The sequence below is a fragment of the Micromonospora olivasterospora genome (genome assembly GCF_007830265.1).
Lineage (GTDB): Bacteria > Actinomycetota > Actinomycetes > Mycobacteriales > Micromonosporaceae > Micromonospora > Micromonospora olivasterospora.
Genome location: NZ_VLKE01000001.1, coordinates 6,596,487 through 6,654,157 on the forward strand (window position 1 = coordinate 6,596,487; position 57,671 = coordinate 6,654,157).

Annotated in this window: 30 protein-coding genes and 3 pseudogenes (1 of these 33 only partly in view); 24 read left to right on the plus strand and 9 right to left on the minus strand. The window is 70.6% G+C overall.

Translation table 11 applies throughout. The features are described 5' to 3' along the window. On the minus strand, positions 1-3,053 hold the start of the coding sequence (locus JD77_RS29755) for a hypothetical protein (RefSeq protein WP_145777146.1). Its footprint begins 5,290 nt before the window's first position; only the first 3,053 of its 8,343 coding nucleotides appear in the window; it begins with the start codon at positions 3,051-3,053; the stop codon falls past the left edge of the window. 485 nt (positions 3,054-3,538) lie between these two features. On the opposite strand from JD77_RS29755, the gene JD77_RS29760 reads away from it, so the two are divergent. The 8 genes from JD77_RS29760 to JD77_RS29790 all read left to right on the plus strand — a co-directional run bounded on the left by JD77_RS29760 (position 3,539) and on the right by JD77_RS29790 (position 17,997). Next, positions 3,539-4,237 (plus strand): DUF3455 domain-containing protein, encoded by a 699-nt coding sequence (locus tag JD77_RS29760; protein WP_246141106.1) that lies wholly within the window; start codon positions 3,539-3,541, stop codon positions 4,235-4,237. Positions 4,238-4,342: 105 nt separating this feature from the next. Beyond that, positions 4,343-4,534 carry a pentapeptide repeat-containing protein gene (locus tag JD77_RS29765; RefSeq protein WP_281292194.1) on the plus strand — a complete coding sequence of 64 codons (192 nt, stop codon included), beginning with the start codon at positions 4,343-4,345 and terminating at the stop codon, positions 4,532-4,534. 844 nt (positions 4,535-5,378) lie between these two features. Continuing rightward, positions 5,379-10,835 carry a hypothetical protein gene (locus tag JD77_RS29770; RefSeq protein WP_145777147.1) on the plus strand — a complete coding sequence of 1,819 codons (5,457 nt, stop codon included), beginning with the start codon at positions 5,379-5,381 and terminating at the stop codon, positions 10,833-10,835. A 17-nt stretch (positions 10,836-10,852) separates the two neighbouring features. Next, positions 10,853-12,829 carry a hypothetical protein gene (locus tag JD77_RS29775; protein ID WP_145777148.1) on the plus strand — a complete coding sequence of 659 codons (1,977 nt, stop codon included), beginning with the start codon at positions 10,853-10,855 and terminating at the stop codon, positions 12,827-12,829. Position 12,830: 1 nt separating this feature from the next. After that, entirely contained in the window at positions 12,831-14,867 is a 2,037-nt protein-coding gene (locus JD77_RS29780) for a hypothetical protein (RefSeq protein ID WP_145777149.1), read from the plus strand. Between the two features lie 17 nt (positions 14,868-14,884). Next, positions 14,885-15,373 carry a hypothetical protein gene (locus JD77_RS29785; RefSeq protein ID WP_145777150.1) on the plus strand — a complete coding sequence of 163 codons (489 nt, stop codon included), beginning with the start codon at positions 14,885-14,887 and terminating at the stop codon, positions 15,371-15,373. A 17-nt stretch (positions 15,374-15,390) separates the two neighbouring features. Continuing rightward, entirely contained in the window at positions 15,391-15,522 is a 132-nt protein-coding gene (locus JD77_RS34920) for a hypothetical protein (protein WP_281292147.1), read from the plus strand. A 120-nt stretch (positions 15,523-15,642) separates the two neighbouring features. Beyond that, the gene (locus JD77_RS29790; RefSeq protein ID WP_145777151.1) at positions 15,643-17,997 is read left to right on the plus strand and encodes a hypothetical protein; all 2,355 of its coding nucleotides are present in this window, start codon (positions 15,643-15,645) and stop codon (positions 17,995-17,997) included. 104 nt (positions 17,998-18,101) lie between these two features. Here the strand turns inward: JD77_RS29790 and JD77_RS29795 are convergent. Continuing rightward, a pseudogene (locus JD77_RS29795) lies at positions 18,102-18,815 on the minus strand (DUF4158 domain-containing protein); the annotation flags it as partial. Positions 18,816-19,156: 341 nt separating this feature from the next. Between JD77_RS29795 and JD77_RS34475 the strand changes: the two are divergent. Then, positions 19,157-19,429 carry a hypothetical protein gene (locus tag JD77_RS34475; protein WP_246141110.1) on the plus strand — a complete coding sequence of 91 codons (273 nt, stop codon included), beginning with the start codon at positions 19,157-19,159 and terminating at the stop codon, positions 19,427-19,429. A gap of 116 nt (positions 19,430-19,545) precedes the next feature. Here JD77_RS34475 and JD77_RS29805 read toward each other — a convergent pair whose 3' ends face one another. Beyond that, entirely contained in the window at positions 19,546-21,255 is a 1,710-nt protein-coding gene (locus JD77_RS29805) for an IS1182 family transposase (RefSeq protein ID WP_145777152.1), read from the minus strand. A 612-nt stretch (positions 21,256-21,867) separates the two neighbouring features. Here JD77_RS29805 and JD77_RS34480 point away from each other — a divergent pair. Further along, positions 21,868-22,152 carry a hypothetical protein gene (locus tag JD77_RS34480; protein WP_246141112.1) on the plus strand — a complete coding sequence of 95 codons (285 nt, stop codon included), beginning with the start codon at positions 21,868-21,870 and terminating at the stop codon, positions 22,150-22,152. 70 nt (positions 22,153-22,222) lie between these two features. Here the strand turns inward: JD77_RS34480 and JD77_RS29815 are convergent, their stop codons facing one another. Then, positions 22,223-23,065 (minus strand): transposase family protein, encoded by an 843-nt coding sequence (locus tag JD77_RS29815; protein ID WP_425463574.1) that lies wholly within the window; start codon positions 23,063-23,065, stop codon positions 22,223-22,225. 494 nt (positions 23,066-23,559) lie between these two features. Then, a complete protein-coding gene (locus JD77_RS29820; protein WP_170286604.1) occupies positions 23,560-30,552 on the minus strand; it encodes a winged helix-turn-helix domain-containing protein in 6,993 nt (2,330 codons plus the stop codon). Between the two features lie 2,048 nt (positions 30,553-32,600). Between JD77_RS29820 and JD77_RS34485 the strand changes: the two genes are divergently transcribed. From JD77_RS34485 to JD77_RS29850, 6 genes are all read left to right on the plus strand, one after another. Further along, positions 32,601-33,062: a hypothetical protein gene (locus JD77_RS34485; protein ID WP_246141114.1), complete on the plus strand. Its 462-nt coding sequence runs from the start codon at positions 32,601-32,603 to the stop codon at positions 33,060-33,062. 62 nt (positions 33,063-33,124) lie between these two features. Then, positions 33,125-34,828: an IS1182 family transposase gene (locus tag JD77_RS29830; protein ID WP_281292195.1), complete on the plus strand. Its 1,704-nt coding sequence runs from the start codon at positions 33,125-33,127 to the stop codon at positions 34,826-34,828. Continuing rightward, entirely contained in the window at positions 34,756-35,691 is a 936-nt protein-coding gene (locus JD77_RS29835) for a type IV secretory system conjugative DNA transfer family protein (RefSeq protein ID WP_281292150.1), read from the plus strand. Before JD77_RS29830 ends, JD77_RS29835 begins: the two co-directional genes overlap by 73 nt. Beyond that, entirely contained in the window at positions 35,688-36,185 is a 498-nt protein-coding gene (locus tag JD77_RS29840) for a DUF4913 domain-containing protein (RefSeq protein WP_145777155.1), read from the plus strand. Before JD77_RS29835 ends, JD77_RS29840 begins: the two co-directional genes overlap by 4 nt. A 79-nt stretch (positions 36,186-36,264) precedes the next feature. After that, positions 36,265-36,558, plus strand: coding sequence for a hypothetical protein (locus tag JD77_RS29845; protein ID WP_145777156.1), 294 nt, complete (start codon positions 36,265-36,267; stop codon positions 36,556-36,558). Beyond that, a complete protein-coding gene (locus tag JD77_RS29850) occupies positions 36,558-36,815 on the plus strand; it encodes a zeta toxin family protein (RefSeq protein WP_246141118.1) in 258 nt (85 codons plus the stop codon). Before JD77_RS29845 ends, JD77_RS29850 begins: the two co-directional genes overlap by 1 nt. Here the strand turns inward: JD77_RS29850 and JD77_RS29855 are convergent. Continuing rightward, positions 36,803-37,717, minus strand: coding sequence for an IS982 family transposase (locus tag JD77_RS29855; protein ID WP_145775322.1), 915 nt, complete (start codon positions 37,715-37,717; stop codon positions 36,803-36,805). The two genes, JD77_RS29850 and JD77_RS29855, sit on opposite strands and share 13 nt — an antisense overlap. A gap of 67 nt (positions 37,718-37,784) precedes the next feature. Here JD77_RS29855 and JD77_RS34925 point away from each other — a divergent pair. Beyond that, positions 37,785-37,946 (plus strand): annotated as a pseudogene (locus JD77_RS34925) (zeta toxin family protein); the annotation flags it as partial. A gap of 71 nt (positions 37,947-38,017) precedes the next feature. Beyond that, on the plus strand, positions 38,018-38,638 hold the full coding sequence (locus JD77_RS29860) for a zeta toxin family protein (protein ID WP_281292152.1): 621 nt from the start codon (positions 38,018-38,020) through the stop codon (positions 38,636-38,638). Between the two features lie 661 nt (positions 38,639-39,299). On the opposite strand, the gene JD77_RS29865 is transcribed toward JD77_RS29860, so the two are convergent. Further along, a complete protein-coding gene (locus JD77_RS29865) occupies positions 39,300-39,761 on the minus strand; it encodes a hypothetical protein (RefSeq protein ID WP_170286605.1) in 462 nt (153 codons plus the stop codon). 918 nt (positions 39,762-40,679) lie between these two features. On the opposite strand from JD77_RS29865, the gene JD77_RS29875 reads away from it, so the two are divergent. The 6 genes and pseudogenes from JD77_RS29875 to JD77_RS29900 all read left to right on the plus strand — a co-directional run bounded on the left by JD77_RS29875 (position 40,680) and on the right by JD77_RS29900 (position 56,577). Continuing rightward, positions 40,680-51,944, plus strand: a complete 11,265-nt coding sequence (locus JD77_RS29875; RefSeq protein WP_145777158.1) for a hypothetical protein — start codon at positions 40,680-40,682, stop codon at positions 51,942-51,944. Continuing rightward, on the plus strand, positions 51,941-53,248 hold the full coding sequence (locus tag JD77_RS29880) for a hypothetical protein (RefSeq protein WP_145777159.1): 1,308 nt from the start codon (positions 51,941-51,943) through the stop codon (positions 53,246-53,248). Before JD77_RS29875 ends, JD77_RS29880 begins: the two co-directional genes overlap by 4 nt. Positions 53,249-53,380: 132 nt before the next feature. Next, positions 53,381-53,677, plus strand: a pseudogene (locus JD77_RS29885) (IS630 family transposase); the annotation flags it as partial. 466 nt (positions 53,678-54,143) lie between these two features. Next, complete coding sequence (gene istA, locus JD77_RS29890; RefSeq protein ID WP_145776558.1) at positions 54,144-55,562, plus strand: IS21 family transposase; 1,419 nt, start codon at positions 54,144-54,146, stop codon at positions 55,560-55,562. Next, positions 55,559-56,320, plus strand: a complete 762-nt coding sequence (istB, locus tag JD77_RS29895) for an IS21-like element helper ATPase IstB (protein WP_013289162.1) — start codon at positions 55,559-55,561, stop codon at positions 56,318-56,320. Before istA ends, istB begins: the two co-directional genes overlap by 4 nt. Continuing rightward, entirely contained in the window at positions 56,320-56,577 is a 258-nt protein-coding gene (locus JD77_RS29900) for a hypothetical protein (protein WP_145777160.1), read from the plus strand. The genes istB and JD77_RS29900 overlap by 1 nt, the downstream gene beginning before the upstream one ends. A gap of 21 nt (positions 56,578-56,598) precedes the next feature. Here JD77_RS29900 and JD77_RS33105 read toward each other — a convergent pair whose 3' ends face one another. Continuing rightward, positions 56,599-56,811 (minus strand): hypothetical protein, encoded by a 213-nt coding sequence (locus tag JD77_RS33105; RefSeq protein ID WP_145777161.1) that lies wholly within the window; start codon positions 56,809-56,811, stop codon positions 56,599-56,601. Further along, on the minus strand, positions 56,808-57,536 hold the full coding sequence (locus tag JD77_RS29910) for a recombinase family protein (RefSeq protein ID WP_246141120.1): 729 nt from the start codon (positions 57,534-57,536) through the stop codon (positions 56,808-56,810). Before JD77_RS29910 ends, JD77_RS33105 begins: the two co-directional genes overlap by 4 nt. Positions 57,537-57,671 lie beyond the last annotated feature (135 nt).

A 57,671-nucleotide genomic window follows, 5' to 3' on the forward strand; every position in this document is an offset into this window, starting at 1 on the left:
TCCACGTGTGGCCGCAACTCGCCGGGCATCTGGTCCACCTCGTGCGTGGACGACATCAGCCGCCGGGCGCGCAGCCGGGTGCGCAGCCATTCACCGAAGGAGGTGGCCTGTCCCGGTGCCTGCCACGCCGCGTCGCACCAGACCAGCAAGATGTCGGGTGCGTCGCCGCCGCGCTGCCGCGCCTGCGCGACGGCGTGTCGCCAGGCGGGCGAGGCGGTGAGCATCCGGAGGAACAAGGCCTGACGCACCGGTTCGTCGGCCAGCCGCTCGGCCAGGTTCCGGTGCCCGGCGATGGTGAACCATCCCCGCACCCACGGCAGCGCCCGCGCCGCCGTGCGATCCGCCGCCGCCGCGTCCGGATCCGCCGCCGCCGGGTCTGCGAAGTACACCCCGCTGAACGTGTCCGCCATGACGATGTCCCTGGACACCTCGAACAGTCGGGGCAGGACCCCGTCCGGCGACGCCGTCTGGATACCGAGGTCCGCGGCGAGGCGGCGCAGCTGAGCGTCGCTGGCACGGCCGTGGCCGCCGCTGGCGAGGTCGTGGATTCGTTGCCCGGCCGACCCGGTAGCCGCGACGGCCGGCTCGCCGAGACCGGCAGAGTCGACGCTGACCGGTTCGTCCAGCACCGACACGTCACCGATCGAAGCCGTGTCCCTGAAACCGGTCGAATCCGTGTCTCTGGAGCCGAGATCGGGGCTGAACACCGCATCGCTTGCCACGGACACGTCACTGACCGGGGTCGTGTCGCTGGCGTAGATCGGCGTGGCGTCAACGCGGAAGGCAGCGCCGCCCGGCTCCCTACTGCGGGCGCTGGCCGTGTCCGGAGTGCCCGGCATGCTGGGCGTGCTGCCGTCGGCCTGCGTGAGCACCTGATGGTATCCATCCACCCAGTTCCCTCGGAACAGTTCGGCGAGGGTGTCGTGACCGGCCGGGTCGACACCGTAGCGGTGGGCCAGGGCGGTGAACTGCTTTTCTGCCAGGCTGGCCGCGGCTGCGGTGTGCTGCTCGACAGTCACCGACACTGCCGGCGCGCCGGTACGCCAGCTTACCGGGGTGTCCGCCGGGAACGGGATGACGTGCGGTGCGGTGATATCGGCAATGGTCGCGGCCGAGAAACGGGCGGGCAGATCGACGACCGCCTGCCGGACCACGTTCGCCACGGCACTGACCTGCGCGGCGTCGGGACCGGCCACCACAGCGGGCAGCACAGCGGGCAGCACGGCGGGCAGCACTGCGGGGGCACCGAGGATCGCATCGACGCTTCGGTCCACCCAGTTCCGCGTTTCCCTCTCGACCACCTCGACCGCGGCGGCGGACGGCACCCCCGCCCCGGCACCTGCCGGCACGCCCGCGCCCGACGACGTGCCAGCGCCTCCCGGTGTGCCAGCGGCCGACGACACGCCGGTGCCTGTCGGCGTGCCCGTGCCTGTCGGCGTGCCGGGGCCTGTGGGTAGGCCGGCGGCGAGGTACTGGTCGATGTGGTGTTGGAGGGCCAGGTGCGCGAGCGCGCGCAGTGCCTGCCGGTCGAACTCCGCCGGCAGCCCGGCGACCACCTGCTCCGACCGCACCCCGGCCGGGACCTGCCCACCCGCGGACGCCAACGCCTCGGCCATCCCGGCCACCGCCCGCTGCCGAACACCCGTCAGATATCCCTCGGTCAGCGCGGTACCCGGCAGACCGACGTCGGACAGGAAAGCCGCGACAGCCCGATCACCTTGCCGGGCGTCGACCCACCCGGCGAAAACCCTCTCGACCGGTATGGCGAGGGCGGCCATGCTCTTGCCCGCCCGAGCCACCCCGGCCAGCAGCCCACTGTAACGGTCCACCAGATCCTGCTGGAACCGATGCCACTGCTCGACCACCGGCCCACCCGCTGCCGCGACCCACTGCGGCGCCGGCGCGGCCGGCACCGACAGGCTCGGCACCGACCACGACGGCACCGACAGGTCCAGGTGCGGCGCGGGCAGGTCCAGACTCGGCGCGGGCAGGTTCAACCCCGGCAGCGGCGGCGGGGTGGGCGGCGGGGCCTGCCCGCCGGTCACCGCAGGCTTCGGGTCGTCGACCCCAGCCTGGTACCCGGTGGACGTGTCTCCACCAACCGGTGGCGGCGCCACCGGCATGACCGGCTTACCGTCGGGCGTGAAGTCCAGGCGAGGCATCTGCACCCGGGGCCCATTCATGGCGCGATTCACGACGAGCCCGAGGCCGCTCGCGGCCGCCCCGCCCGCCCCCGACAGCGCCCCGGACAGAAGATCGGCACCAAGATTGCCGGTGTCGTAGTACCCGTCGACCATCAAGCTGGCACCGATACCGAAGATTCCCTCCGTGCCGGTCTCCAACACCGGCCGCGTCAACAGATCGGTCAACAGCATTCTGGTGGTGTCCGACAGGCCGAGTTTGCCGACCGCGGCGGCGACAGCGCCAGCGGCCTTGCCCAACGCCGGCCCGCCCGCCGTGCTCAGGAACGCCACCGCCCCCGCGAACGCCGCCTGCTTACCGACCGCCGACCAGTTCACCCCCGACTGCAAACCATCGGTCATCATCGACACCTGCGCCAGCAGCGCAGAACCCGGCATCGTCAGCATCTGCATCGCCGTGCTACTCGCCGCCGACCGCACCAACGCCGAACGCAGGACCACCTGAATGATCGTCCGCGCCTGGGCGACGTGTGTCGCCGCCCCCACGGGATTCCAGAACCACATCGCGGCGGCGGCGGCGAACTCGGCCTGCATGAAGGAGAACATCGCCACCGTCGTACGCTTGCCGGTCTCCGCCTCCAGGAAGAACTTCTTCTCCGCCTCCACCACGGCGAGCATCAGATCGGCCGTCTCGGCCATCTTCCCCACGAACGGAACGGTCTGCGCCACGAACCGGTCGAAGGCCTCACCCTCCCCCGCCCCCCGGACCGCCCTGACCGTCTGCTCCAGCAACGGACCCAGCACCGCACGCACCCGACCCGCCAGCATCTCCAGCGTGCCGATGTCATCCCACAACAACGGCAACTCCGCCCGGGACACCCGCACCCCGGTGAACCCTTCCAAAGCCCGCAACGAACTCTCACTGAGCTCAACAGTCGAAAAAGCGGCGGCGACCAACGCGCAACGCTCCTTCCCCGCCCCCGAACCAAGGACACCCAGTACGGATCAGCCAGCCCCGCAGGCCGCCCACCCCAGCCCCGACCACCTCGCCGGCGACAACCTCGCCACCCCGTCGCCCCACCCGGCGGCCAAAACCCCCACACCTCACCCCACGACCCGACCGACGCCCACCACCACCGGCAGTGTTGATCGCCGAGAGCCACGCACCCTCACCGTAAAGTGACGGTAGTCGACACCGGCGACACCAGCCATCCCCACCCACACGTGCGCCACCACACACCCACACCCCGCGCCGGGCCCCGGACGGGGCCTGACCCCCGACCCGAGCCGTCGGGCGTTCGCCCGCGGTGAGGCCGACTACGACGACACCACCCCCGGTCGAGCTGCCGCCCACGGCGGACACCGAACCGATGGTGATGCGCGGAGTGCGTCTGCCCGTGAACCTGGACCAGCGGGTCCGCGACGCCGCCGACGCCGACGCCGCCGGCGTGAAGGCGTCCACCCTCATCCGCGAGAGAAGCATGCTGAGCACGGTTCGGTCCCGTATTCGCGCGCTTGCGGTGGTCGGCATGGCAGCCGTGACCGGCGCCGTCGGTGGCGTAACCCACGCCGCCTCGGCTGCCAAGGTAGCGCCGCCCGCGGCGCCAGCCACGGCGGGCTCTGGCGCCCACGCCAGTTCGTTCCTGAGCATCCCCGACGTGATCAAACCGCCGGCCGGGTCCCAGCCGATCGGTGCCTACCTGGTCGTTAGCGGAACGCAGACCTACACGTGCGTTGTCCCCGAGGGAGCCACCGCCGGCGCCTACACGGACGCCTCGGTTCCCGAGGCGCTACTGTTCGGCACCGGCGGCATCGTTCACCACTTCGCAGGCCCGAGTTGGCAGTCCACTCACGACGGATCGCTGGTCACCGCGACCAAGATCGCTTCGTCGAATCGGTCTGGAACCATCCCGGAACTGCTGCTCAAGGTGACTACGCGCTCCGGCACCGGCGTCCTGTCCGAGGCCGACTACATCAACCGCCTGATGACCTCGGGCGGAGTCGCGCCGACGGGCCCCTGTACGGCCAGCGAAACGGCGGAGGTGCAGGTGCCATACTCGGCGACCTACGTCTTCTGGGACGCACCCACCGCTTGACCTATCGGCTCGGCTCGACGAAGTGCGTCGCTGCCCCGTAGGGTCCCGCCCGCGACAGCGGGAGACCCTACGAGGTGGCCGATAAGGGTCTGCCGAGAAATAAATCTGAGAGGCGTGCACCTGAGGGACGCGAACCTAACCGAGGCGAGGTTGGTCGACGCGGACCTGTCCGGCGCGAACCTGACCGGCGCGAACCTGACCAAGGCGAAGTTGGGCGGCGCGGACCTTACGTGCGCCCGGACCGATGACCTCACCCGTTGGCCTGTGGGGGTGGCCCGGCCGGCGCCGTGTGACTGAGGCCCCTGGCCCTACACGGGTAGGCATCGAAAGGCGCATTACGGGCACGCGGCGGGGGCTGGTTCGCACGTCTTATGGGTTCGCGGGTTCGGCCTGTTCCCGGTGCTGTGTCGGCCGATGCCGGCCGGAGGCCGCCAGCAGGCCGAGCACGGGCACGCCCAGACCGACGCGCCCTGGTGCTCGTCAACGAGCCGCGCGCGGATGTCCGAACCCGTTCGGCAACCGTCAGGACCACTGCGGTGTTACCAGCCCGGGCCCGTTGCCGTCCTGGTTCCGCCCCGGCCGTGTGAGGAGCGAGGCGCCTGAGCTTGCGGAACACCATCCCTGGCGGCCGCCCTACCCGTGGCTCTGTTGTACGGCGTGGCACCGACCACCAGGTGAGGTGGGCGGCGCGGGTGAGCGCGCCGGTTTCGCGGAGGGCGGGCATGACCGGCCCCGACGCCTGGAAGTACCGCTGCGGGTTGGCTCGGGTCGGGGGTCAGGCCCCCGTCCGGGGCCCGGCGTGGGGTGTGGGTGTGTGGTGGCGCACGTGTGGGCGGGGATGGCTGGTGTCGCCGGTGTCGACTACCGTCACTTTACGGTGAGGGGTGCGTGGCTCTCGGCGATCAACGCTGTCGGTGGCGGTGGAGGGCGTCGGTCGCATCGCGGGGCGAGGTGTGGGGGTCTTGGCCGCCGGGTGGGCGACGGGGTGGTGAGGTTGTCGCCGGCGAGGTGGTCGGGGCTGGGGTGGGCGGCCTGCGGGGCTGGCTGATCCGTACTGGGTGTCCTTGGTTCGGGGGCGGGGAAGGAGCGTTGCGCGTTGGTCGCCGCTGCTTTTTCGACTGTTGAGCTCAGTGAGAGTTCGTTGCGGGTTTTGGAAGGGTTCACCGGGGTGCGGGTGTCCCGGGCGAGGTTGCCGTTGTTGTGGGATGACATCGGCACGCTGGAGATGCTGGCGGGTCGGGTGCGTGCGGTGCTGGGTCCGTTGCTGGAGCAGACGGTCAGGGCGGTCCGGCAGGCGGGGGAGGGTGAGGCCTTCGACCGGTTCGTGGCGCAGACCGTTCCGTTCGTGGGGAAGATGGCCGAGACGGCCGATCTGATGCTCGCCGTGGTGGAGGCGGAGAAGAAGTTCTTCCTGGAGACGGAGGCCGGCAAGCGTACGACGGTGGCGATGTTCTCCTTCATGCAGGCCGAGTTCGCCGCCGCCGCCGCGATGTGGTTCTGGAATCCCGTGGGGGCGGCGACACACGTCGCCCAGGCGCGGACGATCATCCAGGTGGTCCTGCGGTCGGCGTTGGTCCGGTCGGCGGCGAGTAGCACGGCGATGCAGATGTTGTTCATGCCGGGTTCTGCGCTGTTGGCGCAGGTGTCGATGATGACCGATGGTTTGCAGTCGGGGGTGAACTGGTCGGCGGTCGGTAAGCAGGCGACGTACGCGGGGGCGGTGGCGTTCCTGAGCACGGCGGGCGGGCCGGCGTTGGGCAAGGCCGCTGGCGCGGTCGCCGCCGCGGTCAGCAAGCTGGGCCTGTCGGACACCACCAGAATGCTGTTGACCGATCTGTTGACGCGGCCGGTGTTGGAGACCGGCACGGAGGGGCTGTTCGGTATCGGTGCCAGCCTGATGGTCGACGGGTACTACGACACCGGCAATCTCGGTGCCGATCTTCTGTCCGGGGCGCTGTCGGGGACGGGCGGGGCGGCCGCGAGCGGCCTCGGGATCGTCGTGAGTCGCGCCATGATGCAGCCCCGGGTGCAGATGCCTCGCCCCGACTTCACGTGGGATGGTAGGCCGGTCCTGCCGGTGGGGCCGACACCGGTTGGTGGGGACACATTCAAGGGGTACCGGGCTGGGGTCGATGATCCGAAGCCTGTGGTGGACGGCGGGCAGTCCCCGCCGCCCCCGCCTGCGCTGCCGGCATCGAACATGCCCGCGCCGAGTCTGGACCTGCCCGCGCCGCGCCTGGACCTGTCGGTGCCGTCGTGGTCGGTGCCGAGCCTGTCGGTGCCGGTTGCGCCGGTGCCGGCGTGGGTTGTGGCAGCGGGTGGGCCGGTGGTGGAGCGGTGGTATCGGTTCCAGCAGGATCTGGTGGATCGTTACGGTGGGTTGCTGGCCGGGGTGGCTCGGGCGGGCGAGAGCATGGCCGCGCTCGCCGTGCCGGTCGAGGGGGTTTTCGCCGGGTGGGTCGAGGCCCGGCGGGGTGATCGGGTTGTTGCGGGTTTCCTGTCCGATGTCGGTCTGCCCGCTGCCGCGCTGACCGAGGGGTTTTTGACGGGTGTTCGGCAGCGGGCGGTGGCCCGGATGGTCGAGGCGTTGGCGTCCGCGGGTGGGCAGTTCCCGGCCGGGGTGCGGTCGGAGCAGGTGGTCGCCGGGCTGCCGGCGGAGTTCGACCGGCAGGCGTTGCGCTCGCTGGCGCACCTGGCCGTCCAACACCACATCGGCCAGCACCTCGCCGCCGGCCTACCCACAGGCGCGGGCACGCCGACAGGCACGGGCACGCCGACAGGCCCCGGCACGTCGTCGGGCCCCGGCACGTCGTCGGCCGCTGGCACACCGGGAGGCGCTGGCACGTCGTCGGGCGCGGGCGTGCCGGCAGGTGCCGGGGCGGGGGTGCCGTCCGCCGCCGCGGTCGAGGTGGTCGAGAGGGAAACGCGGAACTGGGTGGACCGAAGCCTCGATGCGATCCTCGGCACCTCCGCGCTGCCCGCAGTGCTGCCCGCAGTGCTGCCCGCTGTGCTGCCCGCTGTGGTGGCCGGTCCCGACGCCGCGCAGGTCAGTGCCGTGGCGAACGTGGTCCGGCAGGTGGTCACCGACCTGCCCGCCCGTTTCTCGGCTGCGACCATTGCCGACATCACCGCACCGCACGCCATCCCGTTCCCGGCGGACGCCCCGGCAAACTGGCGTACCGACGCGCCGGCAGTGTCGGTGACTGTCGAGCAGCACACCGCAGCCGCGGCCAGCCTGGCAGAAAAGCAGTTCACCGCCCTGGCCCACCGCTACGGTGTCGACCCGGCCGGTCACGACACCCTCGCCGAACTGTTCCGAGGGAACTGGGTGGATGGATACCATCAGGTGCTCACGCAGGCCGACGGCAGCACGCCCGGCATGCCGGGCACTCCGGACACGGCCAGCGCCCGCGGTACGGAGCCGGGCGGCGCTGCCTTCCGCGTTGACGCCACGCCGATCTACGCCAGCGACACGACCCCGGTCAGTGACGTGTCCGGGGCAAGCGATGCGGTGTTCAGCCCCGATCTCGGCTCCAGGGACACGGATTCGGCCGGTTTCGGGGATACGGGTTCGATCGGTGATGTGTCGGTGTTGGACGAACCGGTCGGTGCCGGCGCTGCCGGTTTCGGCGAGCCGGCCGTCGCGGCTACCGGGTCGGCCGGGCAACGAATCCACGAGCTCGCCAGCGGTGGCTACGGCCGTGCCAGCGACGCTCAGCTGCGCCGCCTCGCCGCGGACATCGGTATCCAGGCGGCGTCGCCGGACGGGGTCCTGCCCCGACTGTTCGAGGTGTCCAGGGACATCGTCATGGCGGACACGTTCAGCGGGGTGTACTTCGCAGACCCGGCGGCGGCGGATCCGGACGCGGCGGCGGCGGATCGCACGGCGGCGCGGGCGCTGCCGTGGGTGCGGGGATGGTTCACCATCGCCGGGCACCGGAACCTGGCCGAGCGGCTGGCCGACGATCCGGTGCGTCAGGCCTTGTTCCTCCGGATGCTCACCGCCTCGCCCGCCTGGCGACACGCCGTCGCGCAGGCGCGACAGCGCGGCGGCGACGCACCCGACATCTTGCTGGTCTGGTGCGACGCGGCATGGCAGGCACCGGGACAGGCCACCTCCTTCGGTGAATGGCTGCGCACCCGGCTGCGCGCCCGGCGGCTGATGTCGTCCACGCACGAGGTGGACCAGATACCCGGCGAGTTGCGGCCACACGTGGACGAGCCGGTGCGGTCGGTGTTGTTCTCGGACGCTTCGGTGGAGTTGTTCGGACCGGATCTGGTGGAGGCGGTACGGACCGCGGACATCATCGACAACGGTCAGGAACCCGGCGTCCGCTGGCCGGACCAGGAGGACTTCGCCGCCGCTGGCGGCCGGCACCGGTGGGCCGGCAACACCTCACACGGGCAGTCACCCGATCCAGCGCAAGACGGCGACCCGTCCGGTCCTGGCCCGGCGTCCGCGGCCCAGTGGATGCGGGGCCCGTCGCGGGATCCAAAGGCGGAATTGCCGGTGCCGGGCCCTGCCCTGGAGCCGGACCGCCCGCAGGGTGAGGACCTGTCCTGGCTGGACGACTGGGATACGCTGCCGATGTCCGGGCTGGCACCTGCCCCGCCGGCAGGCACGGGTCTGCCCTGGCTGCCCGGGCTGCCCTGGCCGCTGGACGACCCGGACGCCCCCACCGCGTCGGCCTGGCAGGCGGAGCCGGCCGCGGCGGGGTGGACGGAACCGGGGTGGCCGGTTTCCGACATTGATGTGACCGCCCACGGTGCTGCGATGTCCACCTACCCCGGCCAGCCACGCAATCAGGCCGGCGACGGCGGGGATCTCGGCGACTGGGCCACCTGGCAGGGGCCGGACATGGACTGGCAACCATCCCCCGCGCACTCTCCGGCGGTGACCCGCACCGACGCCGGCACTCTCCACGCCGGCGACACCCCCCATCACCCGGCCGACGAGCCACCCACCACCCCCGCCTCGCCGCACCCCGACCAACCCCAACCCACTGCGGGCAGCCAATGGGTGCGCAACCAGGATGATGCCCAGACGCTGTTCAACCAGCACGCCGGCCACATCGCCACCACAACACGGCAGCGGGAACCGCTGCGGCAGTTGTGGAACGTCCTGATCGAGCGTATGGACGGCGACGGGATCATCACCGTCACCGAGCGAGCCCTCGCCGCAGCGACATCCACACCGCGGCAGACGGTGCATGACCGGATCGGGGTATTGCGCGACCGTGGTCTGCTGCGGCTGGTCCGGGAAGGTCACGGTGGCGGGGCGGCGCGGTACGAGGTGACCGATCCGGGCCAGCCCCGGCAAGCACTGTTGCCGGACCTTCCCGCGGGCAGCCGGTGGGTACGCAACCGGAATGATGCCCGGACGCTGTTCGACCAGCACGCCGACCACATCGCCACCACAACACAGCAGCGGGAACAGCTGCTGAAGTTGTGGAACGCCCTGATCAACCATATGGACGCCGACGGGATCATCACCGTCAGCGAGTCAGCCCTCGCCGAGGCGACATCCACATCGCGGCAGACGGTGCATGACCGGATCGTGGCATTACGCGACCGTGGTCTGCTGCAGCTGGTCCAGGAAGGACGCCCTGGTGTGGCGGCGCGGTACGGGGTGAGCGATCCGGGTCAGCCCCGGCAAGCACCGTTGCCGGACCTTCCCGCGGGCAGCCAGTGGGTACGCAACCGGAATGATGCCCGGACGCTGTTCAACCAGCACGCCGACCACATCGCCACCACAACACAGCAACAGAATCGGCTGCGGCAGTTGTGGAACGCCCTGATCAACCATATGGGCGCCGACGGGACCATCACCGTCACCGAGTCAGCCCTCGCCGCGGCGATATCCACATCGCAGCAAACGGTGCATAACCGGATCGTGGCATTACGCGACCGTGGTCTGCTGCAGCTGGTCCGGGAAGCACGCCCTGGTGTGGCGGCGCGGTACGGGGTGAGCGATCCGGGTCAGCCCCGGCAAGCACCGTTGCCGGACCTTCCCGCGGGCAGCCAGTGGGTACGCAACCGGAATGATGCCCAGACGCTGTTCAACCAGCACGCCGACCACATCGCCACCACAACACAGCAGCGGGAACAGCTGCCGCAGTTGTGGAACGCCCTGATCAACCATATGGACGACGACGGGACCATCACCGCCAGCGAGTCAGCCCTCGCCGCGGCGACATCCACATCGCAGCAGACGGTGCATGACCGGATCGGGGTATTACGCGACCGTGGTCTGCTGCAGCTGGTTCAGGAAGCACACGGTCGCGTGGCGGCGCGGTACGGGGTGACCGATCCGGGTCAGCCCCGGCAAGCACCGGTGCCGGGCCCTGCCCCCGAACCGGACCGCCGCCCGCAGGGTAGTGAGGATCTGTCCCGGCTGAACCACGGGGATACGTCACCGATGCCCGGGCCGGTACCTGCCCCGTCGGCGGGCACGGGTCTGCCCGGGCTCTCAGGGCTGCCCGGGTCGCTGGACGCCCCGGACGCCCTCACGGCGTCGGCCTGGCCGGCGGGGCCGCCCGCGTCGGCCTGGACGGTGGAGGGGCGGGGTCGGCGGGGCCGGTTTCCGGCATTGATGTGACCACCCACGGTGCTGCGATGTCCACCGACTTCGGCCAGCCGCGCATCGACGATCAGGCCGGCGACGGCGGGAACCTCGGCGACTGGGCCACCTGGCAGGAGGACCCAGCCCTCGATCTGTTTGATCCGCTCCATCCGGTGGCGTGGGGCGGCCCGCCCACGGCCGTGGGCACGGGACTCTACCCCGGGCCGCAACCGATGGATCCGACCTGGCCGCAAGCCCCGCCCGACCCGACACCGTGGTCGCAGCCCAGCGGCGACCAGCCCAGCCAGTTCCCAGGGACACAGTCGATCCCGCCCGGACCGGGCATGCAGGAACCGGCACCTCAGTCACCGATGCCCGGGCCGGCACCTGCCCCGCCGGCGGACACGGGTCTGCCCTGGCTGCCCTGGCCGCTGGACGCCCCGGACGCCCCCACCGTGTCGTCCTGGCAGGCGGGATGGACGGAACCGGGGTGGCCGGAACCGGGGTGGCCGGTTTCCGGCAGTGGTGTGACCGCCCACGGTGCTGGGATGTCCACCGACTTCGGCCAGCCGCGCGATCAGGCCGGCGACGGCGGGGATCTCGGCGACTGGGCCACCTGGCAGGGGCCGGACATGGATTGGCAACCATCCCTCGCGCCCTCCCCGGCGGTGACCCGCACCGACGCCGGCACTGTCCACGCCGGCGACACCCCCCATCACCCGGCCGACGAGCCACCCACCACCCCCGCCTCGCTGCACCCCGACCAACCCCAACCCACTGCGGGCAGCCGGTGGGTGCGCAACCGGAATGATGCCCGGACGCTGTTCGACCAGCACGCCGACCACATCGCCACCACAACACAGCAGCGGGTGGATCAGCTGCTGAGGTTGTGGAACGCCCTGATCAACCATATGGACGCCGACGGGACCATCACCGTCACCGAGCCAGCCCTCGCCGAGGCGACATCCACATCGCGGCAGACGGTGCATAACCGGATCGTGGCATTACGCGACCGTGGTCTGCTGCAGCTGGTCCAGGAAGCACGCCCTGGTGTGGCGGCGCGGTACGGGGTGAGCGATCCGGGTCAGCCCCGGCAAGCACCGTTGCCGGACCTTCCCGCGGGCAGCCAGTGGGTACGCAACCGGAATGATGCCCAGACGCTGTTCAACCAGCACGCCGACCACATCGCCACCACACCGCAGCAACAGAATCGGCTGCGGCAGTTGTGGAACGCCCTGATCAACCATATGGGCGCCGACGGGACCATCACCGTCACCGAGTCAGCCCTCGCCGCGGCGACATCCACATCGCAGCAGACGGTGCATAACCGGATCGTGGCATTACGCGACCGTGGTCTGCTGCAGCTGGTCCGGGAAGCACACGGTGGCGTGGCGGCGCGGTACGGGGTGAGCGATCCGGGTCAGCCCCGGCAAGCACCGTTGCCGGACCTTCCCGAGGGCCGCCAGTGGGTACGCAACCGGAATGATGCCCAGACGCTGTTCGACCAGCACGCCGACCACATCGCCACCACAACACAGCAGCGGGAACAGCTGCCGCAGTTGTGGAACGCCCTGATCAACCATATGGGCGCCGACGGGATCATCACCGCCAGCGAGTCAGACCTCGCCGCGGCGACATCCACATCGCAGACGACGGTGCATTCCCGGATCGGGGTATTGCGCGACAGTGGTCTGCTGCAGCTGGTCCAGGAAGCACACAGTCGCGGGGCGGCGCGGTACGGGGTGACCGATCCAGGTCAGCCCCGGCAAGCACCGGTGCCGGGCCCCGCCCCCGAACCGGACCGCCCGCAGGGTAGTGAGGATCTGTCCCGGCTGAACCACGGGGATACGTCACCGATGCCCGGGCCGGCACCTGCCCCGCCAGCGGACACGGGTCTGCCCGGGCTCTCAGGGCCGCCCGGGCCGCTGGACGCCCCGGACGCCCTCACGGCGTCGGCCTGGCCGGCGGGCCGCCCGCGTCGGCCTGGACGGTGGAGGGGCGGGGTCGGCGGGGCCGGTTTCCGGCATTGATGTGACCACCCACGGTGCTGCGATCTCCACTGACCCCGGCCAGCCGCGCATCGATGATCAGGCCGGCGAGGGCAGCGGGAACCTCGGCGACTGGGCCACCTGGCAGGAGGACCCAGCCCTCGATCTGTTTGATCCGCTCCATCCGGTGGCGTGGGGCGGCCCGCCCACGGCCGTGGGCACGGGACTCTACCCCGGGCCGCAACCGATGGATCCGACCTGGCCGCAGGCCCCGCCCGACCCGACACCGTGGTCGCAGCCCAGCGGCGACCAGCCCAGCCAGTTCCCAGGGACACAGTCGATCCCGCCCGGACCGGGCATGCAGGAACCGGCACCTCAGTCGCCGATGCCCGGGCCGGCGCCTGCCCCGCCGGCGGACACGGGTCTGCCCTGGCTGCCCTGGCCGCTGGACGCCCCGGACGCCCCCACCGCGTCGGCCTGGCCGGCGGGGCCGGCCGCGCCGGCCTGGCCGATGGAGGAGGGACCGGCGGGGTGGACGGAACCGGGGTGGCCGGTTTCCGACATTGATGTGACCGCCCACGGTGCTGGGATGTCCACCGACCCCGGCCAGCCGCGCGATCAGGCCGGCGACGGCGGGGATCTCGGCGACTGGGCCACCTGGCAGGGGCCGGACATGGACTGGCAACCATCCCTCGCGCCCTCCCCGGCGGTGACCCGCACCGACGCCGGCACTGTCCACGCCGGCGACACCCCCCATCACCCGGCCGACGAGCCACCCACCACCCCCGCCTCGCTGCACCCCGACCAACCCCAACCCACTGCGGGCAGCCGGTGGGTGCGCAACCGGAATGATGCCCGGACGCTGTTCGACCAGCACGCCGACCACATCGCCACCACAACACAGCAGCGGGTGGATCAGCTGCTGAAGTTGTGGAACGCCCTGATCAACCATATGGACGCCGACGGGACCATCACCGTCACCGAGCCAGCCCTCGCCGAGGCGACATCCACATCGCAGCAGACGGTGCATAACCGGATCGTGGCATTACGCGACCGTGGTCTGCTGCAGCTGGTCCAGGAAGCACGCCCTGGTGTGGCGGCGCGGTACGGGGTGAGCGATCCGGGTCAGCCCCGGCAAGCACCGTTGCCGGACCTTCCCGCGGGCAGCCAGTGGGTACGCAACCGGAATGATGCCCAGACGCTGTTCAACCAGCACGCCGACCACATCGCCACCACACCGCAGCAACAGAATCGGCTGCGGCAGTTGTGGAACGCCCTGATCAACCATATGGGCGCCGACGGGACCATCACCGTCACCGAGTCAGCCCTCGCCGCGGCGACATCCACATCGCAGCAAACGGTGCATAACCGGATCGTGGCATTACGCGACCGTGGTCTGCTGCAGCTGGTCCAGGAAGCACGCCCTGGTGTGGCGGCGCGGTACGGGGTGAGCGATCCGGGTCAGCCCCGGCAAGCACCGTTGCCGGACCTTCCCGCGGGCAGCCAGTGGGTACGCAACCGGAATGATGCCCAGACGCTGTTCAACCAGCACGCCGACCACATCGCCACCACAACACAGCAGCGGGAACAGCTGCCGCAGTTGTGGAACGCCCTGATCAACCATATGGACGACGACGGGACCATCACCGCCAGCGAGTCAGCCCTCGCCGCGGCGACATCCACATCGCAGCAGACGGTGCATGACCGGATCGGGGTATTACGCGACCGTGGTCTGCTGCAGCTGGTTCAGGAAGCACACGGTCGCGTGGCGGCGCGGTACGGGGTGACCGATCCGGGTCAGCCCCGGCAAGCACCGGTGCCGGGCCCTGCCCCCGAACCGGACCGCCGCCCGCAGGGTAGTGAGGATCTGTCCCGGCTGAACCACGGGGATACGTCACCGATGCCCGGGCCGGTACCTGCCCCGTCGGCGGGCACGGGTCTGCCCGGGCTCTCAGGGCCGCCCGGGCCGCTGGACGCCCCGGACGCCCTCACGGCGTCGGCCTGGCCGGCGGGGCCGCCCGCGTCGGCCTGGACGGTGGAGGGGGCGGGTCGGCGGGGCCGGTTTCCGGCATTGATGTGACCACCCACGGTGCTGCGATGTCCACCGACTTCGGCCAGCCGCGCATCGACGATCAGGCCGGCGACGGCGGGAACCTCGGCGACTGGGCCACCTGGCAGGAGGACCCAGCCCTCGATCTGTTTGATCCGCTCCATCCGGTGGCGTGGGGCGGCCCGCCCACGGCCGTGGGCACGGGACTCTACCCCGGGCCGCAACCGATGGATCCGACCTGGCCGCAAGCCCCGCCCGACCCGACACCGTGGTCGCAGCCCAGCGGCGACCAGCCCAGCCAGTTCCCAGGGACACAGTCGATCCCGCCCGGACCGGGCATGCAGGAACCGGCACCTCAGTCACCGATGCCCGGGCCGGCACCTGCCCCGCCGGCGGACACGGGTCTGCCCTGGCTGCCCTGGCCGCTGGACGCCCCGGACGCCCCACCGCGTCGGCCTGGCAGGCGGGGCCGGCCGCGCCGGCTTGGACGGTGGGGTGGACGGAACCGGGGTGGCCGGTTTCCGACATTGATGTGACCACCCACGGTGCTGCGATGTCCACCGACCCCGGCCAGCCGCGCATCGATGATCAGGCCGGCGACGGCAGCGGGAACCTCGGCGACTGGGCCACCTGGCAGGGGCCGGACATGGACTGGCAACCATCCCCGCGCCCTCCCCGGCGGTGACCCGCACCGACGCCGGCACTGTCCACGCCGGCGACACCCCCATCACCCGGCCGACCAGCCACCCACCACCCCGCCTCGCCGCACCCCGACCAACCCCAACCCACTGCGGGCAGCCAGTGGGTGCGCAACCCGGATGATGCCCGGACGCTGTTCGACCAGCACGCCGACCACATCGCCACCACAACACAGCAGCGGGAACAGCTGCCGCAGTTGTGGAACGCCCTGATCAACCATATGGACGCCGACGGGATCATCACCGTCAGCGAGTCAGCCCTCGCCGAGGCGACATCCACATCGCAGCAGACGGTGCATAAACGGATCGTGGCATTACGCGACAGTGGTCTGCTGCAGCTGGTCCGGGAAGGCCACGGTGGTGTGGCGGCGCGGTACGGGGTAACCGATCCGGGTCAGCCCCGGCAAGCACCGTTGCCGGACCTTCCCGAGGGCAGCCAGTGGGTACGCAACCGGAATGATGCCCGGACGCTGTTCGACCAGCACGCCGACCACATCGCCACCACAACACAGCAGCGGGAACAGCTGCCGCAGTTGTGGAACGTCCTAATCAACCATATGGGCGACGACGGGACCATCACCGCCGGCGAGTCAGACCTCGCCGCAGCGACATCCACATCGCAGCCGACGGTGCATTCCCGGATCGGGGTATTGCGCGACCGTGGTCTGCTGCAGCTGGTCCGGGAAGCACGCCGTGGTGTGGCGGCGCGGTACAGGGTGACCGATCCGGGTCAGCCCCGGCAAGCACCGTTGCCGGACCTTCCCGAGGGCCGCCAGTGGGTACGCAACCGGAATGATGCCCAGACGCTGTTCAACCAGCACGCCGACCACATCGCCACCACAACACAGCAGCGGGAACAGCTGCCGCAGTTGTGGAACGTCCTAATCAACCATATGGGCGACGACGGGACCATCACCGTCAGCGAGTCAGACCTCGCCGCAGCGACATCCACAACGCAGTCGACGGTGCATGACCGGATCGGGGTATTACGCGACCGTGGTCTGCTGCAGCTGGTCCGGGAAGCACGCCGTGGTGTGGCGGCGCGGTACAGGGTGACCGATCCGGGTCAGCCCCGGCAAGCACCGTTGCCGGACCTTCCCGAGGGCCGCCAGTGGGTACGCAACCGGAATGATGCCCAGACGCTGTTCAACCAGCACGCCGACCACATCGCCACCACAACACAGCAGCGGGAACATCTGCCGCAGTTGTGGAACGCCCTGATCAACCATATGGGCGACGACGGGATCATCACCGCTGGCGAGTCAGACCTCGCCGTGGCGACATCCACATCGCAGTCGACGGTGCATCGCCGGATCGGGGTATTGCGCGACAGTGGTCTGCTGCAGCTGGTCCAGGAAGCACACAGTCGCGGGGCGGCGCGGTACAGGGTGACCGATCCGGGTCAGCCCCGGCAAGCACCGGTGCCGGGCCCTGCCCCCGAACCGGACCGCCGCCCGCAGGGTAGTGAGGATCTGTCCCGGCTGAACCACGGGGATACGTCACCGATGCCCGGGCCGGTACCTGCCCCGCCAGCGGGCACGGGTCTGCCCGGGCTCTCAGGGCCGCCCGGGCCGCTGGACGCCCCGGACGCCCTCACGGCGTCGGCCTGGCCGGCGGGGCCGCCCGCGTCGGCCTGGCCGATGGAGGAGGGACCGGCGGGACCGGCGGGGCCGGTTTCCGGCATTGATGTGACCACCCACGGTGCTGGAATGTCCACCGACTTCGGCCAGCCGCGCATCGACGATCAGGCCGGCGACGGCGGGAACCTCGGCGACTGGGCCACCTGGCAGGGGAACCCAGCTCTCGATCTGTTTGATCCGCTCCATCCGGCGGCGTGGGTCGGCCCGCCCACGGCCATGGACACGGAAACCGGCCCCGGGCCGCAACCGATGGATCCGACCTGGCCGCAAGCCCCGCCCGACCCGACACCGTGGTCGCAGCCCAGCGGCGACCAGCCCAGCCAGTTCCCAGGGACACAGTCGATCCCGCCCGGACCGGACGTGCAGGAACCGGCACCTCAGTCGCCGATGCCCGGGCCGGCACCTGCCCCGCCGGCGGACACGGGTCTGCCCGGGCTGCCCTGGCTGCCCGGGCCGCTGGACGCCCCGGACGCCCCCACCGCGTCGGCCTGGCCGGCGGGGCCGCCCGCGCCGGCCTGGACGGCGGGGCCGCCCGCGCCGGCCTGGACGGCGGGGCCGCCCGCGCCGGCCTGGCCGGCGGGGCCGCCCGCGCCGGCCTGGACGGCGGGGCCGCCCGCGCCGGCCTGGACGGCGGGGCCGCCCGCGCCGGCCTGGACGGCGGGGTGGACGGAACCGGGGTGGCCGGATCCCGACATTGATGTGACCACCCACGGTGCTGGGATGTCCACCGACCCCGGCCAGCCGCGCAATCAGGCCGGCGACGGCAGCGGGAACCTCGGCGACTGGGCCACCTGGCAGGGGCCGGACCCGGGCGTTTCCTAACGCTCATGTCACCGGGGATCGTTTAGTTGATCTTTAGGGCGTGGGGTTGAGCGTCTGGCCAGGCACGCAGCATTCGCCCCGGATGTCTCTGTCGGCAAAGGACCGTCCAGGCCGGCGATCACCGCCGTTTTCCTTGGGCCCGCCTTGACCGCCGCCGGGCTCGACGACGTCGGCCCGATCCCCAGCCAAGACAGCGGTGTGCGCCCGAGGTAGACATCCGGGACCAGCAGCAGATCCAGCTCGTCACGGCGCCGCGGTATGAGCAGGTGCGCCACCCGTGTCCAGGTCTCCTCCCGGGCGCGGGCCCGCGCCGTGGCGACGTGCTCGAGGAGATGCACCACCCCGGGCCGGACCACCCGCGACGAGATCAGGTACTCACAGGCCAGCCGGAACAGCAGCTTCGGCCAGTCATGCTCCATCGCCCGGGCGAACAGGAACTCGTCCAGCTCCTTCCACTCGCCGGTGTCCATCGCCCGCCACCCGGCGTACGCGACCACCTCGCGCAGGTGATCGGTGCGGGTCTGCTCGCGCTCGCCGTACCCGCGCAGCTCACCCATCGCGATCCCGAGCCGCTGCGACAATCGGCCCACCGTGGCCGCCGGCGCCGCCGGCACCTCGTCAGGGACGAACCCCAACCACGGCAGCGTGCACAACTGCACCGCCACACCCAGCACGTTGCGGCCGGTCCGGAACTTGCGCAGGAACGCCTCATCCGCGCTGGTCAGCGTGAAATGCCGGATCAACTCCGCCCGGCCCAGCTCCGGGAACCCCCGCAGCCGCGCCAGCTCCTCCTCGGAGAACACGTCCCGAGTCGCCACGACCCACCCACCCGAGCATCGACCGGCACCAAACGGACCGGAACGCTACCGGGTCACGCCACGAAGCTGATCAATGGGCCTTAGCGTTGGTTTTTCGCTGGAAGCTACAACCGCCGCGTATTCGATCTGATGCGAATACAAGACAGTTCGCGTGCGAACTGCGGCTGAGGTTTGCGCTGCTGGTCGCGTGAGTAGCGGTTTCGCCGGCTGTAGACCTCGTGGATGCGGTTCCTTGCCGCAAGGGGTGCGAATCCGCCCCTCCTGACCTGCAGGTTTGACAAGCGTGTCGCATTGGATGCGAAGATCTCGCATCTAATGCGAGTGGTGGGAGGTCACTGTCGGTGGACGTGGAACGCGTCGCGCCGGGATCGGCGGCCCTGCAACTGGCCGACGGTGTGCGACTGCTGCGACCGGACGAGCAGGTCTTCACCGCGATGCTCGACGGGTGGCGTAACCAGCAACTCGCGCGGAACCTGTCATTCGGCACCGTGGAGAGCCGGCAGCGAGCGGTGCGGGCATTCGCCGAGCACGCGCAGGCGCTGCCGTGGCGGTGGACTCCGCAGCTGGTCGACGAGTGGTGCACCGATCTGCGGGCTGTGTGCGCGCGGAGATAGGCCGCGGGCCGGGTAGCGGCCCACCAGACGGCCCGGGTGCGGCACCGGCGTCGCTGGTGTGTCCAAAGTTTTCTGTACGTGGTGTACGTGGTCAAGGACCTTGTTGCCGAATTCGTTCAGGCGGCGAGGGTGTAGTCGAGGCGGGCGAGGTGGCTTGTTCTGGTTCGGTCGAGGGGCTGGTCGTTCCACCAGGCATCGATCCTGGTCAGGTTCAGGGCTATTGCGGAGAATGCGTGTTGGAGACGGGTTTTCGGTAGGCCGCGGTAGCGGGCGTGGCGGATGCCGGTGATCGCGATGGCTTGGTGGATGGTGCTTTCCACGCCGGCGCGCAGGGCGTAGTCGTCCTGCCAGGTCTTGCGGGCTTGGTCGGCGCGGTTACGGGCCAGGGCTTCGTGCAGCTCTTGGGGGCGCAGGGTCAGGTGACGCCGGCCGCGTTTGGAGGCGGTGCACTGGGTTCGGGCTGGGCAGGGGTGGCAGGCGCCGGTGGGGAATGTGATCACGATTGCGTCGGTGCCGTGCTGGCTGACGGGGTTCCAGTTGCCGCTGGTGTTGCCTTGCGGGCAGGTGACCTGCCGGGTGGCCCAGTCGATGGTGAAGGCGTCCTTGGCGAACCCGGTACCGGCCCTGGCCTGCGCGGACGTGTCACGGGAGGCGGGGGTGACCATCGTGACGCCGTACGTGTCGGCCGCGGTGTTGATCGTCTCGGCGCAAGGGTAGCCGGCGTCGAGGTAATGCCGGGCCGGTAGCAGGCCCGAGGCGGCCAGGGCGGCGTGGATGGGGGTGGTCGCCTTCACATCGGGCACGGTCGAGCCGGTGGTCGCCACGTTGATGATCAGGTTCGGTGGAGCCGGGGTGCCGGCGCCGGGCGGGTCGTCATCGGCGTGGCAGGTCTCGGTGAGGTGGACCTTGTAGCCGTTCCAGAACAGGTCCTCGCCTTTGGCTGCCCACCGGGTGTCGAGGTCATAGGGGGAGGTGATCCGGTGTCTGGCCGGCGGCAGACCGTCGTCGTCGGCCTGCCGCATCTTGATCACCTGCCGTCCGCGGGTGTCGGCGCTGATCTGGTAGTTCTGGACCAGCATCCGGCGTAGCGTCTCGATCGCGGGTAGCTCGACCAGCCACGCCGGGGCCGATGGCGACCAGACCGCTTCCAGCAGCCGCACCGCGTCGGCGCCGTAAACCTGCGCCAGCCGGTCTCGTTTGGTCCGCGAGGTCGGCAGCCGCCAGGAGTCGACGCGGGCGCCGTATCGCTGGTTCCACTCGGGGATGTCGATCACCGTGGCCAGCCACCCCGCAGCGGCCACGGCCAGGACCTCCACCGCGGCGCGGACCGTCTCCCCGGCCAACTCGAGGCGGTTGAGGTCACGCACCGCTGAGATCACGTGGGTGGAATCGGTGCGGGCCTTGCCACCGGCGCCGATCAGGCCCTTGTCCTTCAACACCTGAAGGAGCAGGTCGAACGCGGCGCGTTCCAGACCGTGCTCGACGAGGCGGGCCCGGAACTTGCTCAACACGCTGTAGTCGAACCCGGTATCGGTCAGCTCCAGCCCCAGGCAGTACTTCCAGTCGATGGCCCGGACCACCATCTGCGCCGCCTGCCGGTCAGTCAACCCTTCGGCGTACTGCAACGCCGTCACTAGAGCCAGGACCCCCGGCGAGGTCGCCGGCGCACCCCGGACCCCGAAAGCAGCCGCGAACCGCTCATCAGCGAACACCTCACCCAACTGGTCACGCACACTCATCGCCAGACTGCCCTTGGGAAACGCCGCCCTGGCCACCAGCATCGTCTGCTCCGGAACTTGCGCCAACGGGCGCGACCGCATCGACATCGGCGAAACCATCCTGCGGCCGGGAGAGGGGAAAAGCCGACCAGCAACACGATCATTCAGGACAGACAAGCCAACACACCGGATCCACAACGGCATGTCACGAATTCAGCAACAGGGTCGTGAACCCTTCCAAAACCCGCAACGAACTCTCACCGAGCTCAACAGTCGAAAAAGCAGCGGCGACCAACGCGCAACGCTCCCTCCCCGCCCCCGAACCAAGGACACCCAGTACGGATCAGCCTGCCCCGCAGGCCGCCCACCCCAGCCCCCGACCACCTCGCCGGCGACAACCTCGGCACCGTCGCCCACCCGGCGGCCAAACCCCCACACCTCACCCCACGACCCGGCCGACGCCCACCACCACCGACAGTGTTGATCGCCGAGAGCCACGCACCCCTCACCGCAAAGTGACGGTAGTCGACCCCGGCGACACCAGCCATCCCGCCCACACGTGCGCCACCACACACCCACACCCCCGCGCCGGGCCCCGGCGGGGCCTCACCCCGACCCGAGCCGTCGAGCGTTCGCCCGCGGTGAGGCCGACCACGACGACACCACCCCCCGGTCGAGCTGCCGCCCACGGCGGACACCGAACCAATGGTGATGCGCGGAGTGCGCCTGCCCGTGAACCTGGACCAGCGGGTCCGCGACGCCGCCGACGCCGCCGGCGTCAAGGCATCCACCCTCATCCGCGAATGGATCGAACTCGGGCTCACCGAGCTGGAGAACGACCGGCCCGTGTCCCTGTCCGCGCCGCGCCGCCCGATCGCCGCCGCCCAGGCCCAGCCGCGCCGCCTGACCACCCACCACACCACCCACACCGGCTCACAGCCCAGGTCACAGCCGGTTCTGTCAGCACACCCACCGCCGCGACACACCCGGCCAGCCCCGACCTGAAGGGCATCGATGACATGGGGTGGTGTGGCTTCGACGAAGCATTGGGCCGGTGACGTCCAGTGAAGTGATCTCAACAAGATTCGGGTAGGTACTTGTACTCGAAATGAGTCAGATGCAGCGCGGCGGCGACGACGTCGCCGATCCGGCGTGGGCTGGCGGTGGTATGGCGTAGCGTTTTCCAGCGTCCGATCAGGATGGCGAAGCCGCGTTCGCCTTGCCAGCGCAGCCCGCGCAGCAGCCGGTTGTAGGCGCGGTTGTCGGGTGCGAGCCGGCTGCCGTCAGTAGGCTGCTTGACTGGGGTCTTGATGCCGTGGCCTGCGCTTTCGTAGCCGGAGTCGGCCAGTGCGGGTAGGTCCAGTTCGGCGGCGGACCAGTTCAGCGCGGCGGTCACCCCGAGTTCGCGGGCGCAGCTGGTGTCGTGCAGGTGCCCGGGCATCGCCGCCGATGTCCAGATCGGCAGTCCGTCCGGGCGGATGATCGCTTGGATGTTCGCGCCGAAGTCGCGGTGCTTTCCGGAGTACCAGGCGTCGATGATCTCGCCCTTGACCGACAGGGTGGTCTCGGTGAGCCGGTCGCAGTCGAACAGCTTGCCGTCGAGGATCACGTGGGACCAGCCGTCGTCGGCGACTCGGCGCAGCGCGGTGTGCAGATCCTGCGCCTGCGCGGCGAGCACGGCGATGCCCTCGTCGCGGTAGCGGTACGCGGTCGCCCGGGAGATGCCGAACCCGGCGCCGAGCAGGGTCACGTCCTCGGCCTTGCGGAACCAGACCAGCACCAGCAGTGCCTGGTAGAAGCAGGTCAACGCGCGGGTGCCGCGCCGTGTCCCCTTGGCTCGGCGTTCCGCGGCAAGCAGCCGGCTGAGGTACCGCACGAGTTCCCTCGGGACGTCGACCATGGCACGATATGCGATCACGTGGGGTCCTCACCGTGTGGGTGATCTTGTGGTGAGAACTACCTACCGAGGACCTCACGTCCACTTCCAGCACTGTCCGGCCTGAGTGCCTTCATCCGTGTCGCACCAATCAACACATTCGCGTCGCTGAGATCAGCTCAGTGGCTCCGTATCTGCCGCTGACCGGGCGCCCAGGGGCAGTGCGCCGCTGAACGACGTGTCACGCGAGAACTGGCTCCATGCGATTCACGGTCAGGAGTCCCTCCTGCCGTGACCGAGCTGATCCACCTCGGCTTGCGACCACGCGCGGCTTGCCTCGGTACCTCGACGACTACGCCGCCTCGACACACCTCTTCGTCGAGCATTGCCAGGCACCACGAGGCCAGCATTCGGACAGTTCTGATATCCCACATCGCCAGCAGACATCACCCGGGCGATCCGCCACACCTGCGCCGGACCATCGACGTCCATTTTGTCAACCCGGCACTATCTGCGGAAGCACGGTTGGTCCACACTCAGTTGTCGCGGAATCCCGATGCGGCCGAGGCCAGGGTGATGTTGACCTCGTACACCTCGGACATCAGGCGTAGCAGCGCCCCCTTGAGGTGGGGAACGGACGTCCCGCGCGTGTCCAGGGCCTGCCGCAGCCGGTGAACGTCCTCCGGGGACAGGCCGTGCTCTTCAGCGAAGTTGGTTCTGTCGATGATGAGGTCGAACTCCGCCTGCAGACTACGGCGCACATCCTCAGCCCCTGGCAGCCCCATCACGCTGGAGAATCGCGTGAACAACCGGTCCCACTCGTCTGACCGCGGCAGCTCGGCCGGCACCGACTGCGACGGGACAGGAGCGGGAACAGCGGCGTTGTAGTGGTTGTAGTGGGTGGGGTTCGCCGGGTCGGCCGCGACGTAGTACAGGTCGACCCGCCGGCCGTCCAGCGGCCCGAACACCGCCACCGGGCTCACCCCCCGCCCCGTGCGCTGCGTGATCCGGCTACCGGTGGCATGGGCCAGCAACGGCAGCAGGAACTCCCCACCCGGCCCCGCCCACCGGCGGTCCCAATCGGCCACCGTGTCGACGACCTCGGCGAACTCGTCCGCCTCGAGCGGCCCGTCGGCCGTGCTCAGCATGTGGGCCAGATAGTCACGGGCCCGATCCGGCGCCAACAACGCCGCGTGAAAACCCCGGCCGCGCCTATTGACGAAGTCCAACTGCTCCTGCGGCACATCCGTCACCGAACCGGGAGCGAGCCCCAACCTGATCAACTCCGCACGCGCCTCGTCATACCGCTGCCTGATCCGCCGCGCACCCAGGAAAGCCGCCTCGGTGACAACACCGCCCTGGTCGCCGAGACGCTTAATCAGCCGCGCCAACACCTGCCCATCGCTGAGCTCCCGCACCTGCCGCCACGGCTGCCCCTGCGGCAGATGCCGCCGCTGCATCACCACATCGGCCGGCAACCACCCGAAACGGGTGTCCAGGTACGACAGGACATGGGCCTGCAACAACTCGTTCACCCGCGCCAACTCAGACCCGGCCGGCACCGCGCCAGCCATCCGCCCCACACTGACGCGCGCCCGCTCAGGACCGGACAGCCACTCATACAGATCCGCCGGCAGCACCCCTGCCTGCGCCAACACGTCCCGCACCCACACCGGATCAGCGACAACGAACGCCGATAACACGCAATACCCATCAGCCGGCACCGGGAACTCCAACACCGGCCGGCCAACCCCATCCACACCATCCAGATCCAGAACCAGATCCGGGTCCAGAACCTCCGTGCCCGCCGGCGGGGCAGGTGCCGGCCCGGGCATCGGCGACGTATCCCCGTGGTTCAGCCAGGACAGATCCTCACCCTGCGGGCGGTCCGGTTCGGGGGCAGGGCCCGGCACCGGTGCTGGCCGGGGCTGACCCGGATCGGTCACCCTGTACCGCGCCGCCACACCACGGCGTGCTTCCTGGACCAGCTGCAGCAGACCACTGTCGCGCAATGCCACGATCCGGTCATGCACCGTCGGCCGCGGTATGGATGTCGCTGCGGCGAGGTCTGACTCGCTGGCGGTGATGATCCCGTCGTCGTTCATATGGTTGATCAAGGCGTTCCACAGCTTCGGCAGCTGTTCCTGCTGCTGTGTTGTGGTGGCGATGTGGTCGGCGTGCTGGTCGAACAGCGTCTGGGCATCATTCCGGTTGCGTACCCACTGGCTGCCCGCGGGAAGGTCCGGCAACGGTGCTTGCCGGGGCTGACCCGGATCGCTCACCCCGTACCGCGCCGCCACGCCACCGTGTGCTTCCTGGACCAGCTGCAGCAGACCACTGTCGCGCAATACCCCGATCCGGTAATGCACCGTCGGCACCGGTGTGGATGTCGCCTTGGCGAGGGCTGGCACGCTGGCGGTGATGGTCCCGTCGGCGCCCATATGGTTGATCAGGGCGTTCCACAACTGCGGCAGCTGTTCCCGCTGCTGTGTTGTGGTGGCGATGTGGTCGGCGTGCTGGTCGAACAGCGTCCGGGCATCATTCCGGTTGCGTACCCACTGGCTGCCCTCGGGAAGGTCCGGCAACGGTGCTTGCCGGGGCTGACCCGGATCGCTCACCCTGTACCGCGCCGCCACACCACCGTGGCCTTCCCGGACCAACTGCAGCAGACCACGGCCGCGCAATACCCCGATCCGGTAATGCACCGTCGGCACCGGTGTGGATGTCGCCTTGGCGAGGGCTGGCTCGCTGGCGGTGATGAGCCCGTCGCCGTCCATACGCTCGATCAGGGCGTTCCACAACTGCCGCAGCTGATCCCGCTGCCGCGTGCTGATGTGGCTGGCGTGCTGGTCGAACAGCGCCCGGGCCTCGCCCGGGTCGCGCGCCCACCGGCTGTCCGCAGTGGGTTGGGGTTGGGGTTGGTCGGGGTGCAGTGGGGCGGTGGTGGGTGGCTCGTCGGCCGGGTGATGGGGGGTGTCGCCGGCGTGGACAGTGCCGGCGTCGGTGCGGGTCACCGCCGGGGAGGGCGCGAGGGATGGTTGCCAGTCCATGTCCGGCCCCTGGTAGGTGGCCCAGTCGCCGAGGTTCCCGCCGTCGTCGCCGGCCTGATTGCGCGGCTGGCCGGGGTTGGTGGACATCGCAGCGCCGTAGGCGGTCACATCACTGTCGGGAACCGGCCCCGCCGGTCCCGCCCCCTCCACCGTCCAGGACGACGCGGGCGGCCCCGCCGGCCAGGACGACGCGATGGGGGCGTCCGGGTCGCCCAGCGGCCCGGGCAGCGCTGGCAGGCCCGTGCCCGCCGGCGGGGCAGGCGCAGGCCCGGGCATCGGCGACTGAGGTGCCGGATCCTGCATACCCGGTCCGGGCGGGAACGACTGCGTCCCTGGGAACTGGCTGGGCTGGTCGCCGCTGGGCTGCGACCACGATGTCGGGCCGGGCGGGGCCTGCGCCCAGGGCGGATCCATCGGTTGCGGCCCGGGGTAGAGTCCCGTGCCCACGGCCGTGGGCGGGCCGACCCACGCCGCCGGATGGAGCAGATCAAACAGATCGAGGCCCGCCGGCGGGGCAGGTGCCGGCCCGGGCATCGGCGACGTATCCCCGTGGTTCAGCCAGGACAGATCCTCACTACCCTGCGGGCGGTCCGGTTCGGGGGCAGGGTCCGGCACCGGTGCTTGCCGGGGCTGACCCGGATCGGTCACCCCGTACCGTGCCGCCACGCGACCGTGCCTTTCCCGGACCAGCCGCAGCAGACCACTGTCGCGCAATACCCCGATCCGGTGACGCACCGTCTGCTGCGATGTGGATGTCGCCGCGGCGAGGTCTGGCACGCTGACGGTGATGACCCCGTCGTCGCCCATCCGGTCGATCAGGACGTTCCACAACTGCCGCAGCTGTTCCCGCTGCCATGTTGTGGTGGCGATGTGGCCGACGTGCTGGTCGAACAGCGTCCGGGCATCATTCCGGTTGCGTACCCACTGGCTGCCCTCGGGAAGGGCCGGCAACGGTGCTTGCCGGGGCTGACCCGGATCGGTCACCCCGTACCGCGCCGCCACACCAGGGCGTGCTTCCTGGACCAGCTGCAGCAGACCACGGTCGCGTAATGCCACGATCCGTTTATGCACCGTCGGCGCCGATGTGGATGTCGCCGCGGCGAGGGCTGGCTCGCTGGCGGTGATGGTCCCGTCGTCGTCCATATGGTTGATCAGGGCGTTCCACAACTGCGGCAGCTGTTCCCGCTGCCGTGTTGTGGTGGCGATGTGGCCGACGTGCTGGTCGAACAGCGTCCGGGCATCATTCCGGTCGCGCACCCACCGGCTGCCCGCAGTGGGTTGGGGTTGGTCGGGGTGCAGCGGGGCGGGGGTGGTGGGTGGCTCGTCGGCCGGGTGATGGGGGGTGTCGCCGGCGTGGACAGTGCCGGCGTCGGTGCGGGTCACCGCTGGAGAGGGCGCGAGGGATGGTTGCCAGTCCATGACCGGCCCCTGGTAGGTGGCCCAGTCGCCGAGGTTCCCGCCGTCGCCGGCCTGATCGCGCGGCTGGCCGAAGTCGGTGGACATCCCAGCACCGTGGGCGGTCACACCACTGCCGGAAACCGGCCACCCCGGTTCCGTCCATCCCGCCTGCCAGGACGACGCGGTGGGGGCGTCCGGGGCGTCCAGCGGCCCGGGCAGCCCGGGGGGCAGGCCCGTGCCCGCCGGCGGGGCAGGTGCCGGCCCGGGCATCGGCGACGGATCCCCGTGGTTCAGCCGGGACAGATCCTCACTACCCTGCGGGCGGTCCGGCTCCAGGGCAGGGCCCGGCACCGGTGCTTGCCGGGGCTGACCCGGATCGCTTACCCCGTACCGCGCCGCCACGCCACCGCGACCTTCCCGGACCAGCCGCAGCAGACCACTGTCGCGCAATACCCCGATCCGGTGACGCACCGTCTGCTGCGATGTGGATGTCGCCGCGGCGAGGTCTAGCACGCTGACGGTGATGACCCCGCCGGCGGCCATATGGTTGATCAGGGCGTTCCACAACTGCGGCAGCTGTTCCCGCTGCGGTGTTGTGGTGGCGATGTGGTCGGCGTGCTGGTCGAACAGCGTCCGGGCATCATTCCGGTTGCGTACCCACTGGCTGCCCTCGGGAAGGTCCGGCACCGGTGCTTGCCGGGGCTGACCCGGATCGCTCACCTCGTACCGCGCCGCCCCGCCACCGTGACCTTCCCGGACCAGCCGCAGCAGACCACGGTCGCGCAATACCACGATCCGGCGATGCACCGTCTGCTGCGGTGTGGATGTCTCCGCGGCGAGGGCTCGCTCGGTGACGGTGATGGTCCCGTCGGCGCCCATATGGTCGATCAGGGCGTTCCACAACTGCCGCAGCGGTTCCCGCTGCTGTGTTGTGGTGGCGATGTGGTCGGCGTGCTGGTCGAACAGCGTCCGGGCATCATTCCGGTTGCGCACCCGCCGGCTGCCCGCAGTGGGTTGGGGTTGGTCGGGGTGCGGCGAGGCGGGGGTGGTGGGTGGCTCGTCGGCCGGGTGATGGGGGGTGTCGCCGGCGTGGACAATGCCGGCGTCGGTGCGGGTCACCGCCGGGGAGGGCGCGAGGGATGGTTGCCAGTCCATGTCCGGCCCCTGCCAGGTGGCCCAGTCGCCGAGGTTCCCGCTGCCCTCGCCGGCCTGATTGCGCGGCTGGCCGGGGTCGGTGGACATCCCAGCACCGTGGGCGGTCACATCAATGTCGGAAACCGGCCACCCCGGTTCCGTCCACCCCGCCGCGGCCGGCTCCGCCTGCCAGGCCGACGCGGTGGGGGCGTCCGGGTCGTCCAGCGGCCAGGGCAGCCCGGGCAGCCCGGACAGACCCGTGCCTGCCGGCGGGGCAGGTGCCAGCCCGGACATCGGCAGCGTATCCCAGTCGTCCAGCCAGGACAGGTCCTCACCCTGCGGGCGGTCCGGCTCCAGGGCAGGGCCCGGCACCGGCAATTCCGCCTTTGGATCCCGCGACGGGCCCCCCATCCACTGGGCCGCGGACGCCGGGCCAGGACCGGACGGGTCGCCGTCTTGCGCTGGATCGGGTGACTGCCCGTGTGAGGTGTTGCCGGCCCACCGGTGCCGGCCGCCAGCGGCGGCGAAGTCCTCCTGGTCCGGCCAGCGGACGCCGGGTTCCTGACCGTTGTCGATGATGTCCGCGGTCCGTACCGCCTCCACGAGATCCGGTCCGAACAACTCCACCGAGGCGTCCGAGAACAACACCGACCGTACCGGCTCGTCCACGTGTGGCCGCAGCTCGCCGGGTATCTGGTCGACCTCGTGCGTGGACGACATCAGCCGCCGGGCGCGCAGCCGGGTGCGCAGCCATTCACCGAAGGAGGTGGCCTGTCCCGGTGCCTGCCATGCCGCGTCGCACCAGACCAGCATGATGTCGGGTGTGTCGCCGCCGCGCTGTCGCGCCTGCGCGACGGCGTGTCGCCAGGCGGGCGAGGCGGTGAGCATCCGGAGGAACAAGGCCTGACGCACCGGTTCGTCGGCCAGCCGCTCGGCCAGGTTCCGGTGCCCGGCGATGGTGAACCATCCCCGCACCCGCGGCAGCGCCTGCGCCGCCGTGCGGTCCGCCGCCGCCGCGTCCGGGTCCGCCGCCGCCGGGTCTGCGAAGTACACGCCGCTGAACGTGTCCGCCATGACGATGTCCCTGGACACCTCGAACAGTTGGGGCAGGATCCCGTCCGGGGACGCCGTCTGGATACCGAGGTCCGCGGCGAGGCGGCGCAGCTGAGCGTCGCTGGCACGGCCGTGGCCGCCGCTGGCGAGGTCGTGGATTCGTTGCGCGGCCGGTCCGGTAGCCGCGACGGCCGGCTCGCCGAGACCGGCAGAGTCGACGCTGACCGGTTCGTCCAGCACCGACACGTCACTGATCGAAGCCGTGTCCCTGAAACCGGTCGAATCCGTGTCTCTGGAGCCGAGATCGGGGCTGAACACCGCATCGCTTGCCACGGACACGTCACTGACCGGGGTCGTGTCGCTGGCGTAGATCGGCGTGGCGTCAACGCGGAAGGCAGCGCCGCCCGGCTCCGTACTGCGGGCGCTGGCCGTGTCCGGAGTGCCCGGCATGCCGGGCGTGCTGCCGTCGGCCTGCGTGAGCACCTGGTGGTATCCATCCACCCAGTTCCCTCGGAACAGTTCGGCGAGGGTGTCGTGACCGGCCGGGTCGACACCGTAGCGGTGGGCCAGGGCGGTGAACTGCTTTTCTGCCAGGCTGGCCGCGGCTGCGGTGTGCTGCTCGACAGTCACCGACACTGCCGGCGCGTCGGTACGCCAGCTTGCCGGGGCGTCCGCCGGGAACGGGATGGCGTGCGGTGCGGTGATGTCGGGAATGGTCGCGGCCGAGAAACGGGCGGGCAGGTCGGTGACCGCCTGCCGGACCACGTTCGCCACGGCACTGACCTGCGCGGCGTCGGGACCGGCCACCACAGCGGGCAGCACAGCGGGCAGCACTGCGGGCAGCACTGCGGGCAGCGCGGAGGTGCCGAGGATCGCATCGAGGCTTCGGTCCACCCAGTTCCGCGTTTCCCTCTCGACCACCTCGACCGCGGCGGCGGACGGCACCCCGCCCCGGCGCCTGCCGGCACGCCCGCGCCCGACGACGTGCCAGCGCCTCCCGGTGTGCCAGCGGCCGACGACGTGCCGGGGCCCGACGACGTGCCGGGGCCTGTCGGCGTGCCCGTGCCTGTCGGCGTGCCCGCGCCTGTGGGTAGGCCGGCGGCGAGGTACTGGTCGATGTGGTGTTGGACGGCCAGGTGCGCCAGCGAGCGCAGCGCCTGCCGGTCGAACTCCGCCGGCAGCCCGGCGACCACCTGCTGCGCCCGCACCCCGGCCGGGAACTGCCCACCCGCGGACGCCAACGCCTCGGCCATCCCGGCCACCGCCCGCTGCCGAACACCCGTCAAAAATCCCTCGGTCAGCGCGGCAGCGGGCAGACCGACATCGGACAGGAAACCCGCAACAACCCGATCACCCCGCCGGGCCTCGACCCACCCGGCGAAAACCCCCTCGACCGGCACGGCGAGCGCGGCCATGCTCTCGCCCGCCCGAGCCACCCCGGCCAGCAACCCACCGTAACGATCCACCAGATCCTGCTGGAACCGATGCCACCGCTCGACCACCGGCCCACCCGCTGCCACAACCCACTGCGGCGCCGGCACGGCCGGCATCGACCACGACGGCACCGACCACGACGGCACCGACAGGTCCAGGCGCGGCACGGGCAGGTCCAGACTCGGCGCGGACAGGTTCGAAGCCGGCAGCGGAGGCGGGGCCTGCCCGCCGGTCACCACAGGCTTCGGATCGTCGACCCCAGCCTCGTACCCGGTGGACGTGTCCCCACCAACCGGTGTCGGCCCCACCGGCATGACCGGCTTACCGTCCGCCGTGAACGCGAGGCGAGGCACCTGCACCCGGGGCAGGTGCACGGCGCGACCGGCCGCGGCCCCGGCCAGGGCCGCAGCCGATTCCCCTGCCCCCGAAATCGCCCCGGACAGAAGGTCCGCACCAAGATTCTGCTCGAAGTCGTAATACCCATCGACCATCAAGCCGGCACCGATACCGAAGAGCCCCTCCCCGAGGGGATCCGTCAAGGGCCGCGTCACCACATCGACCAGCAGATTTTTCGTGGCATCCGACACGCCCAGCTTGCTGACCGCGCCCGCGACAACACCGGCGACCTTGCCCAACGCCGGCCCGCCCACCGTGCCGAGGAACGCCGCCGCCCCCGCGAACGCCGCCTGCTTACCGACCGTCGACCAGTTCACCCCCGGCTGCAGACCATCGGTCATCATCGACACCTCGGCCAGCAGCGCAGAACCCGGCATGAACAACATCTGCATCGCCGTGCCGCTCGCCGCCGACCGCACCAACGCCGAACGCAGGATCGCCTGAATGATCGTCCGCGTCTGCGCGATGTGCGCCGCCGCCCCCACCGGGTTCCAGAACCACATCGCCGCGGCGACGGCGAACTCGGCAATCATGAAGTTGAACATGGCCAACGCCGTACGCTTGCCGACCTCCGTCTCCACGAAGAACTTCTTCTCCGCCTCGACCACGGCGAGCATCAGGTCAGCCGTCTCGGCCATCTTCCTCACAAACGGAGCGGTCTGCGCCACGAACCGGTCGAAGGCCTCACCCTCCCCCGCCTGCCGGACCGCCCTGATCGTCTGCTCCAGCAACGGACCCAGCACCGTACGCACCCGAAGCTCCAGCGTTTCCAACGTGCCGATGTCATGCCGCAACAACGGCAGCTCCGCCCGGGACACCCTCATCCCAGTGAACGCTTCCAAAGCCCGCAACCAGCTCTCACTGAGCTCAAGGGTCGCAACGGCAGCGGCCAACGCGCAACACTCCCCTCCCTGCCCCGAAACAGGGGCACCCAGTGCGAATCAGTCAGCCGCGCTGACCGCCCACCCCAGCCCCGACCACCTCGCCGGCGACGACCTCGGCACCGTCGCCCACCCGGTGGCCACGACCCCCACTCCTCGCCCCACGACCCGACCGACGCCCACCACCACCGGCAGTGTTGATCGCCGAGAGCCACGCACCCTCACCGTAAAGTGACGGGAGTCGACACCGGCGACCATCCCCGCCCACACGTGCGCCACCACACACCCAGACCCCGCCCCGGGTCCGAGCGGGGCCTGACCCCCGACCCGAGCCGTCGGGCATTCGCCCCCGGTGAGGTCGACTACGACGACACCGCCCCGGTCGAGCTGCCGCCAGCGGCGCAGACCGAGCGGCACGCCCCCGTGGCCCGCGCCACCGCGGCGGAGCGGGACGCCGCGGACGCGGTCGCCCGCGCCGCCCGCGACGTGGCTGAGGCCCGTAAGGCTCAGGGCCGCGCCGAGGCCGAGGCGGAGGCCCGCGCGGCGACCGCCGCCCGGGAGGTCGAACGCCGCCGCGCCCTGCAGGCCCAGCACGACGACGTCCGCGCCCAGCTGCGCGACGCCCGCGCCGACCCTGTTGCTGAATTCGTGACATGCCGTTGTGGATCCGGTGTGTTGGCTTGTCTGTCCTGAATGATCGTGTTGCTGGTCGGCTTTTCCCCTCTCCCGGCCGCAGGATGGTTTTGCCGATGTCGATGCGGTCGCGCCCGTTGGCGCAAGTTCCGGAGCAGACGATGCTGGTGGCCAGGGCGGCGTTTCCCAAGGGCAGTCTGGCGATGAGTGTGCGTGACCAGTTGGGTGAGGTGTTCGCTGATGAGCGGTTCGCGGCTGCTTTCGGGGTCCGGGGTGCGCCGGCGACCTCGCCGGGGGTCCTGGCTCTAGTGACGGCGTTGCAGTACGCCGAAGGGTTGACTGACCGGCAGGCGGCGCAGATGGTGGTCCGGGCCATCGACTGGAAGTACTGCCTGGGGCTGGAGCTGACCGATACCGGGTTCGACTACAGCGTGTTGAGCAAGTTCCGGGCCCGCCTCGTCGAGCACGGTCTGGAACGCGCCGCGTTCGACCTGCTCCTTCAGGTGTTGAAGGACAAGGGCCTGATCGGCGCCGGTAGCAAGGCCCGCACCGATTCCACCCACGTGATCTCAGCGGTGCGTGACCTCAACCGCCTCGAGTTGGCCGGGGAGACGGTCCGCGCCGCGGTGGAGGTCCTGGCCGTGGCCGCTGCGGGGTGGCTGGCCACGGTGATCGACATCCCCGAGTGGAACCAGCGATACGGCGCCCGCGTCGACTCCTGGCGGCTGCCGACCTCGCGGACCAAACGAGACCGGCTGGCGCAGGTTTACGGCGCCGACGCGGTGCGGCTGCTGGAAGCGGTCTGGTCGCCATCGGCCCCGGCGTGGCTGGTCGAGCTACCCGCGATCGAGACGCTACGCCGGATGCTGGTCCAGAACTACCAGATCAGCGCCGACACCCGCGGACGGCAGGTGATCAAGATGCGGCAGGCCGACGACGACGGTCTGCCGCCGGCCAGACACCGGATCACCTCCCCCTATGACCTCGACACCCGGTGGGCAGCCAAAGGCGAGGACCTGTTCTGGAACGGCTACAAGGTCCACCTCACCGAGACCTGCCACGCCGATGACGACCCGCCCGGCGCCGGCACCCCGGCTCCACCGAACCTGATCATCAACGTGGCGACCACCGGCTCGACCGTGCCCGATGTGAAGGCGACCACCCCCATCCACGCCGCCCTGGCCGCCTCGGGCCTGCTACCGGCCCGGCATTACCTCGACGCCGGCTACCCTTGCGCCGAGACGATCAACACCGCGGCCGACACGTACGGCGTCACGATGGTCACCCCCGCCTCCCGTGACACGTCCGCGCAGGCCAGGGCCGGTACCGGGTTCGCCAAGGACGCCTTCACCATCGACTGGGCCACCCGGCAGGTCACCTGCCCGCAAGGCAACACCAGCGGCAACTGGAACCCCGTCAGCCAGCACGGCACCGACGCAATCGTGATCACATTCCCCACCGGCGCCTGCCACCCCTGCCCAGCCCGAACCCAGTGCACCGCCTCCAAACGCGGCCGGCGTCACCTGACCCTGCGCCCCCAAGAGCTGCACGAAGCCCTGGCCCGTAACCGCGCCGACCAAGCCCGCAAGACCTGGCAGGACGACTACGCCCTGCGCGCCGGCGTGGAAAGCACCATCCACCAAGCCATCGCGATCACCGGCATCCGCCACGCCCGCTACCGCGGCCTACCGAAAACCCGTCTCCAACACGCATTCTCCGCAATAGCCCTGAACCTGACCAGGATCGATGCCTGGTGGAACGACCAGCCCCTCGACCGAACCAGAACAAGCCACCTCGCCCGCCTCGACTACACCCTCGCCGCCTGAACGAATTCGGCAACAGGGTCCCTGGCGACGCCGTCGCCAGCGTGGTCAACATGCCTGACAAGACCCGCGGCGGCATCTACGCCGGCGCCCAGAAGATGCTCATGTGCCTCACCGAGCCCGCCGTCACCCGCTGGGTCACCCCACCGACCCGCGCCGGGGTCCTCGAGTTCGACCCGGCCGCGTTCGTGGCCTCCGCCGACGTGCTGTACCTGCTCTCCCAGGGCGGCCCCGGCTCCCCCGCCCCGCTGGTCGCCGCGCTCACCGACGCGGTCCTGCGCGCCGGCGAGCTACGCGCCCGCGCCTCGGCCGGCCGGCGCCTGGACCCGCCGCTGCTGAACATCCTCGACGAGGCCGCCAACATCTGCCGGCTGCGCCAGCTCCCGGCCCTCTACTCCTACTACGGCTCCCACGGCCTGCCGATCATCACGATCCTGCAGTCCTACCCCCAGGGCGTCGACGTGTGGGGCCGCGAAGGCATGCGCAAGCTGTGGTCGGCGGCGAACGTGCGCACCTACGGCGGCGGCGTCGCCGACCCCGACTGGCTCGAAGAGCTGTCCAAGCTCATCGGCGAGCACGACGTCACCACCAGGTCCACCAGCAGCAGCGGATCCGGATGGGGCCAACGGTCGGTCTCCCACGCCACCCGCCGGCAACGCATCCTCGACGTGTCCGACCTACACGCCCTGCCCCGCGGCCGGATGGTCGTCTACGCCTCCGGTGCCCCGCCGGCGCTCGCCCGCACCGCACCGTGGCAGGACGGGCCGTACGCCGAGGCGATCCGCGCGTCGATCGCCCGCTGGGACCCTGACAGCCGCACCGACTGGACCCTGACCCCCGACGCCCCGCCGGAGCCGACGCCATGACCACACCGTCCCCCGGACCGGGCACGGACCCGGTCGCCGACCTCAGCGCCCTGCTCGGCCAACTCGCCGGCGACCCGTCCACGGATTCGCCGGCCGCCCAGCCGCCGGCTCCGGACCCGACGACCCCGGAGCCGGTGTACCGGGACGTGGCGGCGTTCGTCGGGGACTACCTCGCCCACGTCGTCGAGCGGCGCCTCGCCTCCGGGCCGACCTCCGGAGTGAACTGGTGCCCCCGCTGGTGGGCGCACCCGGAAGGAATCTCCCGCCTGTACGCACTGTGGCGGGCGTGGGAGACGCTGCGGGTCAGCGACCCGCAGACCGGCATGAGCATCTGGTGGCGCGACCACCTGGACCCGCACCTCGCCGCCCTGGCTGCCGAGTACGGCCCATTCAGCCGGTGCCGCCCCGACAAGCACACCGAACCGCGACCACTACCCGTGGAACCGGTGCCGCCGGAGGTACTCGCCCAGCTTCCCGACGCCGACAGCCTCTGATTCCCCGGGCATCACCGCACCCGCCACACCTTGATCATCTCCAATACTCTGAGTCTGAGTGACTAAGGAGGTACAGCCCGTGACTGAACAGTCCGCGCTAGCCAACATGGGCCAGTTCGAGTGGGATTCGACGGAGTCCGTCTCCTACGAGGTCGCGATCGAGGCGATCAGCCAGGCGGCCGCCGCGATCGCCCCGCTCATCGCCATCGCCCGGGAGCACGGCGACGAGACCGCAGTAGCCGAGCTGGTCAGCTTGCGCAAGCAGTGCATCGCCGCACGTAACGAACTGCAGCCGACGGACCGCCAAGGCGTCGCCGAGGCCACGCAGCGCTACCGGGCACTGGCCGAGCAGCTCGGGCGGCGGGCCGCCTGATGCCGATCGACCCGAGGCGCTACCTGCTGACCGAGGAACAGTCCCAGCGGATCTTCCGCGAGGAGATCGCGCCCGAGGAACTGGCTCACGGGGTATCCCAAGAGCAGCCGGTGGTGGTCTTCGTCGCCGGGCAGCCTGGCGCGGGCAAGACGATGACCACCGAATCGGTCAAGCGGGAACTCGATCAGCGCGGCGGCGCCATCGTCGTCAACTCGACGACTGATAACCGGAGTTTGCTGCGCGTTCAGTGGTCGTAGGCGATGAGGCTGCGGGTGACGGGCTGGCCGGTCTTGTGGTTGTGCCAGATGGCGGCGGTCAGGGCGAGCAGGCGTTGAGCAACGCGGGTCGCGATGCCTTCGAAGGTACGGCCGCCGTGTAGTTCCAGGTCGAGTTGGCCCTTGAGCGTGTCGTTGACCGACTCGATCAGTTGGCGGACGGCCTTCAGGAGGCCCTGGCCGGGGCGTTGCTTCTCCTTCTTGCGGTTGGGTCGTAGCAGGGTGACACCGCGGTCGGCCAGGTCCTGCTCGAAGCGTTTCGCGGCGAAGCCCTTGTCGGTGATCAGTAGCAGTCCGGGCCGGCCGGCGAGCAGGGCGGGCTCGCGGTCGAGCATGTACTCCACGACCTCGCGTTCGCCGATCTTCGCATCAGCCAGGGCCCACATGATGGGCAGGCCGGTCGGGGTGCAGATCAGGTACAGGCGCAGTCCCCAGAAGAACCGTGAGTGTGACGCGCAGTAGCCGTAGGTGGCCCAGCCGGCGGCGTCCGAGCGTTGCACGGTGGGCCTCGACCGGCCGCACTCGACCGGGGTGGAGTCCAGGATCCAGTGGTTGTCGAACCAGAAATCGGTGTCGAAGGCCAACGCTCGGATGAAGTGCTGGATCAGCGGCAGGGCGGCCCGCAGTCGCTTGTTGTAGCCGGGCTGGGACAGCTGGACCGGGAACAACGCGCGTAGGTTCTTCGCCAGGTAGCGGACCCACCGGCGTTCGGAGCGGATGTTCAGCAGCGACTGCATGACCGCCATGGTGATCAGTTCGGCGTCCGACAGCACTGGGGTGAACCCGGTCACCGGGCGGGCCGGACGTAGATCAGGGCGGGCTTTCAACTCGTCATCGATCTTCACGTACAGTGCGGTAGCGAGGGTCTCCAGATCGACGTGCACATGGCCTCCATGGTCATAGTTGCGTAGCAACGTCGATCATGGAGGCCCTCGTCCGTTCACCGCACCTGTGTCCCATCCACACAGGCCACCGTGGTTATCACTCGTCTCGGACTTCTACAAGCCCTACCACCCGGAATACAGCAGGCTACTGCGAGAAGACGACCGGAACGCCGCGCCCTACACCAGCATGGACGGCCGCCGCTGGATGGCTGCCGCAGAGCAGTACCTGATCGACCGGCGGGTCGACACGATCATCGAGACGACGATGCGCGACCCCGGTGACTTCTCGAGCCCGCGGCGATGTTCAGGGCCGCCGGCTACCGCGTGGAGGCCGCCATCATGGCGGTGCCGGAACCGCTCAGCCGGCTCGGCATCATCCACCGCTACCACGACCAAGTCCAGAAACTCGGGTACGGCAGGCTGACCGCGCGGGACAACCACGACGCCTCCTACCAGGGCGTCCGCCGGGCCGCCGAGACGATCGACCGGGACCGCATCGTCGATGTTGCCACCGTCTACCGGCGCGGCAACCAGCAGTTGCACACCAACCATCTCGACGGCGCCAGCGCCTGGCGCTGGCCAGCCGGAACCGCCGCGGCGATCGACGCCGAACGTCAACGGCCGTGGACCCCGGAGGAGACCAAGGCGTTTGCAGCCACGGTCAAGCAGTTGTTCGACGAGATGGGCCCTGAGTGGCACGAGGAGCTCCGAGACATCGTCCGGCTCGCAGCACCCCTCGCCGACCGGCAGACCCCGCTGCCCGAAATCGCCGAGATCTCTCCCGCGATCACCGCGGCCGCGAAGGCCTTCCCTACCAGCACCCGCCAGTCCCTACCTCGGCAACCTGCAGAACGTGATGCCGTACCACCGCCACCGAGGGCGAGCCGAGAGACATCCCGAGGCGAGGAACCGACCCGCTGACCCACGACGACGCCGGCGTCGGCGAGGGATCACCCCCGCGTACGCGGGGAGCACGTTCGACTGCTCGGGCCTCATGCAGTACAACGGATCACCCCCGCGTACGCGGGAAGCACCAGGTCCACTGCGAGCTGCTCGTACGCCCGGCGCGGATCACCCGCGTACGCGGGAAGCACCTCATGGTTGCCGCCGCGATGGCCGCCCTTGCGGGATCACCCCCGCGTACGCGGGGTGTTGGTAAGAACCGAGACACCAGGGGCCAATTAGTTGATCTTCGTGGGTGACTGGGAGCGGCCGGTGGGGGTTGAGCTGGTGTCCCGTTAGGGGAACCTCAACGGACACGCGGGCGGCCGTGACGCGAAACGCGCCTACTAGCGACGAGCGTTGTCACAGATAGGGCGTCCGGTGAACTGTCCGGTGATGGGGGGCTATCCGGGGTCACCGGGTGCCTGGGTGCCTGGGTGCCGTCGAGGGGCTGGCAGCGTTCGAGGAACTGGTGGTGAACTGCGGGCGCGGCGCTGACGCGCAGGTGTAGCTCTGGCCGCGCCGTACGGTCACGCCATGGTCGAGCGCGGACCCTTCAAGATCAAAGACTTGGCGGGCTGGGACAGCTACCCAAGCGAGGGGCCGTGGCTCCCGTGGGTTCAGCGAAACTGACGGTTCCTCACCGGGAACCCAAGGGGCCGTCGCTGCTCGGAAGCGTGGCTGCATCCTTGGGTTCGAGGGAACAGGCGATGGCGTGCCGCTCGGCTTCGGTCTTCAGGATCTGTCGGGCGGCGTTGGCGTAGCGGATGGCGGTCTTGTCATCGAGGCCGAACACGGCGGCCAGGTGCAGCGGGTCGGGGCCGTGGGTGAGGGCTTCTTCGAGTTGGCGGTCTACTCGTAGGCGTTCGAGGGTAGCGGCTTGCCCGCGTAGGGCGTCGGTGATCCAGACTTTGCTGACGGGGCGGTCGTCGAACGCGGTGTGCTGGTTGATGATCAAATAAGGGTTGGCGGTGCGTGGCCACCGGTCACGTCGGTGTTCCAGCCATTCGACGAGGACGGTGTGGGTGAGCTCGTCGAGGGTGCGTACTCGGCCGTCGATGACCAGGCGCCGGTCGCCGAGGTCGACGTCGTCGAGGCGCATGGTCCAGATCGCGTGCGGTCGGGCGGCGTGCACGCCGGCGAGAGCGATGGCGACCCGCGGCCGACGCGCGGGCCAGCACGAACCCGGCCAGCACGTCGGTCTCGAATTCGGCGATGTCCTCCGGCCCCGGCTCGGCCCGGACCACCCGCAGATCCCGCACGACCGCCAGTCCCAACCCGAGCCTCCTCGCCTTCACCGGCGACATCAATCAGTCACCGACGACGACAACGACTCAGAATTTCTGAAGTGACGTCAACCCCATTCAGTCGCGCGAAAGACCCGCAGACTCCCGCCCTGGCCAGGGGAAACAGGATCAGACCTCAGACCACCACGTGAGGAACTGGCGGGTTGTTTCTTATGCACGGCGTGGCACCGACCACCAGGTGAGGTGGGCGGCGCGGGTGAGCGCGCCGGTTTCGCGGAGGGCTGGCATGACCGGCCCCAACGCCTCGGAGTACCGCTGCGGGTTGGTCGATCAGGTGGTGGGTCTGATCTGGCATGGGCCTGTTCAACGGCTCGGGTCGGGGGTCAGGCCCCCGTCCGGGGCCCGGCGCGGGGTGTGGGTGTGTGGTGGCGCACGTGTGGGTGGGGATGGCTGGTGTCGCCGGTGTCGACTACCGTCACTTTACGGTGAGGGGTGCGTGGCTCTCGGCGATCAACACTGCCGGTGGTGGTGGGCGTCGGCCGGGTCGTGGGGTGAGGTGTGGGGGTTTTGGCCGGCGGGTGGGCGACGGGGTGGCGAGGTTGTCGCCGGCGAGGTGGTCGGGGCTGGGGTGGGCGGCCTGCGGGGCTGGCTGATCCGTACTGGGTGTCCTTGGTTCGGGGGCGGGGAGGGAGCGTTGCGCGTTGGTCGCCGCTGCTTTTTCGACTGTTGAGCTCGGTGAGAGTTCGTTGCGGGCTTTGGAAGCGTTCACTGGGATGAGGATGTCCCGGGCGAGGTTGCCGTTGTTGTGGGATGACATCGGCACGCTGGAGTTGCTGGCGGGTCGGGTGCGTGCGGTGCTGGGTCCGTTGCTGGAGCAGACGGTCAGGGCGGTCCGGGCGGCGGGGGAGGGTGAGGCCTTCGACCGGTTCGTGGCGCAGACGGTTCCGTTCGTGGGGAAGATGGCCGAGACGGCCGATCTGATGCTCGCCGTGGTGGAGGCGGAGAAGAAGTTCTTCCTGGAGACGGAGGCCGGCAAGCGTACGGCGTTGGCCATGTTCTCCTTCATGCAGGCCGAGTTCGCCGCCGCGGCCGCGATGTGGTGGTGGAATCCGGTGGGGGCGGCGGCGCACCTGGCGGAGGCGCGGACGATCATCCAGGTGGTCCTGCGGTCGGCGTTGGTGCGGTCGGCGGCGAGTGGCACGGCGATGCAGATGCTGACGATGCCGGGTTCTGCGCTGCTGGCGCAGGTGTCGATGATGACCGACGGTTTGCAGTCGGGGGTGAACTGGTCGGCGGTCGGTAAGCAGGCGGCGTACGCGGGGGCGGTGGCGTTCCTAAGCACGGCGGGCGGGCCGGCGTTGGGCAAGGCCGCTGGCGCTGTCGCCGCCGCGGTCAGCAAACTCGGCCTGTCGGACAGCACCAGAATGCTGTTGACCGATCTGTTGACGCGGCCGGTGTTGGAGACCGGCACGGAGGGGCTGTTCGGTATCGGTGCCAGCCTGATGGTCGACGGGTACTACGACACCGGCAATCTTGGTGCCGATCTTCTGTCCGGGGCGCTGTCGGGGACGGGCGGGTCGGCCGCGAGCGGCCTCGGGCTCGTCGTGAATCGCGCCATGAATGGGCCCCGGGTGCAGATGCCTCGCCTCGCGTTCACGCCCGAAGGAAGGCCGGTCATGCCGGTGGCGCCGCCACCGGTTGGTGGGGACACGTCCGCGGGGTACCGGGCTGGGGTCGATGATCCGAAGGCTGTGGGTGCCGGCGGGCAGTCCCCGCCGCCGCCGCTGCCGCTGCCGCTGCCGGCGTTGAACCTGCCCGCGCCGAGTCTGGACCTGTCGGTGCCGTCGTGGTCGGTGCCGAGCCTGTCGGTGCCGGTTGCGCCGGTGTCGGCGTGGGTCGCGGCAGCGGGTGGGCCGGTGGTCGAGCGGTGGTATCGGTTCCAGCAGGATCTGGTGGACCGTTACGGTGGGTTGCTGGCCGGGGTGGCTCGGGCGGGCAAGAGCATGGCCGCGCTCGCCATGCCGGTCGAGGGGGTTTTCGCCGGGTGGGTCGAGGCCCGGCGGGGTGATCGGGTTGTTGCGGGTTTCCTGTCCGCGGTCGGTCTGCCCGCTGCCGCGCTGACCGAGGGGTTTCTGACGGGTGTTCGGCAGCGGGCGGTGGCCCGGATGGCCGAGGCGTTGGCGTCCGCGGGTGGGCAGTTCCCGGCCGGGGTGCGGGCGCAGCAGGTGGTCGCCGGGCTGCCGGCGGAGTTCGACCGGCAGGCGCTGCGCTCGATCGCGCACCTGGCCGTCCAACACCACATCGGCCAGCACCTCACCGCCGGCCTACCCACAGGCGCGGGCACGCCGACAGGCACGGGCACGCCGACAGGCCCCGGCACGTCGTCGGGCCCCGGCACGTCGTCGGGCCCCGGCACGTCGTCGGCCGCTGGCACACCGGGAGGCGCTGGCACGTCGTCGGGCGCGGGCGTGCCGGCAGGTGCCGGGGCGGGGGTGCCGTCCGCCGCCGCGGTCGAGGTGGTCGAGAGGGAAACGCGGAACTGGGTGGACCGAAGCCTCGATGCGATCCTCGGTGCCCCCGCAGTGCTGCCCGCCGTGCTGCCCGCTGTGCTGCCCGCTGTGGTGGCCGGTCCCGACGCCGCGCAGGTCAGTGCCGTGGCGAACGTGGTCCGGCAGGCGGTCACCGACCTGCCCGCCCGTTTCTCGGCCGCGACCATTCCCGACATCACCGCGCCGCACGTCATCCCGTTCCCGGCGGACGCCCCGGCAAGCTGGCGTACCGGCGCGCCGGCAGTGTCGGTGACTGTCGAGCAGCACACCGCAGCCGCGGCCAGCCTGGCAGAAAAGCAGTTCACCGCCCTGGCCCACCGCTACGGTGTCGACCCGGCCGGTCACGACACCCTCGCCGAATCGTTCCGAGGGGACTGGGTGGATGGATACCATCAGGTGCTCACGCAGGCCGGCGGCAGCACGCCCGGCATGCCGGGCACTCCGGACACGGCCAGCGCCCGCGGTACGGAGCCGGGCGGCGCTGCCTTCCGCGTTGACGCCACGCCGATCTACGCCAGCGACACGACCCCGGTCAGTGACGTGTCCGTGGCAAGCGGTGCGGTGTTCAGCCCCGATCTCGGCTCCCGGGACACGGATTCGACCGGTTTCAGGGATACGGGTTCGATCGGTGACGTGTCGGTGCTGGACGAACCGGTCGGTGTCGACTCTGGCGGTCTCGGCGAGCCGGCCGTCGCGGCTACCGGGTCGGCCGGGCAACGAATCCACGACCTCGCCAGCGGCGGCCACGGCCGTGCCAGCGACGCTCAGCTGCGCCGCCTCGCCGCGGACATCGGTATCCAGACGGCGTCCCCGGACGGGATCCTGCCCCAACTGTTCGAGGTGTCCAGGGACATCGTCATGGCGGACACGTTCAGCGGCGTGTACTTCGCAGACCCGGCGGCGGCGGATCCGGACGCGGCGGCGGCGGATCGCACGGCGGCGCGGGCGCTGCCGCGGGTGCGGGGATGGTTCACCATCGCCGGGCACCGGAACCTGGCCGAGCGGCTGGCCGACGATCCGGTGCGTCAGGCCTTGTTCCTCCGGATGCTCACCGCCTCGCCCGCCTGGCGACACGCCGTCGCGCAGGCGCGGCAGCGCGGCGGCGACGCACCCGACATCTTGCTGGTCTGGTGCGACGCGGCGTGGCAGGCACCGGGACAGGCCACCTCCTTCGGTGAATGGCTGCGCACCCGGCTGCGCGCCCGGCGGCTGATGTCGTCCACGCACGAGGTGGACCAGATGCCCGGCGAGTTGCGGCCACACGTGGACGAGCCGGTGCGGTCGGTGTTGTTCTCGGACGCTTCGGTGGAGTTGTTCGGACCGGATCTGGTGGAGGCGGTACGGACCGCGGACATCATCGACAACGGTCAGGAACCCGGCGTCCGCTGGCCGGACCAGGAGGACTTCGCCGCCGCCGGCGGCCGGCACCGGTGGGCCGGCAACACCTCACACGGGCAGTCACCCGATCCAGCGCAAGACGGCGACCCGTCCGGTCCTGGCCCGGCGTCCGCGGCCCAGTGGATGGGGGGCCCGTCGCGGGATCCAAAGGCGGAATTGCCGGTGCCGGGCCCTGCCCTCGGACCGGACCGCCCGCAGGGTGAGGACCTGTCCTGGCTGGACGACTGGGATACGCTGCCGATGCCCGGGATGGCACCTGCCCCACCGGCAGGCACGGGGCTGCCCTGGCTGCCCTGGCCGCTGGACGACCCAGACGCCCCCACCGCGTCGGCCTGGCCGGCGGGGCCGGCCGCGGCGGGGTGGACGGAACCGGGGTGGCCGGTTTCCGACATTGATGTGACCGCCCACGGTGCTGGGATGTCCACCGACCCCGGCCAGCCGCGCATCGACGATCAGGCCGGCGAGGGCAGCGGGAACCTCGGCGACTGGGCCACCTACCAGGGGCCGGACATGGACTGGCAACCATCCCTCGCGCCCTCCCCGGCGGTGACCCGCACCGACGCCGGCACTGTCCACGCCGGCGACACCCCCCATCACCCGGCCGACGAGCCACCCACCACCCCCGCCCCGCTGCACCCCGACCAACCCCAACCCACTGCGGGCAGCCAGTGGATGCGCAACCGGAATGATGCCCGGACGCTGTTCGACCAGCACGCCGACCACATCGCCACCACAACACAGCAGCGGGAACCGCTGCGGCAGTTGTGGAACGCCCTGATCGACCATATGGGCGCCGACGGGACCATCACCGCCAGCCGGCCAGCCCTCGCCGCAGCGACATCCACATCGCAGACGACGTTGCATCGCCGGATCGTGGTATTGCGCGACCGTGGTCTGCTGCAGCTGGTCCGGGAAGGCCACGGTGGTGTGGCGGCGCGGTACAGGGTGAGCGATCCGGGTCAGCCCCGGCAAGCACCGTTGCCGGACCTTCCCGAGGGCAGCCAGTGGGTACGCAACCGGAATGATGCCCGGACGCTGTTCGACCAGCACGCCGACCACATCGCCACCACAACACAGCAGCGGGAACAGCTGCCGCAGTTGTGGAACGCCCTGATCAACCATATGGACGACGACGGGACCATCACCGCCAGCGAGCGAGACCTCGCCGCAGCGACATCCACACCGAAGCAGACGGTGCATGACCGGATCGTGGCATTACGCGACCGCGGTCTGCTGCAGCTGGTCCAGGAAGCACACAGTCGCGTGGCGGCGCGGTACAGGGTGAGCGATCCGGGTCAGCCCCGGCAAGCACCGTTGCCGGACCTTCCCGAGGGCAGCCAGTGGGTACGCAACCGGAATGATGCCCGGACGCTGTTCGACCAGCACGCCGACCACATCGCCACCACAACACAGCAGCAGCCGGAGCAGCTGCGGCAGTTGTGGAACGCCCTGATCAACCAAATGAACGACGACGGGACCATCACCGCCAGCGAGCGAGACCTCGCCGCAGCGACATCCACACCGAAGCAGACGGTGCATGACCGGATCGTGGCATTACGCGACCGCGGTCTGCTGCAGCTGGTCCAGGAAGCACACAGTCGCGTGGCGGCGCGGTACAGGGTGAGCGATCCGGGTCAGCCCCGGCAAGCACCGTTGCCGGACCTTCCCGAGGGCAGCCAGTGGGTACGCGACCCGGACGGGGCCCGGATGCTGTTCGACCAGCACGCCGACCACATCGCCACCACAACACGGCAGCGGGTGGATCAGCTGCCGAAGTTGTGGGACGCCCTGATCGACCGGATGGACGGCGACGGGATCATCACCGCCAGCGAGCCAGCCATCGCCGCGGCGACATCCATACCGGCGTCGACGGTGCATGACCGGATCGTGGCATTACGCGACCGCGGTCTGCTGCAGCTGGTCCAGGAAGCACACGGTCACGTGGCGGCGCGGTACAGGGTGAGCGATCCAGGTCAGCCCCGGCAAGCACCGGTGCCGGGCCCTGCCCCCGAACCGGACCGCCGCCCGCAGGGTAGTGAGGATCTGTCCCGGCTGAACCACGGGGATACGTCACCGATGCCCAGGCCGGCACCTGCCCCGCCAGCGGGCACGGGTCTGCCCGGGCTCTCAGGGCCGCCCGGGCCGCTGGACGCCCCGGACGCCCTCACGACGTCGGCCTGGCCGGCGGGGCCGGCCGCGCCGGCCCGGCCGATGGAAGAGGGACCGGCGGGGCCGGCGGGGCCGATTTCCGGCAGTGATGTGACCGCCCACGGTGCTGGGATGTCCACCGACCCCGGCCAGCCGCGCATCGACGATCAGGCCGGCGACGGCGGGAACCTCGGCGACTGGGCCACCTGGCAGGAGGACCCAGCCCTCGATCTGTTTGATCCGCTCCATCCGGCGGCGTGGGGCGACCAGCCCACGGCCATGGGCACGGAACCCGACCCCGGGCCGCAACCGATGGATCCGACCTGGCCGCAGGCCCCGCCCGGCCCGACATCGTGGTCGCAGCCCAGCGGCGACCAGCCCAGCCAGTCCCCAGGGACTCAGTCGTTCCCGCCCGGACCGGGTATGCAGGATCCGGCACCTCAGTCGCCGATGCCCGGGCCTGCGCCTGCCCCGCCGGCGGGCACGGGCCTGCCAGCGCTGCCCGGGCCGCTGGACGACCCGGACGCCCCCACCGCGTCGTCCTTGCCGGCGGGGTGGGCGGAACCGGGGTGGCCGGTACCCGGCATGGGCGTGACCGACGGGCACGGTGCTGCGATGTCCACCGACTTCGGCCAGCCCCGCATCGACGATCAGGCCGGCGAGGGCAGCGGAAACCTCGGCGACTGGGCCGGCGACGGCGGGAACCTCGGCGACTGGGCCACCTACCAGGGGCCGGACATGGACTGGCAGCCATCCCTCGCGCCCTCTCCACCGGTGACCCGCACCGACGCCGGCACTGTCCACGCCGGCGACACCCCCCATCACCCGGCCGACCAGCCACCCACCACGCCCGCCTCGCCGCACCCCGACCAACCCCAACCCCAACCCGCTGCGGACAGCCGGCGGGTGCGCGACCCGGGCGAGGCCCGGGCGCTGTTCGACCAGCACGCCGGCCACATCGCCACCACAACACGGCAGCGGGAACCGCTGCGGAAATTGTGGAACGCCCTGATCGACCGGATGGACGACAACGGGATCATCACCGCCAGCCCGTCAGACCTCGCCGAGGCGACATCCACACCGCGGCAGACGGTGCATCACCGGATCGGGGTATTGCGCGACCGTGCTCTGCTGCAGCTGGTCCAGGAAGCACACGGTCGCGGGGCGGCGCGGTACGGGGTGAGCGATCCGGGTCCGCCCCGGCAAGCACCACTGCCGGCCCCTCCCAAGGGCAGCCAGTGGCTGCGCGACCCGGGCGAGGCCCGGGTCCTGTTCGACCAGCACGCCGGCCACATCGCCACCACAACACCGCAGCGGGACCGGCTGCGGCAGTTGTGGAACGCCCTGATCGACCGGATGGACGACAACGGGATCATCACCGCCAGCGAGCCAGACCTCGCCGAGGCGACATCCACACCGCAGCCGACGGTGCGTCACCGGATCGGGGTATTGCGCGACCGTGGTCTGCTGCAGCGGGTCCAGGAAGCACACGGTCGCGTGGCGGCGCGGTACGGGGTGAGCGATCCGGGTCCGCCCCGGCAAGCACCACCGCCGGGCCCTGCCCTCGGACCGGACCGCCCGCAGGGTGAGGACCTGTCCTGGCTGGACCACGGGGCTACGGTGCCGATGCCCGGGCCGGCACCTGCCCCGCTCGCGGGCACGGGTCTGCCCTGGCTGCCCGGGCTGCTGGGCGACCCGGACGCCCCCACCGCGTCGTCCTGGCAGGCGGGGTGGGCGGAACCGGGGTGGCCGGTTCCCGGCATTGATGTGACCGACGGGCACGGTGCTGCGATCTCCACCGACTTCGGCCAGCCGCGCATCGACGATCAGGCCTGCGAGGGCAGCGGGAACCTCGGCGACTGGGCCACCTGGCAGGGGCCGGACATGGACTGGCAGCCATCCCTCGCGCCCTCTCCAGCGGTGACCCGCACCGACGCCGGCACTGTCCACGCCGGCGACACCCTCCATCACCCGGCCGACCAGCCACCCACCACGCCCGCCTCGCCGCACCCCGACCAACCCCAACCCCAACCCACTGCGGGCAGCCGGCGGGTGCGCGACCCGGGCGAGGCCCGGGTCCTGTTCGACCAGCACGCCGGCAACATCGCCACCACAACACCGCAGCGGGAACCGCTGCGGCAGTTGTGGAACGCCCTGATCGACCGGATGGACGACAACGGGATCATCACCGCCAGCGAGTCAGACCTCGCCGAGGCGACATCCACACCGCAGCCGACGGTGCATGCCCGGATCGGGGTATTGCGCGACCGTGGTCTGCTGCAGCTGGTCCGGGAAGGGCACGGTCGCGTGGCGGCGCGGTACGGGGTGAGCGATCCGGGTCAGCCCCGGCAAGCACCGCTGCCGGCCCCTCCCGAAGGCAGCCAGTGGGTGCGCGACCCGGGCGAGGCCCGGGCCCTGTTCGACCAGCACGCCGGCCACATCGCCACCACAACACGGCAGCGGGTGGATCAGCTGCTGAAGTTGTGGAACGTCCTGATCGACCGGATGGACGACAACGGGATCATCACCGCCAGCGAGTCAGACCTCGCCGAGGCGACATCCACACCGCAGCGGAGGGTGCATGCCCGGATCGGGGTATTGCGCGACCGTGGTCTGCTGCAGCTGGTCCGGGAAGCACACGGTCGCGTGGCGGCGCGGTACGGGGTGAGCGATCCGGGTCAGCCCCGGCAAGCACCGCTGCCGGCCCCTCCCGAAGGCAGCCAGTGGCTGCGCGACCCGGGCGAGGCCCGGGCGCTGTTCGACCAGCACGCCGGCCACATCGCCACCACAACACCGCAGCGGGAACAGCTGCGGCAGTTGTGGAACGCCCTGATCGACCGGATGGACGACAACGGGATCATCACCGCCAGCGAGCCAGACCTCGCCGAGGCGACATCCACACCGAAGCAGACGGTGCATGCCCGGATCGGGGTATTGCGCGACCGTGGTCTGCTGCAGCTGGTCCAGGAAGCACACGGTCGCGGGGCGGCGCGGTACGGGGTGAGCGATCCGGGTCAGCCCCGGCAAGCACCGGTGCCGGCCCCTCCCGAAGGCAGCCAGTGGCTGCGCGACCCGGGCGAGGCCCGGGCCCTGTTCGACCAGCACGCCGGCCACATCGCCACCACAACACCGCAGCGGGACCGGCTGCGGCAGTTGTGGAACGCCCTGATCGACCGGATGGACGACAACGGGATCATCACCGCCAGCGAGCCAGACCTCGCCGAGGCGACATCCACACCGCGGCCGACGGTGCATCACCGGATCGGGGTATTGCGCGACAGTGCTCTGCTGCAGCTGGTCCAGGAAAGGCACGGTGGCGTGGCGGCGCGGTACGGGGTGAGCGATCCGGGTCAGCCCCGGCAAGCACCGATGCCGGGCCCTGCCCTCGGACCGGACCGCCCGCAGGGTGAGGACCTGTCCTGGCTGGACCACGGGGCTACGGTGCCGATGCCCGGGCCGGCACCTGCCCCGCCAGCGGGCACGGGTCTGCCAGGGCTGCCCGGGCCGCTGGACGACCCGGACGCCCCCACCGCGTCGTCCTGGCAGGCGGGGTGGGCGGAACCGGGGTGGCCCGTTCCCGGCATTGATGTGACCGCCCACGGTGCTGCGATGTCCACCGACTTCGGCCAGCCGCGCATCGACGATCGGGCCGGCGAGGGCAGCGGGAACCTCGGCGACTGGGCCGGCGACGGCGGGAACCTCGGCGACTGGGCCACCTACGAGGTGGGCCCAGCCGGTTCGCTCGATGTGGACCCGGCCGATCTGCTCTATCTGCTTGAGGCCGTGGGCACGGAACCCGACCCCGGGCCGCAACCGATGGATCCGTCCCGGCCGCAGGCCCCGCCCGGCCCGACATCGTGGTCGCAGCCCAGCGGCGACCAGCCCAGCCAGTCCCCAGGGACTCAGTCGTTCCCGCCCGGACCGGGTATGCAGGATCCGCCACCTCAGTCGCCGACGCCCGGGCCTGCGCCTGCCCCGCCAGCGGGCACGGGCCTGCCAGCGCTGCCCGAGCCGTTGGACGACCCGGACGCCCCCACCGCGTCGTCCTGGCCGGCGGGGTGGGCGGAACCGGCGGGGCCGGTTCCCGGCATTGATGTGACCGCCCACGGTGCTGCGATCTCCACCGACTTCGGCCAGCCCCGCATCGACGATCAGGCCGGCGAGGGCAGCGGAAACCTCGGCGACTGGGCCGGCGACGGCGGGAACCTCGGCGACTGGGCCACCTACCAGGGGCCGGACATGGACTGGCAGCCATCCCTCGCGCCCTCTCCACCGGTGACCCGCACCGACGCCGGCACTGTCCACGCCGGCGACACCCCCCATCACCCGGCCGACCAGCCACCCACCACGCCCGCCTCGCCGCACCCCGACCAGCCCCAACCCCAACCCACTGCGGGCAGCCGGCGGGTGCGCGACCCGGGCGAGGCCCGGGCGCTGTTCGACCAGCACGCCGGCCACATCGCCACCACAACACGGCAGCGGGATCCACTGCGGAAATTGTGGAACGCCCTGATCGACCGGCTGGACGACAACGGGATCATCACCGCCAGCGAGCCAGCCCTCGCCGAGGCGACATCCACACCGAAGCAGACGGTGCATGCCCGGATCGGGGTATTGCGCGACCGTGGTCTGCTGCAGCTGGTCCAGGAAGCACACGGTCGCGTGGCGGCGCGGTACGGGGTGAGCGATCCGGGTCAGCCCCGGCAAGCACCACTGCCGGCCCCTCCCGAAGGCAGCCAGTGGCTGCGCGACCCGGGCGAGGCCCGGGTCCTGTTCGACCAGCACGCCGACCACATCGCCACCACAACACCGCAGCGGGAACCACTGCGGAAATTGTGGAACGCCCTGATCGACCGGCTGGACGACAACGGGATCATCACCGCCAGCGAGCCAGCCCTCGCCGAGGCGACATCCACACCGCAGCAGACGGTGCATGCCCGGATCGGGGTATTGCGCGACCGTGGTCTGCTGCAGCTGGTCCGGGAAGGGCACGGTCGCGTGGCGGCGCGGTACGGGGTGAGCGATCCGGGCCAGCCCCGGCAAGCACCGCTGCCGGCCCCTCCCGAAGGCAGCCAGTGGCTGCGCGACCCGGGCGAGGCCCGGGCCCTGTTCGACCAGCACGCCGGCCACATCGCCACCACAACACCGCAGCGGGAACAGCTGCGGCAGTTGTGGAACGCCCTGATCGACCGGCTGGACAACAACGGGATCATCACCGCCAGCGAGCCAGCCCTCGCCGAGGCGACATCCACACCGAAGCAGACGGTGCATGCCCGGATCGGGGTATTGCGCGACCGTGGTCTGCTGCAGCTGGTCCGGGAAGGGCACGGTCGCGTGGCGGCGCGGTACGGGGTGAGCGATCCGGGTCAGCCCCGGCAAGCACCGGTGCCGGCCCCTCCCGAAGGCAGCCAGTGGCTGCGCGACCCGGGCGAGGCCCGGGCCCTGTTCGACCAGCACGCCGGCCACATCGCCACCACAACACCGCAGCGGGACCGGCTGCGGCAGTTGTGGAACGCCCTGATCGACCGGATGGACGACAACGGGATCATCACCGCCAGCGAGCCAGACCTCGCCGAGGCGACATCCACACCGCGGCCGACGGTGCATCACCGGATCGGGGTATTGCGCGACAGTGCTCTGCTGCAGCTGGTCCAGGAAAGGCACGGTGGCGTGGCGGCGCGGTACGGGGTGAGCGATCCGGGTCAGCCCCGGCAAGCACCGATGCCGGGCCCTGCCCTCGGACCGGACCGCCCGCAGGGTGAGGACCTGTCCTGGCTGGACGACTGGGATATGTTGCCGATGTCCGGGCCGGTACCTGCCCCGCCGGCGGGCACGGGCCTGCCAGCGCTGCCCGGGCCGTTGGACGACCCGGACGCCCCACCGCGTCGTCCTGGCCGGCGGGGTGGGCGGAACCGGCGGGGCCGGTTCCCGGCATTGATGTGACCGCCCACGATGCTGCGATCTCCACCGACTTCGGCCAGCCGCGCATCGACGATCAGGCCGGCGAGGGCAGCGGAAACCTCGGCGACTGGGCCGGCGACGGCGGGAACCTCGGCGACTGGGCCACCTACCAGGGGCCGGACATGGACTGGCAGCCATCCCTCGCGCCCTCTCCAGCGGTGACCCGCACCGACGCCGGCACTGTCCACGCCGGCGACACCCCCCATCACCCGGCCGACCAGCCACCCACCACGCCCGCCTCGCCGCACCCCGACCAGCCCCAACCCCAACCCACTGCGGGCAGCCGGCGGGTGCGCGACCCGGGCGAGGCCCGGGCGCTGTTCGACCAGCACGCCGGCCACATCGCCACCACAACACGGCAGCGGGAACCGCTGCGGAAATTGTGGAACGCCCTGATCGACCGGATGGACGACAACGGGATCATCACCGCCAGCGAGTCAGACCTCGCCGAGGCGACATCCACACCGCAGCCGACGGTGCATGCCCGGATCGGGGTATTGCGCGACCGTGCTCTGCTGCAGCTGGTCCAGGAAGCACACGGTCGCGGGGCGGCGCGGTACGGGGTAGCCGATCCGGGTCAGCCCCGGCAAACACCGCTGCCGGCCCCTCCCGAAGGCAGCCAGTGGGTGCGCGACCCGGGCGAGGCCCGGGTCCTGTTCGACCAGCACGCCGACCACATCGCCACCACAACACCGCAGCGGGAACCACTGCGGAAATTGTGGAACGCCCTGATCGACCGGATGGACGACAACGGGATCATCACCGCCAGCGAGCCAGACCTCGCCGAGGCGACATCCACACCGCAGCCGACGGTGCGTCGCCAGATCGGGGCATTGCTGCGCGACAGTGCTCTGCTGCAGCTGGTCCAGGAAGCACACGGTCGCGTGGCGGCGCGGTACGGGGTAGCCGATCCGGGTCAGCCCCGGCAAGCACCGCTGCCGGCCCCTCCCGAGGGCAGCCAGTGGCTGCGCGACCCGGGCGAGGCCCGGGCGCTGTTCGACCAGCACGCCGACCACATCGCCACCACAACACCGCAGCGGGGACAGCTGCGGAAATTGTGGAACGCCCTGATCGACCGGATGGACAACAACGGGATCATCACCGCCAGCGAGCCAGACCTCGCCGAGGCGACATCCGCACAGCAGTCGACGGTGCATCGCCGGATCGGGGCATTGCTGCGCGGCAGTGCTCTGCTGCAGCTGGTCCGAAAAGGTCACGGTGGCGTGGCGGCGCGGTACGGGGTGAGCGATCCGGGTCAGCCCCGGCGGAACGTGTCAAGGGATTGAGGCCAGCGGGAGTTAATACTCCAACGTCACTTGGCTTCGCTGTGGGCGTGGCGTGGGCATGAGGACGGCCACCGCGCTGATCATCGATGGTTTGTGAGGACAACCGAAGATCGCGCGATGGCCGTGGGCCACAGCTTCGGGCTCAAACCGCACCGAGCGGACACGTTCAAGCTGTCCACCGATCCGCAGTTCATCGAAAGGCTCGTCGACGTCGTCGGCCTCTACCACAACCCGCCCGAACGGGCCGTCGTGCTGTGCGTGGACGAGAAATCCCAGATCCAGGCCCTGGACCGCTCGCAGCCCGTGCTGCCGATGATGCCCGGCATGCCCGAGCGGCGCACCTACGACTACGCCCGCAACGGCATCACCAGCCTGTTCGCCGCGTTCAACATCGCCGACGGCACCGTGATCAGCCAACTGCACCGCCGCACCTCCCGGTGCTCGTTCACCCCCGGGCGGCCCGGCGACCGCATCGCCGGCCAGCCGGTCACCGCCGTCACCCAGCCCGATGGCCTACCCATGCGCACACCCCTTGATCGAGGTGTTGCGACGAACACTGGAATCCGCCGTTCGACCCGCGGCCGCTGTGGTGGATCAACTGGCCGTCGCGGACGTCGCGGGACCAGATGCCGTATTCGAGGGCGGCGAGGATCAGGTCGGTGTCGCAGCGGTCGGAGGTCTTCCACCCGACGATCCGGCGGGAGAACGCGTCACGGACCGCTGCCAGCCAGAACACGCCTTCACCACACGGTGTCGGGGTACGGCCTGGAGTGCAGAGCTAAGTACAGCTGATCTTGCAGAGGTGCGCACTGTTTGTCCGTCGTCAGCGGGTGACTGAGGGTGAGGCTGCTCGGGTCGTGATCGGGCAGACGTGGGGCGGCTTGCGATGGGAGCGATGGATGAGCAGCGGTGGCTGGATGTGCGCCGGTTCCGGGCGTTGCACGAGGCTGGTGCGAGTGTCTCGGAGATCGCTCGTGAGACGGGCCTGAACTGGCGGACGGTGAAGAAGTACCTGGCTGCTGGTAGCGGCGAGGTGGTGCCGCCGGTTCGGGCGCGGCCGGCTCGGGGGCAGTTGATCGACGTGTTCGCGCACGTGGTCGATGCGTGGCTGCGGGCGGAGTTGCTGCTCAAGGGCACGGTGATCCATGAACGCCTTGTCGAGCAGTACGGGTTCACCGGCAACTATCAGCGGGTGAAGCTGTATCTGCAGCAGGCCCGGCCGCGGATCGCTGCGGAGTTGGGGATCAGTCCGGATCAGCTGGCCGGGCTGCACCGCCGGTTCGAGGTCGTTCCGGGCGCCCAGGCGCAGGTGGACTGGGGCGACGAAGGCGGCATCCTGGCCCATGTCGGGATCCCGAAGGTGTACTCGTTTCACATGGTGCTGTCGTACTCGCGGGACCCGTTCTGCTGTTTCACCACCAGCCAGGACCTGGCCGCGTTCTGGGAGTGTCACCGGCGGGCGTTCGCGCACTTCGGCGGGGTTCCCGGGGCGATCGTCTACGACCGGACCAAGACCGTGGTCCGCCGGCATGTCGCCCCGGGCCAGGCGGTGCCGCTGCACCCGGAAGCGGTCGCGTTCGCCGGGCACTACGACTTCGACATCGATGTGCTGGCCGCCTATCGGCCGACCGGCAAAGGGCGGGTCGAACGGCAGGTCACCATCATCCGCGATCATGTCCTGGCCGGGCGGGCGTTCTCGTCGCTGGCCGAACTCGACGCCACGTTCATGGCCTGGGTGCCACAGCGGCGGGCCGTAAGGCATCGCACCCACGGCGAGATCATCGGCGTGCGGGCGGTCCGCGACCACGCCGCGCTGCGACCGATCCCCGCCCGGCCGTATGTGGTCGCCGACCGGCATCTGCGGCACGTCGGCAAGGACTGCCTGGTCGCCTACGCCGGCAACCTCTACTCCGTGCCGGCCCGACGGGTCCGCCACCGCCAACTCGTGGAGATTCGGGCGACCGCCGCCACGATCACTATTCACGCCATCGTGCCCGGTCTGGACGGCACCACGCTGCTGGCCACGCACCAGCGGGCCGTGGGCCGCGGCGCCCGCGTGGTCGACGAGAGCCACTGGGACGGTCTGCCCGACGGACACACCCGGGCCGTCACCATCGGCGACCCCGACAGCGGGCAGTCGACCGCACGCCGACCGGCCCGTCACGACGGCGGCCAGGGGCCGCTGCAAGCCCTGCTCAACCGGGCCGCCGCCGCCCAGATCGCCGTCGAGGCCCGGCCGCTGTCGGTCTATGAGCAGATCGCTGCGGCCAGCCCGTTCACCAACCGCCCACACCTGAAGGACGTCTCGAAGTGAGTGAGCTGGTCACCAACCGCATCCACGCCAGCGCCACCAAACTCGGCCTGCCTCACCTGGCCAAGACGCTGCGGGAACTCACCGGCCGGGCCGACACCGAAGCCATGGGCTACCTGGAGTTCCTCGACCTCGTCCTGGAAGAGGAACTCGCCGTCCGCGACGAACGCCGCTTCCGCGCCGGGCTACGCCTGTCGAAGCTGCCGCACCACAAGACCCTCGACGACTACGACTTCAGCTTCCAACCCGACCTGGACCCCCGCAAGGTCCGTGACCTCGCGACCCTCGCATTCGTGCAGGCCAAGGCCAACGTCGCTCTCCTCGGCCCACCCGGCGTCGGCAAGACCCACATCGCCGTGTCCCTCGCGGTCGCCGCCTGCCGAGCCGGATTCACCGTCTACTTCACCACCCTCGACGACATGGTCCGCCACCTCACCGCCGCCGACGCGATCGGCCGCCTGGCCCGCAAGCTGCAAACCTACCTACGCCCCACCGTCCTGGTCATCGACGAAGTGGGCTACCAACCCCTCGAACGACCCGAGGCCAACCTCGTCTTCCAAGTGATCTCGAAACGCTACGAGAAGGGCTCCACCCTGCTGACCTCGAACAAAGGCTTCGGCGAATGGGGCCAAGTCTTCGGCGACGAGGTCCTGGCCACCGCCATCCTCGACCGGCTCCTGCACCACTGCGACGTCGTCCCCATCAACGGCCCCAGCTACCGACTCAAGAACCGCCTCACCGCCATCGAGAACGTCGCCTGATGCCCACCCCGGCCACCCCGGACGACCCCGCAGCCACCAGCGACACCAACCGCGGCGACCTGCTGCAACTCCTGCTCCAGATCTGCGAGGACTTCCTCGCCCGCACCACTCCGGCGACCCACCAGGTCGACACCCTCCTACGCGCCCGCGGCATCACCGGCGGACCCGGATGGCTGATCGACATGCTCGGCCTCACCCGCCTGCGCCTGCAAGACGCAACCCACCGTGACGAACAAGGCGCCCACCGCGACACCTGACCTCTGCAAGATCAGCCGTACTCACCTCTGCACTCCAACGAGTACCCCGACACACGGTATGCGGGTGGCATCGGCGACCCACAGCCGGTTCGGTCCGGTCGCGGTGAACTGCCGGTTGACCAGATCCGGCGCCGGCGTCGCCCGCGGGTCCTGCCGGGTGGAGCCGCCCCGCCAGCCGCGGCGCAGGAACGCGCCCCCGCAAACGGCGTTGATCTTGCGGTGCGGTGGGCTCACTTGCTGTGCTTGGACAGCAGTTGGTCGTACGGCTCGACGGATGGCAGCGGCCGAGGGTCGGCGGGCAGCCGGGCGATCTGGGCGTCCAGCCGGTTCTGGGCGAGCTGGGTTGGGACGAGTTCGGGTAGGGCCTTGTAGAGGGTGCTGCGGGACACGCCGAGGAGCTTGGCGATGGAGGACATCGACCGGTCGGGTTCGGCGAGCAGTTGCAGCGCGTACGCGAGCTTCTCGGGGGTCATCGCGGGTGGGCGGCCGAGGCGTTGTCCGCGGGCGCGGGCGGCGGCCAGGCCCTCGCTGGTGTTGGCGACGATGATGGTGCGGATGAACTCGGCCAGGGCGGCGAAGACGTGGAAGACAAACATGCCGCCGGCGGTGGTGGTGTCCAGCTTCTCGTGCAGGGACTGGAAGCCGACGTTCATGCGCTTGAGTCGGCCGACGATGGTGATGAGGTCTTCCAGGGAGCGGCCGAGCCGGTCGAGGGACACGACGGTGAGCGCGTCGCCGGGGCGTAGGTACTCGAACGCGTCGCGCAGGCCGGGCCGGTCGGCGTTCTTCCCGCTGGCCTTGTCGAAGAAGCACTTGGCGCAGCCGGCCGCGGTGAGTGCGGCCTGCTGCCGGGCGAGGTTCTGTTCCCGGGTGGAGACCCGGCCGTAGCCGACGAGTGCGCCGGCGAGCGGGGTGGGCGCGAGCAGGTCGCCCTGGCTGGGCGTGGGGGTGGCGGTCACCCGGTCAGGGTGCCTGTCAAGCGTCTCGCCGCATTGTTGGACACGCCGGGTTTTTGGGGCTCTTGTGATGTTCTCGTGGGTGGGTTGACGCCCTGATCGACAGGGCACGCCGTGTCCCGTCTAGGTTTCTGGCTT

Coding starts and splice junctions, on each gene's coding strand:
- JD77_RS29775 (WP_145777148.1), top strand. CDS start 10,853: ATGTCCACCGACTTCGGCCAGCCGCGCATCGACGATCAGGCCGGCGAC.
- JD77_RS29785 (WP_145777150.1), top strand. CDS start 14,885: ATGTCCACCGACTTCGGCCAGCCGCGCATCGACGATCAGGCCGGCGAC.
- JD77_RS34920 (WP_281292147.1), top strand. CDS start 15,391: ATGTCCACCGACCCCGGCCAGCCGCGCATCGATGATCAGGCCGGCGAC.
- JD77_RS29805 (WP_145777152.1), bottom strand. CDS start 21,255: ATGTCGATGCGGTCGCGCCCGTTGGCGCAAGTTCCGGAGCAGACGATG.
- JD77_RS29830 (WP_281292195.1), top strand. CDS start 33,125: ATGCGGTCGCGCCCGTTGGCGCAAGTTCCGGAGCAGACGATGCTGGTG.
- JD77_RS29840 (WP_145777155.1), top strand. CDS start 35,688: ATGACCACACCGTCCCCCGGACCGGGCACGGACCCGGTCGCCGACCTC.
- JD77_RS29850 (WP_246141118.1), top strand. CDS start 36,558: ATGCCGATCGACCCGAGGCGCTACCTGCTGACCGAGGAACAGTCCCAG.
- JD77_RS29860 (WP_281292152.1), top strand. CDS start 38,018: ATGTTCAGGGCCGCCGGCTACCGCGTGGAGGCCGCCATCATGGCGGTG.
- JD77_RS29865 (WP_170286605.1), bottom strand. CDS start 39,761: ATGCGCCTCGACGACGTCGACCTCGGCGACCGGCGCCTGGTCATCGAC.
- JD77_RS29875 (WP_145777158.1), top strand. CDS start 40,680: ATGAGGATGTCCCGGGCGAGGTTGCCGTTGTTGTGGGATGACATCGGC.
- istA (WP_145776558.1), top strand. CDS start 54,144: ATGGATGAGCAGCGGTGGCTGGATGTGCGCCGGTTCCGGGCGTTGCAC.
- JD77_RS29900 (WP_145777160.1), top strand. CDS start 56,320: ATGCCCACCCCGGCCACCCCGGACGACCCCGCAGCCACCAGCGACACC.